Below are 56,547 nucleotides of genomic sequence, written 5' to 3'. Positions count from 1 at the left end.
TTGCCCTCCCGCTCCGATCTGTCCCAGATGCGGCGTGATCCGCGCCGTGACCTGCTCGCCGGGCCGACGGTGGCGATCGTGGCGCTGCCGCTCGCCCTCGGCTTCGGGGTGTCGTCCGGGCTCGGCGCCGAGGCCGGTCTGGCGACCGCGGTGGTCGCCGGCGCGCTGGCCGCCGTGTTCGGCGGGTCGAATCTCCAGGTGTCGGGGCCGACCGGGGCGATGACCGTGGTCCTGGTGCCGATCGTCGGTCAATACGGTCCGACCGCCGTTCTCACGGTGGGCCTGATGGCCGGCGTGATGCTCGTCGTCCTCGCCGCGTTCAGGGCCGGGCGCTATATGCAGTACGTGCCGGCACCCGTGATCGAGGGCTTCACGCTCGGCATCGCCGGAGTGATCGGGTTGCAGCAGGTGCCGAACGCGCTGGGCGTGCCCAAACCCGAGGGCGACAAGGTCCTCGTCATCACCTGGCACGCGGTCGAGGAGTTCGTGAAGGCGCCGGACTGGACCGCCGTAGAGCTCGCGGTCTGTGTGGTCGTGCTCATGCTGGCCGGTGCGCGGTGGCGGCCCACCGTGCCGTTCTCCATCGTCGCCGTGATCGCCGCCACGGTGGTGGCCCAGGTCGCCGGACTGGACGCGAAGCCGATCGGCGACCTGCCCGCGGGACTGCCCGCGCCTTCCCTCTCCTTCCTCGATCCCGGCTCGCTCGGCTCACTGCTCGCCCCGGCCGTGGCGGTGGCCGCGCTGGCCGCGCTGGAGTCGCTGATGTCCGCGGCCGCCGCCGACGCGATGACGGTGGGGCAGCGTCACGACCCGGACCGGGAGCTGCTCGGCCAGGGGCTGGCCAACATCGCCGCCCCGCTGTTCGGCGGCGTCCCGGCCACCGGAGCCATCGCACGCACCGCCGTCAACGTCCGCACCGGTGCCCACTCCCGGCTGGCCGCCCTCACCCACGCCGCCGTCCTCGCGGTGATCGTCTTCGCGGCGGCTCCCCTGGTGTCGAAGATCCCGCTGGCGGCGCTGGCCGGCGTGCTGCTCGCCACCGCGATCCGCATGGTCGAGGTCGGCTCGCTGAAGGCGATGGCCCGGGCCACCCGGTCCGACGCCGTGATCCTCGTCCTGACAGCGGCCGCGACGCTGGCCCTGGACCTGGTGTACGCGGTGATCATCGGCCTGTTGACCGCCGGGGCCCTCGCCCTGCGGGCCGTGGCGAAGCAGGCCCGCTTCGACCAGGTGTCCCTCGACCGGGGTGACCACACCGACGAGGAGCACCAGCTGCTCGCCGAGCACATCGTCGCCTACCGCATCGACGGTCCGCTGTTCTTCGCCGCCGCGCACCGCTTCCTGCTGGAGCTGACCGAGGTGGCGGACGTGAAGGTCGTCGTCCTGAGGATGTCGCGGGTGTCCACGATGGACGCCACCGGCGCCCTCGTCCTGAAGGACGCGGTGGAGAAGCTGAACCGGCGCGGCATCGTCGTCCTGGCCTCCGGGATCCGTCCCGAGCAGCGGCAGGTACTCGACTCCGTCGGCGCTTTGGAGCTGCTTCAGCACGAGGGCCGCGACTACGCCAACACGCCCGAGGCGATCCACGCCGCCCGCGATCACCTGCACCTGGCCGGAGTCCTGCCGGCCGAGCCGACGGCACCGGCTGGACAGTGACGCGGCCGGACACGCGAGGATAGGGCGCATGTTCTTGACGAGTAGGTGGATGCGATGCCTAGTGGGCCGGCCGTTCCGGTCGTACCGTGCCGGGGAGGGGACGGCAGGGTGAGTACGCCCCTGTACCAACTGAAGGCCGAGTTCTTCAAGACGCTCGGACACCCGGCCCGTATCCGCGTCCTGGAGTTGCTGAGCGAGCGCGAGCACGCGGTCGCGGAGATGCTGCCCGAGGTGGGGATCGAACCGGCGCACCTGTCCCAGCAGTTGGCGGTGCTACGGCGGGCGAACCTGGTGCGGACCCGCAAGGAGGGGTCGAACGTGTACTACTCGCTGGCGAACCTGGAGGTGGCGGAGCTGATGCGAGTGGCCCGCTCGATCCTGTCGGGTGTGCTGGCGGGGCAGGCGGAACTGCTCGCCGATCTGCGGGCGGACCAGCCGGAGAGGAAGCCGTCGTCGCAGTGACGGTCATCGGACGGCGGCGGCCCCGGGGAGGCGGCCGGTAGCGCGTCGCGGTCGGGGCTACGCCCTGCGGGCGGTCTCGTGCTCCGCCCCCTGCGGCCAGAGCACCTCGACGTCGACACCGTGGCTGCGGGCATAGGCCACCAGGTGCGCCGTCGCGTCCCGCCCCGAGGAAGGGGAGCCGTCCCAGACCGCCAGCACCCGCGCGCACGAGCGCAGCAAACCCTCGTCGGCCGTCACACACGAGGAGCGGTCACCGGGGTCGTACTCCACCAGCCGCACCTGCTGGGACAGCAGCAGGAGTTCCCCGGCCGCCTTCCGGTCCGGCTCGGCGACATGCGCGGGTACCCCGTTGCAGGACGGCAGGACTGTCACCAGGGCCAGTCCCGCCTTCCGAGCGGCCCGCCCGAACGCCACCGGCAGTCCCTTCCCGGCGCGCACCAGCCCGGACGTTCCCGCCTGGGCGAAGGCGGCCAGACGGGAACGCAGTTCCTCCTCCAGCACAGCCAGCGTCGACGCGCTGAGATCGGCGTGCCCTACAACAGCGATCACTCGTGGCTTTCCCTTCTCCCCATGCCCTTGATCATCGTCAAGGCGGCCGGGACGCGCAGGGGCCCGGTCGGCCCCGATATCAGGCTGTTCGGCCCTGGCGGACGGCCCTGGCGGACGGCGCTGCGCGACGCGGTTGCGTGTTACAGCCCGAACAGTCCCGCCGCGTTGTCGTGGCACACGGCCCGCAGCCACTCCGGTCCGAACCCCAGCCGCTCCAGGGCGTCGAGCTGATGTACGTAGGGATAGGGGATGTTGGGGAAGTCGGAGCCGAGCAGGATGCGGTCGCCGAGTGCCGCGAGCCGGGGCAGGGCCCGGCTCGGGAACGGCATGAATCCCTCGGTGAAGTCCGTGAACGCCATCGTCGTGTCCAGCCGCACCTGCTCGTGCCGCTCGGCGAGGCCGAGGAAGTCCTCGTACTCGGGCATCCCCATGTGTGCGACGATCAGGCGCAGTTTCGGGTGCCGCGCCAGCACCCGCGCGATCGGTTCGGGGCCGGTGTGCTTGCCGGGCGCGGGCCCGGAGCCGCAGTGGATCACCACGGGGATCCGCGCCTCGGCGAGCAACCCCCATGCCCGCTGGAGAAGTTCGTCGGCCGGGTCGTAGGCCCCCACCTGAACATGCGCCTTGAACACGCGCGCGCCCGCGTCGACGGCCTCACGGACGTATGCCTCTACGTCCGGCTCGGGGTAGAGGGTGGCGGTCTGCAGGCAGTCGGGGGTGCGACGGGCGAAGTCGGCCGCCCATCCGTTCAGCCACCGGGCCATGCCGGGCTTGTGCGGGTAGAGCATCGCGGTGAAGGCCCGGACGCCGAACTCCCGCAGGACGGCCGTGCGCTCCGCCTCCTCCTTCCGGTAGATGATCGGCCACTCGAGCCCACCGGTCAGCGGTCCCTGCGCGTCGAAGTAGTCCCAGACCTTGTGCAGGACACGCTCGGGCATGAAGTGCGTGTGGACGTCGACCAGCCCGGGAAGACCGAGCCGGCCCCAGAAACGGCGGACCTCACCGGATGCCATGCGGTGATCATTCATGTCGTCCACGATCGGCCCTGGTGAGGGTGTGGGCCACCCTTTCCGCAAGGGGCGCGGTGCGGGATCCGTCACACGGGCGCCGACGGTGAGGTGCCGTTCCGGCTAAGAGTCTGTGCCGCGAGGGGAGACAAGGCCGGACTCGTAGGCGGCGACGACGAGTTGGGCGCGGTCGCGGGCGGCGAGCTTGGTCATGGTGCGGCTGACGTGGGTCTTGACCGTGGACGAGCTGATCACCATGTGGGCGGCGATCTCGTCGTTGCCGAGGCCTCGGCCGACCAGGGCGAGGACCTCGCGCTCCCGCCGGGTCAGCGCCTCCAGTCGGGGGTGAGTGCCCGAGCCCGGGTACAGGGGCCGGGACGTGTACTCGGCGATGAGCTTGCGGGTGATGGCCGGGGACAGCAGAGCCTCGCCCCGGGCGGCGACCCGGACCGCCTGGAGCAGGTCGGCGGGTTCGATGTCCTTGACGAGGAATCCGCTCGCGCCCGCGCGCAGCGCGCCGTAGACGTACTCGTCGACGCCGTAGTTCGTCAGGATCACCACGTGCACGGCGGACAGGGCCGGGTTCGCGGCGATCCGGCGGGTGGCCTCGATCCCGTCCACCACCGGCATCGAGATGTCGACGAGGGCCACGTCGGGGACGTGCTCGGCGGCGAGCGCGGCACCGGCCGCGCCGTCGGCGGCCTCGGCGACCACCTCGATGTCGTCCTCCGCGTCGAGGAGCGCGCGGAAGCCGCCGCGGATGAGCGGCTGGTCGTCGACGAGCAGGACCCGGATCATGGTGTGCCGCCGGGGTCGGTGCCGTTCAGCGGGAACTCGGCGCGGACGGTGAACCCGCCCTCCGGCCGGGGTCCGGCGTGCAGCCGGCCGCCGAGTCCCGTGACCCGCTCGCGCATACCGGTCAGGCCGGTACCCGGTTCCGGCTGTACCGCGGGGGTCGCCCTGCCGTCGTCGTCGATGTGTACGGCCAGCCCGTCCGGCCGGAAGTCGAGACGGATCCAGGCGGAGGCGGCCCCGGCGTGCCGGGCGGTGTTCGTCAGCGCCTCCTGGACGACCCGGTAGACGGCCCGGTCGAGTTCGGGTGGCAGCTCCTTCGGTTCCCCCTCGACGGTGACGGTGGCGGGCAGGCCCGTGGAACTGGTCCGTTCCACCAGCACGGGCAGGAGGCCGAGTCCGGTGACCGGTGGACCTGCCCGGCCGGGGACGGCCTCGCCGGGTGCGCGGAGCACGTCGAGGGTCGCCCGGAGTTCGCGGGTCGCGTCGCCCGCGGCCTCCTGGATGGCCAGCAGAGCCTCCGGCACGCTCTCGCCGCGCTTGCGCGCCAGATGGACGGCCACTCCGGCCTGCACCTTGATCACGGAGATGCTGTGGGTGAGCGAGTCGTGCAACTCGCGGGCGATCCGCAGCCGTTCCTCCCCCGCGCGGCGGCGTGCGGTCTCCTCGCGGAGCCGCTCCGCGTCGGCCGCCCGCCGCTCGGCATCCGCGGCGCGCTGCTCGGCCTGGCTGAGGTTGCTGTTCCACTGGCGCCGCATCTCCGCCGCCATGACCGCGGCCACCACCCAGCCGACGAGCAGGAACCGTCCCTCGACGATCTGCCGGGCGGACTGGTCGCCGGAGGACGTGAGGGTCAGCGTCACCGTGCCCGCGGCGAACGCGCCCGCGCCCAGGACGACCGTCACCAGCCGGTGGCCCGCGAGGACGGCGGTGTAGATCGCCACGAGAACCGGCGCGGCGGCCCCGTCACCCGGGTAGCCGCGCAGATGGTAGGCGAACAGGCAGACGAGCGTGGTGGCCACGACCGCGACCGGGAAGCGGTGCCTGGCGGTGAGCGCGAGGCCCCCCACCAGCACCAGCAGGTATCCGAGCGCGTCGAGACCGGTGCGGTCGGGGACCGCCACCACTGAGCTGACCAGCGAGATCACGGCGACGGCACCCGCCGTCACCGCGTCCCGCGCGTAGCCGCGCAAGCTCAGCCGCATGCTCATCCCCGCACGGTAGCGCCGGTGCGCGGGGCAATACGTCACCTCGTAGGGCCATTTCCTGCGTACTTCCGGCGGAGTAGCCGTCGGGCCAGGTGGTCCCGGTACGGCAGCGGGCAGTCCCGCCGCCAGGGCGACGACGGCGGCCCCGGTCCAGCCCATCATCGAAGGACGTCTCGGCCGACACCGCGGTCGGCCGGTTCGGCAAGGGCATCGGAAGGAGAACAGGTCATGAAGAGTCACGGAGTTGACACCGCCGGCAGCGGGGTGCGGGAGCCGGAGCAGCCGGGCCTCCTCATCCCGTGGGCGCGCCGGTACAACCTGCTCGTCACGGTGATCTTCGGCGGCCGTCGGGGGGCCCTGAACAACACGCTGGTGGCAGCGAGCGGCGTCCGCCCCGGCGACCGGGTGCTCGACGTCGGCTGCGGCCCGGGGGTCTTCGCCGGGCGGCTCGCGGAGGCGGTGGGGCCCGGGGGCCGGGTGGTCGGCGTCGACCCCTCGGCACCGATGGTCGAGTACGCGACCCGGCACGCGGGCCGGTCCGCCAACTGCCGCTTCGTCCTCGCGGCCGCGCAGTACCTGGACCTGCCCGACGGTGAGTTCGACGTGGTCACCTCGACGTTCGCGATGCACCACATCCCCGAGGGGCACCGGAAGACCGCGCTGGCGCAGATGTACCGCGTGCTGCGGCCCGGCGGGCGGCTGCTGATCGCGGACGCCTTCCCGAGCGGCCCGGTGGCTCCCCGGGTGACCCGCGCCATCGCCGGGATGATGGTCCGCGGTGTCGCGCACGGGGAAGTCAAGGAGGATCCCATGTCCGCCGCCGACGTGCGGCAGTACGCGGACGTGCTCCGTGCCGTCGGGTTCACCGAGCCCAGGTTCGCCGACGTGCGGCCCTGGACGCGGTATCTGCTCGCGGAGCGGCCGGCGGCCGCTTGAGCACGGAAAGGGGCGCCACCGCGGGGGAGCGGCGCAGTCCCGGAACGTTCGGGCCGGGTGGCCGGGTCACGGCAGCGTGACCCGGCCACCCGGCCTGTGTTGATGTCGCTCGGAGGCCCTCTTGGAAGTCCGGCTGCCGTCTCCGGCCGGTCTGTGGCTGTCACGCGCTGGTCGAGGTCCACCAGGTGGATGAGCGCGGGAAGGACTCCGTGAGGAAATCAGCGAGGGCGCCCATGAGGAACTCCTCCGCCGAACCGAGCAGAAGGACTTTCCCGTCACCCTCCAAGTGGAGAATGACGGGCTCTTGGCCTCCTCCGAGGATCTGAAGTTGTCCGTGTCGCCGGTCGATCTTCTCGCCGACTACTGACGGAGTGGGGGTAATCGCCTCCACTTGAGCGTGAATCCGCTCGCGCGGCGGGGGTTGAACGCCATACTTGCCGAAGTCGTCAGTCAGCGACTGATATACCCGGCCTATCATCACTGGGCCAGACCCCCACAGCCGGAGTACCTGCCGCCTGACTCTCTGCATCTGGCACGCAGGTTTCGCCCGGCACGAAGCGAGGAGAGAAGGATGCCCGAAACTACGGCTCCGTCCACCGAGTTGACGTCGCAGTACATCAACCAGGTAACCAGCGACCTTGAGCGCAACGTCAAGGAGCAGGAACGCATCACGGCGGAAATCACGGCGTTGCAGTCCCAGTTGGCCGCCCTTCAGCACGACCACACCCTGCTGGTGAGCATGCAGCAGGCACTCGGTATCGCGGCAACGGCCCCCGAGCCCGCGACCACCGGCAGCGCCTCCGTGCCCTCTCCCCGGAAGAAGACCACTGCCGAGCCTCGCAAGAAGGCGAAGACGGCGCCCGCGAAACAGCCCACGGTCAAGAAGCAATCCGCCAAAAGCCCCGCGCCCAAGAACGAAGCTGCCGCGAAGAAGGCACAACCCACGCTGGCCGAACTCGTCCGCCGCCACCTGACCGAGCAGAGCGAGCCGCGCTCCGCGGCGGAAATCGCCACGGCACTCGGCCGGGCACACGCCGACCGCGACATCAAAACCACCGTCGTACGCACCACTCTCGAAAACCTTGTGGCCAGGAGCCAGGCGCAGCGCAGCAAGCAGGGCACGTCCGTCTTCTACACCGCTCCCAACCCGCCGGAGCCCAAGGCAGCCTCCAAGACCGAGGCCCAGTCCGAACCCGCCGAATAGGCCACGCTCGTCGTGCGCTGAACCACTGCCGCCCGACGCGGAGTCGGCAGACCCGAGGAAACGGGCCGGGCAGCCCCGAGGCCGGCTCCTCTACTCCGGGTCCTCCGCGTCGGCTGCGGCACGGGCGGCCAGTCGCTCATACCGCTGCCTGGCCGCCTGCGGGGTGCCCAGCCCGAGGCCGAAGGCGATCTCCTGCCAGGTCATGCCGCGGCCTCGTGCCATCTGGAGCAGTCCGGTCTCCAGTTCGTCCATTTCCCCGCGAACCAGCGGGACCAGACTCAACGCGGCCGTGATGTCGGCGCGATCCACCTCCGGCTCGCCGTCATCCGGCTGTGCCGCCCCGCTGAGCAGGAACGACACAAGTCTGACGGCCTCGTGCGGCGCGATGACCGAGGGATGGACCTGTCGCCGGCGTTGCTCGTCGGTGGCCGCGTGCCGCTCGGCGATACGGAACAGGGACGCGTAGACGCGCTGCGCCCGCGCCTGCTCCGGCTGCGGAGGCGTGAAGGGGTCTGCGTGCTGATCAGAAGTCGACGACATGAGACGAGGATGGGGCAATACACACTGGGAAGTCAACAGGACGATTTAAACAACTAGTTCAACTGCGCGCCGGTTCGCGCGGAAAAGTGCGCCTGGAACCCTTGACACCTTTGCTCGGCCAGCGGATAGCTTCTGGCCGCTCAGCGCTACGGCGTTGCGCCGAGCGCACCGTAGGGCGGCGGAGTCGCCCGGTGCGGGGCACCACATGATCGAGGAGTCTCATGGCCGAGCCGACCGACGAACCGGGTACCCCAGCGCCTCGCGGGGTGCTGCAGAGCGCCGACCGCGCCCTGGTCGCCCTGCTCTCGTTCACCGAGCGGCGGCCCGAGTGGGGCGTCAGCGAGATCGCCCGCCACCACGGCTGGGACAAGGCGGTCGCCCAGCGGCTGCTCACCACGCTCACCGCGCGCGGATTCCTCACCTGCGACACGATCACGCGCCGCTACCGTCTCGGGCCGTCCGTGCACCGGCTGGCCCGGGTGGGCGAACACAGCGGGGTCCTGCCCTCGCTGGTCCGGCCGATCCTCGCCCGTATCCTGCGCGAGACCGGGGAGAGCGTCGTCCTCAACGTCCCCAACGGGGGCGGGTACCGTTGTGCCGCGGCCGTCGACGGTACCGGACCGGTCCGCTACACCGCGATCGTGGGCGCCCTCATCCCCGGCCACGCCGGAGCGTCCGGACACGCGATCTTCGCCCACTACCCCGAGGCGGAGATCCAGAAGACCTTCGGAGCCGCCCCGCTCCAGCGCTTCAACGAGCACACCATCACCGACCTCGACGCCCTGCTCGCCTGCTACGCCGGCGTACGCGAGCGCGGCTACAGCGTCAGCCACGGCGAGTACGACGAGGCCGTCTCCGCCGTCTCCGCGCCCGTCTTCCAGGCCGGCACGATCGCCGCGTCCCTGACCGTCATCGGTCCCGCGCACCGCATCGACGCGGGCGTCGACCGGCTCGCCGAACTCGTCACCGCCGGAGCCGCGGAGGCCACCGCCGCCCTCGGCGCCTGACCAGCCCACCGGTCACTCGCGCCCGCGCCGGCCTTCGTCGCTCACCGGCGACGTCCGCCCCCGCTCCACCTTCACCCTCCCCTTTTCTTCATCTCCCTGTTCCCGTCGTCCTTCGGCGTCCCCCCGACCCGCCAGGACTCGCCCACGCAAGGGATGTCCCGTGCCCCATCACACCTCCGCACCGCCCACCGCGCCCCCGCCCTCCCCCGTCGAGGAGCCGACACACCATCCCCGGGTTCGCGAGCCCGTCGTCTTCGTCCTGCTGGTCGCGCTCTCCGTCGTCGGCGCCGTGATCGGAGCGGACCTCGTCGCCAAGCTGGGGATCTCCGCGAACACCTCCGTCGTCGGCGCCCTGATCGCCATGCTCGTGGGGCGCATCCCGCTCGCCGGGCTGCGCGGTATGCGGTCCATCCACCGGCAGAACCTCGCCCAGTCCGCCATCTCCGCCGCCACCTTCGCCTCGGCGAACGCGCTGCTCACATCCGTGGCGGTGCCGTACGTCTTCGGCCGCAAGGACCTCGTGTGGCCCATGCTGACCGGCGCGTTCATCGGACTGCTCATCGACACGTGGGTGCTCTACCGCTCCTTCGGCTCCCGGCTGCTGCCCGCCACCGCGGCCTGGCCGCCCGGTACCGCCGCCGCGGAGACCATCAAGGCCGGAGACCAGGGGGCCGCCGCGCCCTCGTCCTGGGCGCCGGAACGCTCGTCGGCATCGGCGGGACCCTGCTCAGCCTGCCGCTGTCGGCCGCGGGGGTCGCCTTCCTCGGCAACGTGTGGGCGCTGCTGATGTTCGGCATAGGCCTCGGCATCCGCCAGTTCAGCCCCGACCTGTTCCACACCGACATCGGCGCGGGCTACATCCATGGTCCGCGACGCCGAGCGGCTGCGCGGGTTCCTCGTCGGCGACCGGCCGTGGACCGTGCTGGGCCAGAGTTTCGGCGGATTCTGCGCACTGACCTATCTCAGCCATGCCCCGCACGGCCTGGACCAGGTCTTCATCACGGGCGGCCTGCCCACGCTGACGGGTCACGCCGACGATGTGTACGGGCCGCGTACCGGCGCACCGCCCGCCACAACGAGGTGTTCTTCACCCGCTACCCGGACGATCGGGAACTCGCCCGGCGGATCGCCGCGCACCTCGGCAGCCACGACATGCGCATGCCGTCCGGCGAGCGGCTGAGCGCCCGCCGCTTCCAGTCCCTCGGCATAGGTCTGGGCACCTCGTCCGGCTTCGACGCCCTCCACTACCTGCTGGAGAGCGCGTTCGTGGCCGGGCCGGCCGGACCACGGCTGTCGGACGCCTACCTGCACGGCGCCCAGGCCACGCTGTCCTTCGCGCCGCGCCCCCTGTACGCGGTGCTCCACGAGCCCATCTACGCCCAGGGCGGCCGGGGCACCGCATGGTCGGCGCACCGCGTCCGCGAGGAGTTCCCCGACTTCGACGCGGACGGTGACGGCCCGTTCCGTTTCACCGGCGAGATGATCTACCCCTGGCAGTTCGACGAGGACCCGGCGCTGGTTCCGCTGCGCGAGGCGGCGCATCTCCTGGCCGCGCGCAGCGACTGGCCCGCCCTGTACGACCTGAACCGGCTCGCCGGCAACAGGGTTCCGGTGGCGGCGGCCGTGTACTTCGACGACATGTTCGTCGACCGCGAGCAGTCCCTGGAGACCGCCGAGGTGGTCCGTGGTCTGCGGCCGTGGATCACCAACACCCATGCCCACGACGGCGTCCGCGCCGACGCCGCCGTGCTGGACCGGCTGATCGCGATGGCGCGCGGCGAGGTGTGAGGCCCCGGCCCGCCGACCCGGTGCTGATCCCCGCTCGGCGTCGTACGAGCGGGGATCAGCGCCGTGTCGACCATGATGGTGGTCGGCTCCGACTCCGAGCACGCCCGGCGAAGCCCTCGGTACGTCTCATGCGACCGGTGCGGGAGGACGCACGTCGGCCGGCTGCCCGAGGAGCGCGGCTCAGGCGGCCTGCGGCCAGGCGCGCAGCAGGCCGGCGATCCTCTCGGCGGTGCAGCCGGGATCGCGTAGCAGGTCGCGCAGGGCGATGGCGTCCTCGCGGGTGGGCTTGACCGTGATACCGGAGGCCTCCAGATACATCACGCCCGTCGCCGCGGCCACGGCCATGTTGGAGCGCTCGAGCCAGCGACAGCAACCGAGGATGTGCACGAGGGCGGCGGCGCGGGCGTAGGGGCCGTCGTAGACGGGTGTTCCCAGCAGTTCGGCACGGTGGCAGGCGACCGCGGCCACGGGCACCCCGAAGTCGTCGGGGGCGGGGTCCCCCGCTCCCGCGAGTTCGGCGACCTGCAGGATCCAGGGGACGTCGATGTGCAGTTCCATTACGCGGCGTGCGCTCCCCGGGGGCGGCGATCGGCCTCTTCCGCCTCGTCGAAGAGACTCCGGTGCTCGTCGAGGAAGCGCCGCGCGGCATCCAGACCCCGCTGCCGCAGCCCGCTGGTGTCCTCTCGCACCAGGCCGGCGATGTAGTCACCGAGGCTCAGACCGCGGTCCCTCGCACGAGCCTCGGCCAGTTCCTTGATCTCGTCATCGACGCGCGCGCCCAGCTGTGTTTTCGCCATCCACCGATGGTAACAGCTGTTACCACTCAGGCGGCCCGGACGCGTACCGGGTTTCCGCACACCCCGAGCCGCTCAGTAGCGCTCGGCCTTGGCCAGTCGGGGCGTCAGTTTGGGCTCGGGAGGTTTCCGGCTGAACACGATGGGCTGCTCGCGCTTGCCTGGTTCCAGGTTCTCCGCGCCCGCGTAGCGGGTCTCGACCACGTGTCCCTGCGCGTCCAGGAAGTCGACCTGCACGGCGTAGGACGCCTTGCGGTCGGTCTTGTTGGTGATGGTGACCAGGGAAGCCGGCACACCTCCGGTCTGCGTCCTGGGCACTCCGGTCAGGCTCACCTCCGACCGCGCGTTGCCGCCTCCCTTGACACCTTTGAGCGCTTTCTCGGCGGCCGCGGCCCGCCGGGCGGTCTCGGCCGACACCGACGCCTCGAACTCCGAGGCACGCGCGGACGCGGACGAGGCCGCCGCCGACGCCGAGGCACGGGCGGAGGCGATGGCCGACGACGCGGAGGACGGCAGCGGATGGGACGAGAACGACGCCGTGTTGGGAGGAGTCGGCCTCGGGCTGACCGTGGAACCCCCGCCGCTGTTGCCGCATCCGGTCAGCACGCCGGCTGCGAGAGCGAACGTCACGGTGGCCGAGGCCCGGGCAAAGCTCTGCCGGTACGGGCGGACACGGTGAAGGGACGGCGGCACGTCTTCCGTCGGCTGAGGGCGCATGACCTCATCGTCCGCACTGCGCGTCCGGTACGCGACGCGGGCCGGTCCTGATGGGTGAACCTCCCGCCCCGCCGTATCGCGCGGCGGGGCGCCGGAGCACCCGGCCGACATGCGGGTTCGCCGGACACCGGTCCAGGATTCGCGGCAGGTGACCGCGTCACCGGCAGCGTCGTTGAGGGGCGCGAAGACCGGGCGGCACACCGGCCGCCGCCGGCGCGGTGATGACCCTGACCGCGCTCACCCCCACCGCACAGGCGATCACCGGGGGCCGTGAGGCCCGGGTCGCCGAGTTCCCGCACATGGCGGGCCTGGTGGACGTCGCCCACTGCGTGCGCGGCGGACACGCCGAACCGCCTTCCTGAGGGCCGGCGTACGGCACCCCTCCCGGAATTCACGGCTTGGACATAAGATGTCTGACGTCTGAACTCCCAGCCGAGAAGTCGAGTGTGAGGAGCCGTGCGTGCGCCCTGCCCCCGTGCCCGGAGAGGCCGTCGTGCCCGGAGAGCCCGGAGAACCCGGGCAGAGGCAATCGCGGGACCCTGGACAGCGGCCGCGCGACCATCGCGTGGCCGTCCTCGGTGCCGGTGCCATCGCCCGTGACCACGTCGCCGCGCTCGCGGGTGTCCCGGGAATGCGGCTGGCCCACGTCGTCGACCGTCATCCCGAGCGGGCCGCCGCGCTGGCCGCCCTCGCCGAGGGAGTCACCTGGTCCACCGACCCGGCGAGCGCGTGGTCCGACGGCATCGACGTCACCGCCGTGTGCACCTCCCCCGAATCGCATGCGGAGTTCTCCGTGGCAGCGCTCGAGGCCGGCCGCGCGGTCCTCCTGGAGAAACCCGCCGCGCTGAAGGTGGCCGACGTCGACCGGGTCCTCGCGGCCGCGGAGACCACCGGCCGGCCCCTGCTCGTCGCCCAGACGGCCCGCTTCCAGCCCGTCCACCTGGAAATCGCCCGGACGGTCGCCGAGGGCACGATCGGCACACCCCGCCTGGCCCACCTCACCTGGTACACCGGGCACGTCTGGCCCGGAGGCTGGCGGGGCTGGCAGCTGAACCCGGCCCGCTCCGGAGGCCATGTCGCCCACAACGGCGTACACGCCCTCGACCTGCTGACCTGGCTCATGGACGACGAGCCCGTCCGCGTCTTCGCCCGCCCCTGCCGCACATGGGCGCCCGGGATGCCGACCCCCGACAGCTTCCAGATCCTCGTACGCTTCGCCGGCGGCGCCCTCGCCACCGTCGAACTGTGTTACGCCCTCGAGGCGCGCGGCACGTTCGTCCGCCGGCTCGTGCTGTCCGGCACGGCCGGCACCCTGCACCACAGCAGCGAGGACGAGCCGAGAGCGCACTCCGCGCCGCCGGTCGCCCCCGCCTCGATCGACGGCGCCATGACGGAGCAGACCAGGCACCTGCGCGACGTGCTCGACGGGGTGGCCGCCCCGCTGACCGCGCCCCACCAGGTACGTGCCGCTCTGGCCGCCGCCCTGGCGGCACAGCTCAGCGCGGACGAAGGCCGCCCCGTCGACGTCAAGGAGGTCTGCTGACATGAGGATCCTCATCGCATCCGGGGTCCGGCACGCCCGTGACTACGTGCCGCTGCTGCGGTCCCTGCCCGGCTTCGAGGTGATCGGCTGCGCCGACTCCGCCGACAGCCCCTTCGCCGAGGACAGTGCCGCCCTCGCCCGTACGACGGGCATCCCGCTGCTCGACCTGGACCAGGGCCTCGCCACCTGCGACATCGCCCTCGTGTGCAGCGAACCCACGCGGCACGTCGAACTCGCGCTGCGAGCGCTCGAAGCGGACCGGCACGTCATCGTCGACAAGCCCGCCGCGACCGACACCCGCGGCGCGCAGCGCCTGTGGGACGCGGCCGACCGCTCCCGCGGACTGCTCACCGCCGTCCACCGTCTCTACTCTCCGCAAGTCGTACGGGCCCGGCGCATCGTGGACTCCGGCGCGATCGGCCTGCCCCTGGCCGTCGACGCGGAGTGGCTCGCGGCCGGCGGACTCGACGGCACCACGGTCGAGCGCCCCGAACTCGTCTGCGACCCCGCCTTGTCCGGTGGCGGCGAACTGATGAACTTCGGGTGGTATCCGGCCCTGGCGGTCCGGCACCTGACCGGCCTGGACGTGGACGAGGTCGTAGCCTTCAGCAGCGCCGCGCCCCACGCGCCGCTGTTCGACGGTCCCCACGGCGCCCACGGTGTCGAGGACGCGGCGGTGCTCTCGCTCCGCCTGCGCAACGGAGTGGTGGCGACCGCCACCGTGGCCCGCGCACCCGCCGGCATCGGCCCTGCCCCCGTCTCGTCCACCCTGCGCGTGCTCGGCTCGCACGGCCACGTACTCGCCGACGAGGACGCTCCCTCGGTCTCCGTGCGCGGAGCGGACGGCTCCGGCGTCTCCCGCCAGGTCGGCGGACCCGCCGGGGTGGCGGCACTGCGCCGATTGTTCACCGAGTTCCGCGACGACATCCGCCACGGACGCACTCCCCTGGTCACGGCGGCCGACATCCACGCGACCGTCGCGGTGGTCGAGGCCGCGCTCGGCTCGGCACGCCGGAACGGCGCCCCCGTCGCACCGGCGGTCCGCGAGTACGCCAAGCCTGTGTGAGCGGCGGCACACAGCCGCAGGGCTTCCGATTCGAACGGTGGAGGCGTACGTTCCGCTTACCTCGCGTAGGCGCCTTCGAGGCGCCGGCCCGCCGGTCCTGGGCGGCGGGCCACGCGGGGGCCAACTGAACCTGCTTCGGTGACCGTGACACCGGCCGGAGCCTGGTGACCCGGCCGCTGACGGTCCGGCCGATCATGCCGGCGAACGCGGGCAGCGGATCCGCGTGTTCGTCCCACTCGTGCCCTTGCTCCTCACCGGATAGTGGTAGTCGGCAGCCCACACTGCGCGGCGATGAGTTTTCCCCACCCGGAGAGTCTCACCACCGTTGTCGACACCACCGGAGGAACACGTGGCTCAACTACTGAGGGTCCAGAACTTCAACGTCTCCAGTGACGGAATCGGTGCCGGGGAGGACCAGAGCTTCGAGAGTCCGTTCGGCCACGTCCGCCCCGAGAGGCTGTTCGCCTGGGCCGGGGCCACGGCGAGCTGGCCCATGCGCACCGACCCCGGGGGGAGCCGGGGCCTCGACGACTACTTCACGCGGGACTACGCGCGCAACATCGGCGCCGAGATCATGGGCCGCAACAAGTTCGGGCCCCAGCGCGGGCCCTGGAACGACCACGAGTGGCGCGGCTGGTGGGGTGAGGAACCCCCGTTCCGCACCCCGGTGTTCGTCATGACGCACCACAAGCGTCCTTCGTTCACGCTCTCCGACACCACCTTCCACTTCGTCGACGGCGACCCGGCCACGGTCCTCGATCAGGCGAAGGAGGCGGCGCAGGGCAAGGACGTACGGCTCGGCGGCGGGATCACGACCGTCCGGCAGTTCCTCGACGCCGACCTCGTCGACACCATGCACGTCGCCGTCTCCCCGGTGAAGCTCGGCTCCGGACTGCGGCTCTGGGAGTCACCCGACGAGTTGCTCGACCGGTTCCACCTCGAGGTCGTGCCCAGCCCGAGCGGCGTGACGCACCACTTGTTCTGGCGGAAGTGACTGCTCCCTTCCCTGAAGGGAGGGGATTCCTGGCTCAGGCCGCCTCCTGGAGCAGCGCTCCAGGAGGTCTTGCGCCCTCGACACCAGCCGGGTCCAGACCTGCCCGGACGAGCATCACGCGGGCAGAGTTCTTGTCCCTGGGACAGACAGCTCCGCACGCGGTGCAGGTGTAGGTGCCTTCCGACAACGGCAGTGCGTGCTTGGTTCTCGCTCCGCACGATCCGCAGTCCGTGGTGGTCTGCGCGGGACGCACCAGACGCACATCCCGCGCGTGCTTGCGGCCCATCTCGATCAGGGCCTGCCTGGTGGCGCCGATCGCGGCGTCGGCGGCCTTGCCTGTCGCTGCCGGGCGATCTTCGGACAATGGCCGGCGGCAAGCACGGCATGTCCATGGAACACGGCGCGATGGACCTGGCCGAGGGGGTGCGGAGCTACACCTACAAACTGGAGTTGGACCCGCAGCCCGAGGCGGGGACGCCTTCGTGCAGATCGGCGGCGACGGCGGGCTGCTGTCCTCGCCCCGCCCCCACGACGCGTTGGAGATCGCACCCGGCGAACGCTTCGACGTCGTCGCCGACTTCTCCCGGTACCGCGCGGGCACGGAGGTGCGTCTGCTGAACCGCTTCGGAGACGGCACGGCCGCCGAGGTCATGCGCTTCGACGTGGGGTCGGGCTCACCCGAGGACGACACGAGGGTGCCGGCGAAGCTCAGCGAGGTGGTCGCGCCGGAGCCCGGCGCGGCCAGGCTCTGGCCAGGCCCGAGCTGGGACAGACCGAGGTGTGGCGGTTCACCACCAACTTCCACCACCCGGTCCATCTCCACCTCGACCACTTCCAGGTGGTCTCGCGGAACAACCGGGAGCCGGGGGCGTACGACCACGGCTGGAAGGGCACCGTGGCCCTGCGCCCGGCCGAGGCCGTCGAAGTGGTCGTCCGTTTCACCGACTACACCGGCCCCTTCCATGTGTCCGACGGGCTGAGGCAGCCGGCCGCCGTATGCCCGCGACGGCCATCACTGCCGGATTCGGATGGATGTTTCCTTTCGTTGGTCTGTGGCGGACCCTGGAATGGAGGGGTACGGCCGGAGGGCTTGACCTGTCGGCGGTGATGGGAATGAAGGGTTCGATCCGGATCGGAAGCATCCGAGGGCTGGCGATTGAGGCTCACTGGAGCGTGCCGCTGGTCATGCTCTTCTTCGCGTACGGACTGGCCAGCTGGACGCTGCCCAGGTATGAGGCGGGCCTGGCACCGGTTGTGTACGCGGCCGCCGGGGTCGTCGGTGCTTCGCTGTTGCTGGCGAGTCTGGTGGTGCACGAGGCCGCGCATGCGCTGACGGCCCGCAGGGCGGGGATAGCAGTGCGGGATGTGACCCTGTGGGCGCTCGGCGGACTGACCCGGATGGACCGGCCGACGACGGCACGCACGGCGTTCTCGGTCGCCGTCAGCGGGCCGCTCGCCAGCCTGGTGCTCGGCGGCGTCTGGCTGGGCGCGGCGGCCGGCGTGGACGCGACGACGGGATGGCGGATTCCGGTTGCCGTGCTGGGCTGGCTGGGCGGCACGAACCTGCTGTTGGGCGTCTTCAACCTGCTGCCCGCCGCACCCCTGGACGGAGGCCGGCTGGTCCAGGCCGTGGTGTGGTGGCGTACGGGGGACCGCGAGCGGGCCCAGCGGGCGGCCGGTCGCAGCGGACAGGTCGTGGGTATGGCGCTGGCCGCCGGCGGCTGGGTGGTGCTCTTGAGGGGCACGACCGGCGGCTTGTGGCTGATGGCCATCGGTCTGTTCGTGGCCGGTACCGCCGCGACCGAACGGCGGTGGGCGGAGCTGGTCACCGCCCTGCGTGGCGTACGGGTGGGGCAGACGATGACCACTCCGGTGGTCACCGGGCCCGACTGGCTGACCGTGGACGGCTTCCTGTCCGAGGTGGCCGCCCGGACAGGGCACTCGGTGGTGCCCCTGCTGGACTTCGACGGTCACCCCAGCGGCCTCCTGCAGCTGCGCCGGCTGGCCGCCGTACCGCCCGGGCAGCGGGAGCGCCTGCGGGTACGGGACCTCGCGACCCCGCTGTCCCGGTGCACCCTCGCCGCACCGGACGAGCTGCTGAACTCCGTACTGGAGCGCCTCGGCGCCGCGGGCGGTGGACTGCCCATCCTGGTCATGGACGACGGCCGGCTCGGCGGGATCATCACCGCGCACGACATCGACCGGTCCCGCCGGCGCTACCGAGGCCCGTCGGCCCACAGGGAGCACCCGGCGTAAGCGGCTGGGTGCTCCCCCGTGGTGTCCCCCGGAGGGGACTCAGTTCGCGTGGGCGAAGGGCACCCGGGTCCAGCTCAGGACCTGCTTGCTGCCCGGATCGATCGTCACCTTCAGCCAGTTGCGGACGTCGGTCGAGCCGTCGATGGTGACCCGGTGGAGGTTGGGCGCGACGGTCCTGACCCCGTAGAAGGGCAGCCACTGGGAGCCGGTGTGCAGCGGCTTGTCGCTGTTGTAGACGTGGCTGTCGCCGTTGAAGAGGTACACCGGGCCCCGGAACTTGGCCGACTCCTCGGCGATCACCTTGACGATCGGCTGGAAGGCGTAATAGTCCGCGAAGGACGGGCCGGTGACCGTCGGGTCGAACATGTCGGCCTGGGTGAGCAGGACGACGGCCTTGTTGTGCTCGTGCGCGGCGGCCGCGAAGGTCTCGCGGATCTCCTGCACCACGGCGGCCGTACGGCCCAGTACTTCAGCCGCCTGCTCCGGAGTGGCCGAGGTGTTGCCGGTCCACGGGGCCATGTTGTTGTTGCTGCCGACGATGTGCAGGGCGGCGAAGGCGACGTTCGCCCGGGTGTACCGGACGTCCTCGGGGTAGCCCTGGTCGGCCTGCGAGGTCACCCGGACGCTGTTGCGGCCCAGTGTCCGGTCCGGCTGGGGAAAGAAGACCTCGCGGATGGCGGCCAGGCGGTCCAGCGGGTCGTAGCTTCCGTTGTTGGGCCGGTGGCAGTCGGTCCACTCGTTGTCGCCCACCGTGTAGACCAGCGGGTCCTCGAACATGTCGAAGTCCGACTTGATCAGCTTGAAGTAGTCGTCGCTGCAGACGGTGGAGCCGTTCTTGATGTCGCCGATGTGGTTGACGAACCGTACGTCCGGGTCGGCGTTGATCTGGCTGATCACGTTGGGGAAATCCGCGATCTGGGTGTCACCGTAGGGAATGTCGCCGATCACCGCGAAGCTGAAGCGGCTATGCCCGGGGTCGGCCGTCGCCGACGGGGTGGTCAGCGCGAAGGCGAGGGCGCTCAAGGCCAATACGACGGATGCCGCGCGACGCCACGATCTCATCGAAACCTCCTGGTGGTATGCGGCAGCACTGTTCTGCCCGGGTCTTAACTCCGCCTCGAACCGGGATGAGGGAGGGATGAACAGGCGCCGTACACCAAGATCGTCCGGGAGCTGTGCCGCGGCCGTGGCCTACGACCGCGTCGTGTACGGCCGGGCGTGCGGCTCGCCGGTCGCAGGCGCGGGTGCGGGTGCGGGTGCGGGTGCGGGTTCTTCGGTGCTGCCGCTGCGGCTCGGGCTCGTGACGGCGGGCTGACCGGTCGGCAGGGTCAGCAGCAGGCCCAGGGTGATCCACACATAGGTGTTGCTGCCGAGGAAGCCGTCGAGTCCGGAGGCGTCGTCGAACCACAGCCAGACCACGCTGCTGCACAGCAGCCCGTACAGGACGGCCGCAGTCCGCAGGCGGCGTGCGTGCACCAGCACCGCGAACGACGGCAGCAGCCAGACGAGATGGTGCACCCAGGTGATCGGGCTGATCAGGCAGGAGACAAGCCCCGTGAGGGCGAGGGCGGCCGGCCAGTCGTCGGCGCGCAGGGCCCGGTGCGTGCGCCACACCCACACCGCCAGGACGAGGACGACGGTCAGGGCCCAGACGGCACGGCTGGGTTCGCCGGGTGCCGCGAGCCGGGCGAGGACGCCCTGGAGGGACTGGTTGGAGACGTAGTCGAGGCGGCCGACGCGGGTGGTGTCCCAGAGGGCGTGCGTCCAGTAGAAGCGGGACGCGTCCGGTGCCGCCCAGGCCGCGAGAACAGTGGCGACGGCGGTGACGGCGGTCGCGACGGCGGCGGCCCGCCAGCGCCGGGCGAGCAGCAGCAGGCCGATGAAGACCGCGGGCGTGAGCTTGACGGCCGCGGCGAGCCCGATGCCCGCCCCCGCCCAGCGGCCCCAGCGGCCGCGCCCGCTGGACAGCAGCCAACCGTCGGCGAGCACGAGGGCCAGCAGCAGGAGGTTGACCTGTCCGAAGCTGATGGTGTCCCGTACGGGTTCGAGCAGCGCCAGTGCGCAGGCCGCCAGGGCCCAGCCGAACCAGTCGTGACGGCGCAGTTCCCGGCCGACGAGGATCCACAACACGGCGGCGACGGCGGCGAGGTTGAGCAGCAGCGCGCCCGCGATCGCCGTGTTCGGGCCGACGAGCGCCATCGGCAGCATGCTCAGGGCGGCGAACGGCGGGTAGGTGAAACCGTAGGTGGTCCCCGGCACCTGGTAGTCGTAGATGCGGCCGCCGTGGTGCACCCAGTCGTTCACGGCGCCGTAGTAGACGCGCAGGTCGAACCAGCCGCGCAGCAGCGGCACGGTGGCGGTGAAGACGGTCACGGCCACGGCGAGGCACAGGACGAGGACGAGCCGTCCCCTGTCGGTGCGCGGCGGTCTCACGCGGTCCCTCCCAGCACCGGTGCCTGAGCGGTCTGGTGGGCCTGCCACAGGACGACCAGGGCGAGCGCGCCGCCGGAGACCGCCAGGGCCACCTGGGCGAGATCCGGCGGGTCGCCACTCGGCAGTACGGCGAGCGCGAGGACGGCGGTCGCGGCGGCCACCCGGTGACGGACGGAGGCGCTGGGCGCGGCGGCGGCGATGAGGAACAGGCCCCACAGGGCGTACCAGGGCCGGATCGCCGGGCCGAGGACGGCCACGGCGGCGAGGCTCAGGCCGAGCGCGTAGATCGGGCCGGGGCGCAGCCGGAGCCAGATGAACAGCACGGCGGCCGTGGTCGCGAGAAGTCCCGCCGCGTGCCAGACCGGGGTGGCGAGGGGCGCGAGGCCGCTGCCCAGTTGTGCGAGGACGTCGCCCGTGACCCGGCCGAGGACGCTGGTGGGCGACCAGTTGTGCGGGGAGACGGGTGTCCGCAGGGCCGCTATCCAGCCGTATCCCGTGCCCGTGAGGGCGGTTGCCACGACCGTGGTGGCGAGCGCGACCGCGGTGGTCGTCGCCACCGCGCGTGCCATTCCGGTATGCCGGCGCAGCGCGATCACGGCCAGCAGGCCGAGCGCGGCCGGTGCCTTGACGAGCGCGGCGAGCGTGATCAGGACGACCCCGAGGACGTGCAGGCGGCCGCGGGCGGCGAGCAGTCCGATACCGAGCAGCCCCAGCATGATGGCGTCGTTGTGGGCGCCGGCGACCAGGTGCAGCAGCACCAGCGGGTTGAGGGCGCCGAGCCACAGCGCGGCGGCCGGGTCGGCACCGCACTGTCGGGCGAGCCTCGGCAGTGCGACGGCCATGAGGGCCACGCCGAGCAGTGCGACCAGCCGCATGCCGATCAGGCCGGCCGGCAGTTCCCCACGAGTCAGACCGGACAGGGCCGAGGCGACGGCGAGGAAGACCGGACCGTACGGGGCCGCGGTGTCCCGCCACACCGGCGCGACCTCGGCCGCGAGCGGCCCGCCGAGTTGCGCGGGCCCGTGCGTGTACACGTCGAGGTGGGCGTCGACCATGGCGCCCTGCGCGAGGTAGCTGTACACGTCCCGGCTGAACAGCGGGGGCGCCAGCAGCAGCGGTGCCGCCCACACGGCCAGGACGAGCAGCAGGGCGCGGGGCGTGGGCGGCTCGGGGCCGCGGATCACCCGGCCGAGCAGCGCCCACGCGGCGATCAGCAGAACGACCCCGAAGTACACCCCCACCAGTCCGAGCGCGGCGCGCCCGGACTCGGGAGAGACCAGATCCGCGACCGGCAGGGCCCCGGCGGTCTGACCGCCCAACGCGAGGAAGGCGGTACCGGCCAGGCCGAGGGCCTGGCAGCGGCGGAGATCGACGGGGAAAACCATGGCCAACACTCGGGAAGCGTGTCAACGCCTGGTGGCCGGAAGGCGACGCACGCCTCTCGGCCGGGCGGCGCGCGCATGACCGCCGTGTGAGCGGCACGCGTACGACTGCCGTGTGAGCGGCGCGTGTACGACTGCCGTCCGAGCGGCACGCGCATCACCGCCGTCCGAGCGGCACGCGCATCACCGCCGTACGAGCGGCACGCGCACGACCGCCGTACGAGCGGCACGCGCACGACCGCCGTACGAGCGGCACGCGCACGACCCCCATGTCAGCGGCACGCGCAGGGGTCCCGTATGAGCGGTCCTGGTTCAGAGGCCGCTGAGGTGCCGGTCCGCACGCACGGCATGCGGCGGCCGGCACGACCGCGGTGGCGCCGGTGCCGACGCCGCCCAAGGAGCACCGGCACCCGCACCGGATTGCCGACTCACTGGGCGGGTGGTCGCTCAGACCTCCGGCGAGCCACTGCCCGCGAGCACCTCGGGCCGCAGCAGCGCCTCAAGGTGCTCGGCCGGGAGCAGGCCCTTCTCCAGGACGAGTTCGGCGACGCCGCGGCCGGTGGCCAGGGCCTCCTTGGCGATGCCGGTGGCCGCCTCGTACCCGATGTACGGGTTGAGGGCGGTGACCAGACCGATGGAGTTCTCCACCGCGGCCCGCAGTTGCGCCGTGTTGGCCGTGACGCCGGCCACGCACCGCTCGGCGAGGGTCAGGCAGGCGTGCTCCAGATGCGTGATGCTCTCGGACAGGGAGTGCAGGATGACCGGCTCGAAGGCGTTGAGCTGGAGCTGACCGGCCTCGGCGGCCATGGTGATGGTCACGTCGTTGCCGATCACCTCGAAGGCGACCTGGTTGACGACCTCGGGGATCACCGGGTTGACCTTGCCGGGCATGATGCTCGAACCGGCCTGCACCGGCGGCAGGTTGATCTCGCCCAGGCCCGCGCGCGGACCGGAGGACAGCAGGCGCAGGTCGTTGCAGCTCTTGGAGAGCTTGACGGCGATCCGCTTGAGCACTCCGGACATCTGCACGAAGGCACCGCAGTCCTGGGTGGCCTCCACCAGGTTGGCGGCCGTCACCAGCGGCAGGCCGGTGATCTCGGCGAGGTGGCGGCGGGCCGACTCGGCGTATCCGGCGGGGGCGTTGAGACCGGTGCCGATCGCCGTGGCGCCGAGGTTGATCTCGTGGATCAGTTCGACGGCCTCCGCGAGCCGGAGACGGTCCTCGTCGAGCATGACCGCGAACGCGGAGAACTCCTGCCCCAGCGTCATCGGCACGGCGTCCTGGAGCTGGGTGCGGCCCATCTTGAGTACGTCGCGGAACTCGACGGCCTTGCCGGCGAAGGCGTCCTGGAGTACCGCCATAGCCTTGAGCAGACCGCGTACGGCGAACACCGTGGCGATCTTGACGGCGGTCGGGTAGACGTCGTTGGTGGACTGGCCGAGGTTGACGTCCTCGTTGGGGTGCAGGTGCTGGTACTCGCCCTTGGCGTGGCCGAGCAGTTCCAGCGCGCGGTTGGCGACGACCTCGTTGGCGTTCATGTTGGTGGAGGTGCCGGCGCCGCCCTGGATGACGTCGACGACGAACTCGTCGTGCAGTTTGCCGTCGCGGATCTCGCGGCAGGCCTCGACGATGGCGGCGGCCTTCCGCGGCTCCAGCAGGCCGAGTTCCTCGTTAGCGAGGGCGGCGGCCTCCTTGACGGCGGCGAGGGCGTCGATCAGGTGCGGGTAGGCGGAGATCGGCGTCCCCGTGATGGGGAAGTTCTCCTTGGCGCGCAGGGAGTGGACGCCCCAGTACGCCTCGGCGGGTACGTCGCGGTGGCCGAGCAGGTCGTGCTCGCTGCGGTGGGCTGCGGCGGTCATGGCTGTGCGGGTCCTTTTTCGGAGGTGGACGGTGCGGTCAGGCGGACGTCTGGGCGTGGGCCCCGCCCGAGCGGAGCCCGGAGCCCGGGTCGGGATCGAGCGCGCGGGCGGGCCGGACGCTGCCGACCGGTCGGCCGCCACCGAGCAGGGGCTCCCCGGCGAACTCGGCGAGCGCGGCCGGGTCGACCCCGGCCCGCGCGAGGGCCGCGGCGGCGACCGGGACGCGCGCCCGGTTCGCTCCGTCGGCGATCTTCACCGCGACGGCCCGGCCGTCCGGCAGCGCGGCGACCTGGACGCCTTCGAAGCCGTCCTTGGCGAGCAGCCCGGGCACGGCGCGCATCAGCGCCGCGACGTCGCGCCCGGAGCCGGAGGCCGTCTCGGCGTGCTCGCGCATGGCGTCCGCCACCCTCGCCTCGGGGGTGCCGGCCGGCGCGGTGGTGATCCGGGCCGCGGCGCGCGCGAGCCCGTGCAGCGAGACGGCGAACAGGGGCGCTCCGCAGCCGTCGACGGTCACCCGGGCGATCGCCTGTCCGGTGAGGTCCTCGACGGCCTCGGCGACGGCCCGCTGCAACGGGTGGCCCGGGTCGAGGTAGTCCTCCAATGACCAGCCGTTGAGCCGGCAGGTGTAGAGCATGGCCGCGTGCTTGCCGGAGCAGTTCTGCGCGAGCCGGGACGGCCGGCGCCCCTCGCGCACCCAGGCGTCGCGGACGACCGGGTCGTACGGCAGGTCGGGGACGTTGCGCAGGTCGTCCTCGGTGACTCCGGCCAGTTCCAGGATGCGCCGGGTGCCGGCCAGGTGCCGCTCCTCCCCGGAGTGGCTGGCCGCGGTCAGTGACAGCAGCTCCCCGTCGAGCGGCAGCCCGGCGCGGAGCATGGCCACCGCCTGCACCGGCTTGAGCGCCGAGCGCGGGTAGAAGGCGGCCTCGATGTCGCCGAGTTGCAGTTCCACGGCTCCGTCGGCGCGGAGGACGACGACCGAGCCGTGATGGATGCCCTCGACGACCCCGCCGCGGACGAGGTGGGCGACGGGGGCGTGCAGGGGCTCCCGGACCACAGGAGCCTCGGCCACCGAAGCTCCGTACATCACTGCCTGGTTCATGCCTCGGGTCCGTCTTCCGTGGGGGCGTCCGCGCGGCTCGGACGCATGATGTCGGTGAGGGTCGTCTCGACGCGGTCGAGGTGGTGGGTCATGGCCTGCACCGCGTCGTGCTCGGAGCCGTCGATGAGCGCCTCGACGATCGCCCGGTGCTCGCGGTTGGACTGCTCCCGCCGGCCGCCGAGTTCGTTGAGGAAGGCGGACTGGCGGGCCAGCGCGTCCCGGATCTCCTCGATCACCCGGCGGAAGACCGGGTTCTGGGCGGCTTCGGCCACGGCCAGGTGGAAGACGGTGTCCATCGCGACCCACGCGGTGGTGTCCGTCTCCTGCTCCATCCGGTCCAGGAGGTGGGCCAGGTGGTCGAGGTTCTCCGCAGTGCGGCGCCGCGCCGCGTACCCGGCGACCGGGATCTCGACGTGGCGGCGCACCTCCAGGAGGTCGCTGGCCGCGTAGTCGCCGAAGGTGGGGTCCTCGACGGCGGCGGCGACGACGAAGGTGCCCTTGCCGGTCCTGGAGACCGTGAGCCCCATCGTCTGCAGGGCCCGCAGGGCCTCCCGCAGCACGGGCCGGCTGATCTCCAGGGTGCGGCACAGCTCCGCCTCCGAGGGGAGCTTGTCGCCGATGGCGTAGTCACCGCGCTCGATGGCGCCGCGAAGGTGGCCGAGCACCGCTTCCATGGCGCTGACGCGCCGCGGCCCCGGACCACCTGTCTGGCTGTCTGACAGGTTCACGGGGTGATCCTGCGGGTGACGGGGCCGGACTGTCAAGGCGTGCCCGAATCCGAGAGCTACCCGGCGGGCAGCGCCTCCCGCATCGCCTTCGCGGCGCCGGTCGGGTCGTAGTCCTCGGGGACGCCCGGGACCAGGATGATGTCGCCTTCGATGTGCCGCGAGCGCAGCGGTGCGATCTCCTGGTACGCGGGTGAGTCCCACCAGGCCCGCGCCTCGGCGATCCCGGGGAAGGAGATCACCACGACGTGTCCGGGCCACCTGCCCTCCTTCACCTCGTGACGCGCGGCGTGCACGAGGAAACGGCCACCGTACGGCTCGAAGGTGGCGGAGATGCGCTCGATGTACTCGGCGATCTCCGGGTGCGGAGCGGCCTCCTGCAAGTGAGCTATGGCGTAGGCGGGCATGGCGTCCTTCCGGCCGGTCGGGCTCTGTGACACCGGCGATCCTGGCAGGTGGGCGCAGTGGGGGCGATGACCTGAAAGGTAAGCGCCCTCCGCGCGCACGGGGAGGGACAAGGCCGCCACCGCCGGCTCGTGCACCGCTCCCGGGCGCGAGCCATGAAGCGCCTCACCTCTGTGACACGCTGTGAAGCATGGGGTGGACTTTCAAACTGCATGGTGGTGTTGCGGCCGGCCTGGGCACCGCGCTCCTCTCGCTGGCCGCGCTCACATGGCTGCCCGGGACCTTGCCGCTGCCGGGCGCGAGTTGGTGGGTGGCCGCGATCTTCGCATCCGTCTTCTCGACCTGTGTCTCCGCTCTGGTGCGACTGGCCCAGACGCGTGCGGCCAAGGACGCGATGTGGCCGGCCTTCCGGTGCCTGCCGGGCACAGTGCAGATGGCACTTGGGGCGTTGGCCGTGGGAGGTGTGGCACTGCTGGTGTTCAGCACGCAGCAGGAGACCAACCTGCAGTCGGTCGAGATGAGGGACGGCCGTTACGTCGCCTTCGACACGACGCCCAATGCGCGCGGTGTCGTCGAGGTCTCCAGGCACCGCTACGAGGATGTGCTGGAGAGCGATCAGCGCACCATGCTCGCCATCCCGGGACTGCTCTGCCTCGGCGGCGCCCATGCCGCGCTGACGGCCGGGGAACTGCGCCGCGCGGACCGCGCTGTTGCCCCGGCTGACGCCACATAAGCCGCGCGCCACTGCCCCACCCGGCCGTCGATGCACTCGCGCAGCAGATCGGCGTGCCCGCAGTGGCGGGCGTACTCCTCGATCCGGTGGACCCACAGCTCCCGGGCGCCGGGTCCCCCGGCACGATCCAGTCGCGCCAGTCCCGCTCCACCTCGGCAAGGTGGCGGACGAGCCCCAGCAAGGACATGGTCGACGGCGGCACCGACCGGCGTGCCAGTTGCTCCGGGTTCAGCCCCTCGCACTTCATCCGCAGGGTCAGCCGATAGCCCGTCAGGCAATCCAGCAAGGTCGCCAACTCGCCATCGGGACTGGGTTTGTCATTGTTACCGGGGTCCTCGTCGGGGTCCGCCCACATGTCGGGGTAGACGCCGGCCTTACTCCACCGCTCGGGTGTGTCGCTCACCGTGTGCATGATTCTGAGCGGCGGTCCGCCAGGCGAGTGGCCTGCCAGGCGGGCCGGGCGATGACGAACCCGCGTAGGAGTTCAGGTGGTTGACGAACCTCCGAGCCCAAGGTGGAAGCGCAGCAGGCGCACCCGGTCCGGGCCGAACACACCTTCGGCGGCGCGCAGTTGCTCATTGAGCGCGTCGAGCGTGCGGCCCTGCGGCATCGAGTACGTCGTGGCGGCTTCGCGCGCGAGCCAGGTCGCGATGTCGCCACGGGCCCGGTTGCGCATCGGGGGTGACGGATCGGCGACGAGTTCGAGGTCGACGAGCAGTCGAGTCCAGGTGTCCCGTTCGTGGAGCAACCGGTAGGCGGCCATGCGGGTGTGCTGCGGGTTGCTCGCGGTGAGGAGTTGGCGGAGGCGCGGCAGGTCGAGACGGGACGTCCAGGGAAGCAGTGCGATGGTGACCTGCCGGGTCACCGCTCCGGACGGGTCGGTGAGCATCGCGAAGAGGGGCTCCGGGTCGGCCGCGCCCAGACGGCGCAGCGCGCGCACAGCCTCGGCCCGTGCGCGAGGCCGCGGGTGTTCCAACCAGGCCGCGACGAGGACGGCGTCGTCAGCGGTCCCCGTCTCACCGAGGCCGGCGATGGCTCCCGGCTCGGGGCGGGACGTCGTGACGAGGCACCGGTACTGCTCCGCCGAGTCGGATCCGGTGCGGCGCAGTGCCGCCTGAGCGACCGCCCGCACGATCGGGTTGCGGTCGGCGAGCGCGGCGGTGGCAGGGGTGATGTCGCCCTCTCGGGCCAGCACATGCACGGCCTCTGCGCGAACCCTCGCGGCGCCGCTGGACAGCAGGGGGCGGACGCGGTCGACGGTTCCGGCCGCGACCGCGGTTTTCACCGCGGCTTCGGCGCAGCGGATCCGGGTCGGCAGGTCGTCGTCGTGTTCGGCGGCGTGGAGCATCTGCTCCAGGTCGAGTCGGCCCACGCCGAGCGCGGTCAGGTGCGCGGTGCGGCGGGTGAGCCGGTCCGGGGCGGCGAGGGCGGCGGTCAGCAGCTCGTCCGGGCCTTCCCGCAAGACGGTTTCGACGCGTTCGGCCAGCCAGCGGCCCTCGCGCCGGTCCCGCAGGGCCAGGGCGACGGCCGCGGCCGCGACCAACGCCGCACCGGAGGGCTCGGCGAGACGGCGCTCGAGCGCCGCGCGGGCACCGTCACGGACCTGCGGCACCCAGTCCGAGGCCCGCAGCGCCAGTGCGGGCACCGCCGGCGTGTCGTCGAGTTCGGCCAGACGCGCGACGGCCGCCTCACGGACATGGCCGTCGGAGTGGAACGCGGCGACCGTGAGCCCCAGCAGTGAGGGTTCACCTTGGGCCAGCCGTTGCACCGCGGCCGCCGACCAGCGTGGTGCCGGCCGCCAAGCACCGCGTACCGCCACGTCGAGCATGAGCCACAAACGGGGAGTTGCCCGGAGCAGGAACTGTCCGGTGTCGGCAAGCAGCTTCGGGTCACCGTCGCGGTCGACGGCGAGCAGCAGGACGGCCAGTTCGTCGGCGTTTCGGACACGCCCGGACTCGATGGCGGCTGTCTCGTCCCGGAGTTGACCCGCGGTTGGCCGAAGAGGCAGGCGGTCCTCGCGCAGGTGCGGCGTGACGCCGAGGACTTCGGGGCGGCCACGCAGCCGCCGCAGCAACTGCCGTCCAAGGCTGGGGATCACGATGCTCCCGTCCGGTTCAGCGGGTCGGCCGCTCGCGCGGCGGGGCATTGAGGATCATCTCGGCCCACGGCTTGCGCGAGCCATTTTGGTGCGGCAGCGGCATCAGGGCTTACGGGGCCGCCCCCTCGATTATCGGCCAGATGTCATGTACAGCTCTTGACCGCATTGGTTTAGACCTTTAGATTCCAGGCCGTCAGGCCCCTCCCACAGCGCCGGGTCGAGTCCTCGTGACGCCACGACGCCCTTCGCCGGCTCGCACTCGTCCCCCACCCTCGCGGCCGCCCCGAGCCCCACCGGAGCCCGGCGGCCACGTCGTCACTCCATCACCTCTTCCTCAGGAGGAGCACTCCTCATGTCCACCCCCCACCCCGGTACCAGCCTTCGCAGACGCCCACCTCTGGCCAGGCTCACGGTCAGCGCGGTGCTCGCTCTCGCCCTCTCCGCTCTGTTCGCCGTCTCGCCCGCCTGGGCGGCGGACGGGCAGATCAGCGGTCTCGCGGGCAAGTGCGTCGACGTCGCCGCCGCGAGCAACGCCAACGGCACGGCCGTCCAGCTCTACGACTGCAACGGCACGAACGCCCAGAAGTGGTCCAACTCCGGCGACGGAACCCTGCGGGCGCTCGGCAAGTGCCTCGACGTCGTCGACCGCAGCACGGCCAACGGCGCCGCCGTCCAGCTGTGGGACTGTTCCGGCGGAGCGAACCAGCAGTGGGTCGTCACCGGCGCTCGCGACATCGTCAACCCGGCCGCGAACAAGTGCCTCGACGTCCGGGACAACAACAGCGCCAACGGCACCCGTCTGCAGATCTGGACCTGCACCGGAGGCGCCAACCAGAAGTGGAACGCTCCCGCGAGCGGCGGCGGCGGCAACCCGTCCGGCTTCGTAGTCTCCGAAGCCCAGTTCAACCAGATGTTCCCGAGCCGGAACTCCTTCTACACGTACAGCGGCCTCACCGCCGCGCTCAGCGCCTACCCCGGCTTCGCCGGTACGGGCAGCGACACGACCAAGAAGCAGGAGGCGGCCGCCTTCCTGGCCAACGTCAATCACGAGACGGGCGGCCTGGTCTACGTCGTGGAGCAGAACACCGCCAACTACCCCCACTACTGTGACTGGAACCAGCCGTACGGCTGCCCCGCCGGACAGGCGGCCTACTACGGCCGCGGGCCGATCCAGCTCAGCTGGAACTTCAACTACAAGGCAGCCGGCGACGCGCTCGGCATCGACCTGCTCAACAACCCCTGGCTGGTGCAGAACGACGCGTCCGTGGCCTGGAAGACCGGTCTGTGGTACTGGAACACCCAGTCGGGTCCCGGCACCATGACCCCGCACGCCGCCATGGTCAACGGCGCCGGCTTCGGGCAGACCATCCGCTCGATCAACGGCTCCCTGGAATGCGACGGCAGGAATCCCGCCCAGGTGCAGAGCCGCGTGGACGCCTACCAGCGCTTCGCCTCCATCCTCGGCGTCAGCCCCGGTAACAACCTGTACTGCTGAGCAGTTCCCTTCCTCCGGCAGGCGGGGCGTGGACCGATGGAGTTCCGGTCCACGCCCCGCCTGTTGCCGGCTCAAAAGCCGGTGCGCGGCGTCAGGAAAGCGACGCCGTGAGCCCGCTGAGTGCCGGAAGTGCCGCGGCACCGATGAGGCCGGCGTCCGGGCCGAGGGCGGCCCGGTGGATGGGCGGCGGCGCGGGGCGCGTGCGGGTGGTGTGGGCGTAGGCCTCGCGCAGGGCGGTGTGCAGCGGCCCGTCACCGGTGCCGAGCCCACCGCCGAGCACGATCGCCGAGGGGTCGAGGACGCGAACGAGCTGGCCGAGCACCGTGCCCAGCGCCTGTCCGGCGGTCGCCAGGACGCGGGCCGCCGCGGGGTCGCCGGACCGGGCCAGGGCGGTGACCTCCCGGGCGCCCGGTACGGGCGAGCCGTCGCAGGCGGTGCGACGTGCGCCGATGCCGCGGCCGGAGCAGTACTGCTCGAGGTTTCCGCGCCAGTCCGGGTCCACGGAGGCCGGGACCTCCCACTCCCCCAGGGCGATGGCCTCCCCGCGCCGTCCGGCGACGGGCCGCCCGTCGAGCACGAGGGTGGAGGACAGTCCGGTGCCCAGGGAGACGTAGAAGAAGTCGGGAAGGCCGCGGCCGACGCCGTGCCGTGCCTCGCCGAGGGCCCCGCAGCGCACGTCGGAGCCGACGGCCACCGGCAGGCCGGGCGCGGCCTCGGCGGCGAGTACGGCGGCCGGCTGGACGTCCCAGGCCAGTACCTCACGGCTGGTCAACATGCCGTCGGCGTCGACGTATTCGGGAAATCCCGCGCCCAGGGCGGTCACCGTGACGCCCAGCCGCGCGGCGTCGTCGAGGAGGGCGCGGGCGGCCCGTGCGGTGCCGGCCAGACCGGGGTCGCGCAGTCCTCCCTCCGCGTCGGTGGTGGTGGGCAGTTCGCGGCGGTGCATCAGGGCGCCGTCGGCGGTGACGAGTCCGGCGGCGATCTTCGTGCCGCCGACGTCCAGGGCCGCGACGGCGGCGCGGCCGGACGGTTCCCCGGCGGGAGCCGGGATCGGGCTGGTGTTCACGGGAGTTGGCCTTCGCCTGGGATGCGGTGGGTTCAGTCGGAGCTGCGGTGCAGGGTGGCTTCGAGGCGGTAGGCGTCGCCGCGGTACACGGCCCTGCCGAGCAGCACCGGGGTGTCGCTCTGGTCGTACGTGACCTCCTCGCCGACCAGGACCGGCGTGCCCGGCGGCACCCGCAGCAGCTCCGCTTCCAAGGGCTGGGCGCCGTCCGCGCGCGCGGTGTACGTGCTGTGCATGACACGCACCCCGGCCCTGGCCTCCAGCTCGGCGAACAGCGAACGATCCGTCAGGTCGGCGTCCTCCAGTGCCCGAGCTCGGGAGCGCACCAGCACCGTGGTGTCGAGGCACACCGGTACGTCGTCCAGGCCGCGCACCCGGACGATCTCCAGCACCTCGGCGGCGGGTGCGATGCGCAGCCGGGCCGACTCCTCGTAGCCCGCCGGGCGGACCTCCCGGCGCAGCAGCCGTGCGGTGGCGGTCAGGCCCCGGGCACGGGCGATGTCGGTGAAGCTCTTCAGCACGCTGGGCGGCTCGCTGACCACGTCGGTGGCGACGAACCAGCCGCGCTGCGGGGAGGAGTGCACCCGGCCCTCGTCCTCCAGCAGGGCAAGGGCCTGGCGCAGGCTGCTGCGGCTGACGCCGACTCGCTGGGCCAGTGCGCGCTCCCCGGGCAGTTGGCTGCCCGGGGCCCACACCCGGCGGTCCAGCAATTGCCCGAGTGCGCGGCGGGCGAGCTGGACGGCCGGACCTGCGGTCGTGGTCGCGGCGGGCGCGCTCACGGCGGTGGCGGGGGCGGGGACGGATGGTGAGGCCGGTGCGTCATGCGTGGTCACGGTCATGGACCGTACCAGAGCAACCAGTTCATGGACCAGATGAAAATCTGGTCCAAACACTGGACTGACTGGACTGAAGTACGCCATGATCCCACCACGCCGAAATTCGGAAGCCCCTCTTCCGTTCCCCGGCGTGTGCCCGCCTGCCGCTGCACGGGGCCACTGCCGGCCCCCGCTCCAACAGGCCACAGGGCCCAGCCCGATGGCACGCCCCCGACACCACCACCCGCGACACCACCCACCCGCGACCGCGACAGCACACCGCGCCGCACCCGAGCCGAGGGAGCCTCGATGCCGTCACATCCACCGGTCCGTCTCGCCGTCATAGGCGCAGGAACGATTTCCCAGTCGGTCCACCTCCCCGCCGTCCAGCGCCTGGGCGCGCTGTTCGAGACCGCGGTCGTGTGCGACCTGTCCCCCTCCCGCGCGGCGGCGGTGGCCGCCCGCTGCGGCGTCGGCGTCCGGGCCACGCACAGCTATGAGAGCGTGCTGGCCGACGACACCGTCGACGCCGTACTGCTGGCCACCCCCGGCACCCACGCGCAGGCCGCACGCGCCGCGCTGGAGGCCGGAAAGCACGTCCTCGCCGAGAAGCCGCTGTGCCTGACCGTGGCCGAGGCCGAGGAACTGGGCGCGCTGGCCGAGGCCAGGGGCCTGGTGCTGCAGGTCGGCTACATGAAGATGTACGACCCGCTCACCGAGGTCGCCGCGGCCGAGCTGGCCGAGCTGGACACCCCGCGTACGGTCCGGGTCACCGTGCTGCACCCCGCCGACGAACCGCAGGTGGAGCATCTGCGGCTGGCCCCGCCGACCGACGACGCGGACCTCTCCGTGATCGCCGAGTCCCTCGCCTACGAGGACGCGCGCACTTTGGACGCCCTGGGCGAGGTGCCCGCCGAGCTGGGCCGCTACTACCGGGACGTGCTGAACGGCTCGGTGATCCACGAGCTCTCCGTACTGCGCGCCCTCGGCTTCACCCTGCCCACCACGTTCGACAGCGCCCAGCTGTGGCCGTGGCCGGTCGAGGGCGAACCGCCGTGCCTGCTGGCCACCGCGCCCCTGGGCGACGGCGCCCAGCTGGTCCTCAACTGGAACTGGCTCCCGGACCACCCCGAGTACGGCGAGGAGATCGCCGTACTCGCCCGCGACGGCCGGCTGCGGCTGGACATGGCCGCGCCCTACCTGGTGGACGTGCGCTCCACCCTGCGCGTGGAACGCGCCGAGGGCGCGCTGCGCCGCGACACCACCGCGCGGCACGGCTACGACACCGGGTTCGTGCGCCAGCTGGAGGAGTTCGCCGCAGCGGTGCACGGTGAGGCACCGGTCCGCTCCGGCGCCGCCGGGGCGGCCGAGGACGTGCGCTGTCTCCAGGCGCTCGTCGCCGCGCTCGCCGCGCGGGCGGGCGTCGCGGTCGGCGGCGAGGCCGCGAAGGGGGCCGCAGCATGACCGGCCCCGCCACGAACCCTGCCACGACGCCTGGCACGAATCCCTCCGGCGGCCTGCCGGACGGCATCCTGATCGGGAACGCGCCGGTGAGCTACGGCGTCTACGGCGAAGGCGCGGGCGGGCCCGGTTCCTCCCCCGGCGCCCTGCTGGCCTCCATGGCCGAGGCCGGCTACCACGGCAGCGAGCTCGGCCCGCCCGGCTTCTTCGGCACGCCCGAGCAGACCGCCGCGCTGTTCACCGAGCACCGGCTGGCCGCCGTCGGCGCCTACATCCCCGTGCACTACGCCCTCGGCGACGACGTCGTGGAGCACGACCTGGCCCGGATGGAGCAGACCTGCCGCGAACTGGCGGCGTGCGCCGAGGCGGCGAGCACCCCCGCCGACCGGGCGCCGCTGGCCATCCTGGCCGACGAGGGCAGCCAGACCCTGCTGCACAACCCCGCCCGCTCCTGGGACGACCGCTCGCTGGCCCTGGACGAGGCCGGCTGGGAGCGTCTGGCCCGGCTGTCCGAGCGCGCGGTGGCGATGGCCCGCTCCTACGGGCTGCGCCCCTCCTTCCACCCCCACATCAGCACCTATGTGGAATCGCCGTGGGAGGTCGAGCGGCTGCTGGAGCTGACCGAGGTCGGCCTCACCCTCGACGTCGCGCACATCCAGCTCGCCGGCGGCGACCCGGTGGAGTGCCTGCGGGCCTGGCGCGAGCGGATCAACCACGTGCACGTCAAGGACGTACGGATGGCCGTGCTCGCCGACGCCAAGGCCGCCGGGCGCACCGACTTCGACGAGTGGTGGGCGGACGTCTGCGTGCCGTTCGGCGAGGGCGACGTCGACATCGACGCCTTCCTGGCCGAGCTGCTGCGCGGCGGTTACCGCGACTGGCTGCTGGTCGAGCAGGACCGGGCACCGACCCCGGCCGATCAGTACCCGCGGGTCGCCGCCGAGCAGGCGGCCAACTACGCCTGGCTGGCCGCGAAGGTGGCCGCCCACTCCTGATCACCCGGCTGCCCCGGAGGCACGCGGCCCTACCGCCGCGCCTTCCGGGCGCCGTTCCCGGTCCGCCCGCGGGCGGGCCCGAAGTGGAGCAAGGATGAACAAGCTGCGTTGGACCGGGGCCGCGGGGCTGGCCCTGACCGGGCTGCTGGTCTCCGGGTGCGGTGTCCCCGGAGCCGGCGGCAGCACCGCCTCGGCCGGCGTCACCGGACCCCGGATCACCCAGCCGGTGACCGTCCAGGAGGTGGCCAAGCCCGGGCCCACCACCCTGCGCGTGCTCGCCGACTCGGGCGAGGACGCCACGCTCAAGGCGCTCGTGCCGATGTACGAGAAGAAGTACCCCAACGTCAAGGTCGAGGTCGTCACCAAGGGCTTCGACGATCTGATGAAGACCGTCGTCAACTCGATGTCCGGCACCGACGCGCCCGACCTGGTACAGGGAAACCAGGGCTACGGCACCGACGGCCCGCTGGTCAAGGCCGGGCTGATCCGTCCGTTGGACGACGTGATGCGCGCCTACGGCTGGGAGAACACCTTCACGGACGGCGCCCTCAAGCAGTACCGCTGGACCCCGGACGGCGCCGTCTTCGGCTCCGGCAGCCTGTACGGCATCTCTCCCGCCACCGAGTACGTCGGCGTGTTCTACAACACCGACAAGCTGGCCAAGCTGGGCATCAAGCCGCCCACGACCTATGCCGAGTTCACCGACGCGCTGGCCCGCGCCAAGGTTGCGGGACAGCAGCCCATCATGCTGGGCAACTCCGAGAAGTACCCCGCCAGCCAGGTCATCGGCCTGGTCCAGGCGCAGAACGTGGCGAGCCGCGACATCCGTTCGTGGATCAGCGGGGTCCCCGGCGCCACCATCGCCGACAAGGGCACCGAGGCCGCGGCCGGCACCGTGCAGGACTGGGCCAAGCGCGGCTGGTTCGGCAACGGCTACGACGGCATCAGCTCCGACGACGCGGTCGCCAAGTTCAGCCACGGCCAGGGCGTCTTCCTGGTCGCCGGCTCCTGGAACGCTCCGGCCCTCCAGCAGAGCATGAACGGCCATGTCGGCTTCACCCTGCCCACCCGGCCCGACGGCACCCGCGCCACGGTCGGCTCGCTCGGCCTCGGCTGGCACGTCAGCTCCAAGACCCAGCACCTGCCCGCCGCGGTCGCCTTCCTCGACATGCTGATGAGCGACCGGTTCGCGCAGACCCTCGCGGACGTCGGCCGCACCCCGGTCACGGGCCAGGGCACCGTCAAGGCCGACAGCAAGGTCGTCGACCAGGTCAACGGCATCGGGCTCAAGCTGCTCGCCGACGACGGGCAGAACTTCTACCTCGACTGGGCCTCCACCACGATGCTCGACACCATCGGCTCCAAGACCCAGGACCTGCTGGCCGGCCGCACCTCACCCCACGGCTTCGCCGAAGGCCTGCAGAACAACTGGCTGGCGTTCCAGAAGCAGCAGCGCCAGGACGCGGCGGCCGCCGGAGGCACCCCGTGACCGCGGCTCGGCTCTCCGGACGGGCCACCGCCACCGAGCCCGCGTCCCCCGCGCCGGTCCGCACCGGGCACAAGCCGCCGGCCCACCGGAGACGGAACGGCCTGCGCGCCTGGGCCGGACGCCAGTACTGGCCCGCCCTCTGGTACCTGCTGCCCGCGGCCATCGTCTACACGCTGTTCGTGCTACGGCCGCTGGGCCAGACCGCCTGGATCTCGCTGTTCCGCTGGGACGGCCTCACCGAGGGCCGCTGGGTGGGTCTCGGCAACTACCGCGCCCTGCTGTCCGACAGCCGTATCCCCGCCGCGATCGGCCACTCGCTGGAGTTCGTGGTCTTCTACGCGCTGCTGCCGGTCGCCCTCGGCCTCTTCCTCGCCGCCCTGATGTCCCGCATCCGGGTGTACGGACTGAGCTTCTTCCGCGCGGTGCTGTTCCTGCCGCAGATCCTGGCCACCGTCGTGGTCGCCGTCTCCTGGCGGTGGGTCTACGACGTCGACGGGCCGCTCAACGCCGCCCTGCGCGCCGTCGGCCTCGGCTCCCTGGCCCGCGCCTGGCTGGGCGACTACCACACCGCCCTGCCCTCGGTCGGCCTCGTCGGCACCTGGGTGATGTACGGACTGTGCATGGTGCTCTTCCTCGCCGGCACCCAGAAGATCCCCACCGAGCTGTACGAGTCCGCCCGCATCGACGGCTGCGGCCCGGTCCGCGAGTTCTTCACCGTCACCCTGCCCGCGCTGCGCGGCGAGATGTCCATCGCCCTGGTCCTCACCATCACCTACGCCCTGCGCAACTTCGACCTGGTGTGGAACACCACCACCGGCGGCCCCGGCACCTCCACCACCGTGCCCAGCGTCTTCATCTACCAGGGCGCCTTCCTCACCCACGAGGTGGGCGGCGCCGCCGCGATCAGCGTCTGCCTGACCGCCGTGGTGCTGGTGGTGACCGGGCTCGTCATGCGCCTGGTGCGCGGAAAGGAGGGCTGACGGATGCTCACCAGCCGCCGCCAGACCGTCATCGGACACGCCGTCCTGGCCGTCGCAGCCATCGCCGCCCTGTACCCCTTCCTGTCCGTGGTGCTGCTGGCGCTCAGCAAGCCCGGCACCCGGCAGAGCGGCTTCACCCTGCCCACCTCCATCAGCCTCGACAACTTCTCCGAGGCCTGGAGCCGGGGACTGTTCTCCCAGGCGCTGCTGTCCAGCCTGATCGTGGCCGCCGCCGTGGTGGTGGGCACCATCGTGCTGGCCGTACTGGCCGGCTACGCCTTCGCGGCCTTCCCCTTCCCGCTCAAGGGACTGCTCCTGGGACTGCTGCTGGTCGGCCTTGTGATGCCGTACGAGGCGACCGTCATCCCGCTCTACTACCAGCTGCGTTCCTGGCACCTCACCAACACGTACTGGGCGCTGATCCTGCCGCAGATCGGCCTTTCCCTGCCGTTCGCCGTCTTCTGGATGCGCACCTTCTTCGTGTCCACACCGCCGGCGCTGCGCGAGGCCGCCGCGGTCGACGGAGCCTCCAGGTTCCGCACCCTGCGCTCGATCCTGCTGCCGATGGCCGCACCCGCCATCGGCACCCTCGCCACCCTGCTCTTCCTCTTCGCGTGGAACGAGTTCCTGCTGGCACTGGTCCTCGTCCCGGACGACCGCAGCGTGCAGACCGCACCGCTGGCCCTGTCGTTCTTCGCGGGCAACCGGCGCAACAGCAACCCGGGCGTCAGCGCGGCCGCCGCCGTCATCGTCGCCCTGCCCGTACTCATCAGCTACATCGCCCTCCAGCGCCGCATGATCAGCGGCATGCTGGCCGGCGCCGTAAAGGAGTGACATCCATGTCGGCCCCCCTTCCCCCGCGCGTCTTCGACAGCCCCGCCCAGCTGGGCGCGGAGCTGGCCCGCGAGATCGCGGACGGGATCGCGGAAGCAGCAGGCTCCGGCCGGCGCTACGTCCTGGGCTGCCCCGGCGGCCGCAGCCCCAAGCCGGTCTACGAGGCACTGGCCGACCTGACCGCCGAGCGCGGGCTCGACCTGCGGCACGTCGTCATCGCCATGATGGACGAGTACGTCCTGCCCGACCCCGACGTGCCGGGCGGCTTCCACGACATCGACCACGGCGCGCACAACAGCTGCCACCGCTTCGCCGCCGAGGAGATCGTCGCCCCCCTCAACGCCGCAGCCGGCCCCACCCGGGGCATCCCCGCCGACGCGGTGTGGTTCCCCGACCCCGCGGACCCGTCCGCGTACGAGCGGCGCCTGGCCGAGGGCGGCGGCATCGACCTGTTCATCCTGGCCTGCGGCGCCTCGGACGGGCACATCGCCTTCAACCCGCCCGGCACCGACCGCCACAGCACCAGCCGGATCGTGGAGCTCGCCGACACCACCCGCGTCGACAACATGGGCACCTTCCCCGACTTCGCGTCCCTCGACGAGGTGCCCCGGCACGGCGTCACCGTCGGCGTGCACACCATCGTGGCCAACTCCCGGCGCGCGGTGATGACCGTCCACGGCGCCCACAAGCGCGAGGCGGTGCGCCGCCTGGCCACCGCCGGCGGCTACGACCCCTCCTGGCCCGCGACCCTGGTCATCGAGTGCGCCGACGCCGCCCTCTACGTCGACCGGGCGTCGATGGCCCTGGAGGACGCCGCGTGACGTACGACCTGATCACGCTGGGCCGGGTCGGCGTCGACCTCTACCCGGAGCAGACCGGGGTCGGCCTGGCCGAGGTGCGCACCTTCGCCAAGTACCTCGGCGGAAGCGCCACCAATGTGGCCGTCGCCGCCGCCCGGCACGGCCTGCGCAGCGCGGTGGTCACCGGAGTCGGCGACGATCCGCTGGGCGGGTTCGTCCGCGACGCGCTGCGCGGCTTCGGCGTCGACGACCGGCATGTGGTGACCGTGCCCGGTTCCCAGACCCCGGTGGTGCTGTGCGAGCTCTTCCCGCCGGACGACTTCCCGCTGTACTTCTACCGGCCCGAAGCGCCCGACCTGCGCCTGCTGCCCGAGCACCTGGACCTGCCCGCCCTGCGCGGCGCCCGGGTCGTCTGGGCCACCGGCAGCGGCCTGAGCGCCGAGCCGTCGCGCGGGACCACGCTGCGCGCGCTCGCCGAGCGCGACCCGAGCACCGACACCGTGCTGGACCTGGACTGGCGCCCGATGTTCTGGGACCGGCCCGAGGACGCGCCCGCCCGCTACGCGCAGGCGCTGGAGCACGCCACCGTCGCGGTCGGCAACCGCGACGAGGTCGAGGTCGCGGTGGGCACCCGTGACCCGGACCGGGCCGCCGACCTGCTGCTCGCCCGAGGAGTACGGCTGGCCGTGGTCAAGCAGGGCCCGCACGGCGTCCTGGCGCGCACCGCGACCGAGGACGTACGGGTGCCGCCGATCCCCGTCGAGGTGGTGAACGGCCTCGGCGCGGGCGACGCCTTCGGCGGCGCCCTGGTCGCCGGACTGCTGGCCGGACTGCCGCTGGGCGACACCCTGGCCGCCGCCAACGCCGCCGGGGCCCTGGTCGCCTCCCGGCACGCCTGCGCCGACGCGATGCCCACCCCCGAAGAGATCGCCGAGCTGACCGGCCGCCCCACCCCGCGCGCCGTCGCCACCACCACGACCGGAGAACCCCGTTGAGCACCACCCTCGCCACCGCCGCCGCCCGTGACCTCGCCGAGGTCACCCGGATCCGGCTCACCGACCCGGACGCGATCCGCCGGGCCGCCGCCGCCCGCCCGAAGTTCGACAGCGCGGACCTGGCCCGGCCGCTGTTCATCCTGGCCGCCGACCACCCGGCCCGCGGCGCGGTGGCCGCCGGCGGCAACCCCACCGCCATGGGCGACCGGCACGAGCTGCTGGCCCGCTGCGTCGAGGCGCTCTCCCGCCCCGGCGTGGACGGCTTCCTCGGCACCCCCGACCTGGTCGAGGACCTGACGCTGCTCGGCGCCCTTGACGGCAAGCTGGTGCTCGGCTCGATGAACCGGGGCGGCATACCCGGCGCCTCGTTCGAACTCGACGACCGCTTCACCTGCTACGACGCCCGAGGCATCGAGGAGGCGGGGCTGGACGGCGGCAAGGTGCTGCTCCGTGTCGACCCCGCCGACCCGGGGACCGCGGAGACCCTCAGTGGTACCGCCACCGCCGTGAACGAGCTGGCGGAGCGCCGGCTGCTCGCCCTGATCGAACCGTTCAAGTCCGTGCGCGAGGGCGGCAAGGTGCGCAACATCCTCGAGGCCGACGCGCAGATCTGGGTGAACAACATCGCCTCCGCGCTCGGCCGCACCTCCGCCTACACCTGGCTGAAGGTCCCGGTCGTCCCCGACATGGAGCGGATGATGGCCTCGACCACCATGCCCACCCTGCTGCTGGGCGGCGAGGGCGGCGGCGACCCCGACGCCATGTACGCGTCCTGGCAGCGCGCGCTGGACATCGAGCACGTCCGAGGGCTGATCATCGGCCGTACGATGCTCTTCCCCGCCGACGGCGATGTGGCCGGCGCCGTGGACACCGCCGTCTCGCTGCTCGGCCGGGAGTCCTGATGTCCCGTCGGCTGCACCTGCCCGACGGCACCGCCGCGGCGGACGGATTCCGCCTCACCGTCACCCCTGAGGACGCTGGGTGGGCCTACAGCTCCCTGCGCGTCCTGGACCTCGCACCGGGTGCCTCGCGGACGCTGGACACCGGTGACAGCGAGATGATCGTGCTGCCGCTGTCCGGCGGCTGCCGCGTGGAGATCGACGGCACCTCCTTCGACCTCGACGGCCGCCCCGACGTCTTCAGCCGGGTCACCGACTTCGCCTACGCGCCGCGCGACGCCAGGCTCACCGTCCACTCGGCGGACGGCGGGCGGTTCGCGCTCCCCGCGGCCCGCTGCGAGCGCCGGCTGGCGCCCGCCTACGGTCCCGCCGAGGCCGTGCCGGTCGAGATCCGCGGCGCGGGCCCCGCCACCCGGCAGGTGAACGACTTCGCCTCCCCCGAAGGCTTCCCCTGCGACCGCCTGGTCGCCGTCGAGGTGCTCACCCCCGACGGTAACTGGTCGTCGTATCCGCCGCACAAGCACGACGAGCGACGCCCGGGAGAGGCGGTGCTGGAGGAGATCTACTACTTCGAGATCGGCGGCCCCGGCCCGCACGGCTTCGGCTACCAGCGGGTGTACGAGCCCGCCGCGGCAGGCGTCGACGGGGTGGACGTGCTGGCGGAGGTCCGACAGGGCGACGTGGTACTCGTCCCCCGGGGCTACCACGGCCCCTCGATGGCCGCACCGGGACATCCCCTGTACTACCTCAATGTGCTCGCCGGGCCGGACCCGCAGCGCACCATGGCGTGCTGCGACGACCCGGCCCACCACTGGGTGCGCGCCTCCTGGGACGGCCAGGCCGCCGACCCCCGGGTGCCGATCTGCGACGCGGGAGGGCCGCGATGACCACGTCCACGTCTCTCGGGCAGGTGCGCCGACTGACCACCGCCCAGGCACTGGTGGCGTTCCTCGCCCAGCAGTACACCGAGCGGGACGGCGTCGAACAGCGGCTGATCGAAGGCTGTTTCGGCATCTTCGGCCACGGCAACATCGCCGGCCTCGGCCAGGCGCTGCTGGAACGCCCCGACGACCTGACCTACTACCAGGCCCGCAACGAGCAGGCCATGGTGCACGCCGCGGTGGCCTACGCCCGTACCCGGCGCAGGCTCTCCACCCTGGCCTGCACCGCCTCGGTGGGACCCGGCTCCACCAACATGGTCACCGGGGCGGCGCTGGCCACCGTCAACCGGCTGCCGGTGCTGCTGCTGCCCGGCGACACCTTCGCCTCGCGCGCCGCCTCACCGCTGCTCCAGGAGCTGGAGCAGCCGTACGCCGCCGACATCACCGTCAACGACACCTTCCGCCCCGTCTCCCGGTTCTTCGACCGGATCTGGCGGCCGGAGCAACTGCTCTCCTCGGCCGTGCAGGCGATGCGGGTGCTCACCGACCCGGCCGAGACCGGCGCCGTCACCCTGTGCCTGCCGCAGGACGTGCAGGCGGAGGCCTGGGACTTCCCCGAGGAGTTCTTCGCCCGCCGGGTGTGGCACGTCCGCCGCCCGGCACCTGACGAGGCGTCACTGGCCGCCGCCGTACGGCTGCTGCGGGGCGCACGGCGCCCGCTGATCGTGGCCGGCGGCGGGGTGATCCACTCCGACGCCAGCGCCGCGCTCGCGGAGTTCGCCGCCGCCACCGGCGTTCCCGTGGCGGTCACCCAGGCCGGGAAGGCCGCGCTGCCGCACGGCCATCCGGCGGCGGTCGGCGCCATCGGCCACACCGGCAGCGCCGCCGCCAACGCCCTGGCCCGCGACGCCGATGTGGTGATCGGCATCGGCACCCGCTGGCAGGACTTCACCACCGCTTCACGCACTCTGTTCGCGGACCCGCGGGTGGCCTTCGTCAACCTCAACATCGCCTCGTTCGACGCCGCCAAGCAGGCCGGGGTGTCGCTGGTCGCGGACGCCCGCGCCGGCATCCAGGCCCTGGGCGCCGCACTGTCCGGCTGGTCGGCCGCCCCGGAGTGGCGTGAGCGCGCGGCCGGACTGGTCCGCGGCTGGGACGCGGTGGCGGACGCCGCCTTCACCGGACACCGGCCGCTGCCCGCCCAGAGCGAGATCATCGGCGCGCTGCGGGACGCCATGGACGAGCGCGACGTGGTGGTGTGTGCCGCCGGTTCCATGCCGGGCGACCTGCACAAGCTGTGGCGTCCCAGCGATCCGCTGGGCTACCACGTCGAGTACGGCTACTCCTGCATGGGCTACGAGATCGCCGGAGGGCTGGGCGTGAAGATGGCCGCGCCCGACCGCGAGGTCGTGGTACTGGTCGGCGACGGCTCGTACCTGATGATGGCTCAGGAGATCGCCACGGCCGTGGCCGAGCGCCTCAAGTTGGTCGTGGTGCTGGTGCAGAACCACGGCTACGCCTCGATCGGCGCGCTGTCGGAGTCGGTCGGCGCCGACCGGTTCGGCACCCGCTACCGCTACCGGGATCCGGCCACCGGGCACCTGGACGGCGACACCCTGCCGGTCGACCTGGCCGCCAACGCGGCGAGCCTGGGCGCGGACGTCATCCGCGCCCAGGGCCTGGACGGCTTCCGCGAGGCACTCGCCACCGCGCTGGCCGCCGAGCGCACCACCGTCGTCCATGTGGAGACCGACCCCCTGGTGCCGGCGCCCGACTCGGACGCCTGGTGGGACGTCCCGGTCGCCGAGGTCTCCGCACTGCCGTCGACCACCACGGCCCGCGCCGCGTACGAGCAGCAGAAGAAGGCCCAGCGCCCGCTGCTCACCCCACCCCCGGCCTGACCCGGCCCCCGGCCCGCGTCCCCTGAGGCTCCCTCAGGGGACGCGGGCCTGCAGGCCGTCACGGCACTGGTCCTTTGGTTGTCACTGATCACACCGGGGATCTGCCAAAGACGCCGCTCCCCGCATCCAGCACGCCCCGCGGTGGCGCGGACGGAGTCGCGCCGGCGGACGGGTCGATATCCCTGTCCGCAATATGCGCAAAACCGGCATCGTCCGTCGGTATCGCACGGACAAAAAGAAAGGGAAAGGAGATCACCCGCTCCTTTCCACTCTCAACTTATAGCGCACTGGGGGGCTTGCGGCAAGGCCCCCGTCGTGCCGCAGAATCGCCGGCCGAAGCCAGAAAACGAGGGTGGGTGTCGCGAAGTGCGTGTGTTGTTGTCGACGTATGGATCGCGTGGGGACGTCGAACCGCTGGTGGCACTCGCGGTGCGGTTGCGGGAACTCGGTGCGGAGGTGCGGGTGTGCGCGCCGCCGGACGGGGACTTCGCGCAGCGGTTGGCCGGTGTCGGCGTGCCGCTGGTGCCGGTCGGCCGGTCGGCGCGCGCGCTGACGACCGCGGCACCGTCGCCGTCGTCGCTGCCCCAGCGCGCGGCCGAGCTGATCGCCGGCCAGCTCGACGCGGTCACCGCGGCGGCCGAGGACTGCGACGCGCTGGTGGCGACCGGCATGATGCCGGCCGCGGCCGGCGCGCTGTCGGTGGCCGAGAAGCTGGGTATTCGCTCCGTGTCCGTGACCTTCCAGCCGCTCACCCTGCCGTCGCCGCACCACGCACCGCTGGCGTATCCGGGCCGTCCGTTCCCGCCGGACGTGACCGGCAACCGGGAGCTGTGGGACCTGGACGCCCAGAGCATCAACACGCTGTTCGGTGAGGCACTCAACACGAACCGCGCGTCGATCGGCCTGTCACCCGTGGACGACGTCCGCGACTACGTGATCGGCGACCGGCCGTGGCTGGCGACGGACCCGGCCCTGGACCCGTGGCAGCGGACGCCGGACCTCGACGTCGTCCAGACCGGCGCGTGGATCCTGCCCGACGTGCGCCCGCTCCCGGCGGAGTTGACGGCGTTCCTGGACGCCGAGGCGCCACCGGTGTACGTGGGCTTCGGCAGCATGCCCATGCGCACCTCGACGGACGTCGCCCAGGCGGCCGTCGAAGCGATCCGAGCGCAGGGCCGGCGCGCGGTCGTGGCCCGTGGCTGGGCCGACCTGTCCCTGGTCGACGACCGTGACGACTGCTGCGTCGTCGGCGAGGTCAACCAGCAGGCGCTGTTCGGCCGGGTGGCCGCCGTCGTGCACCACGGCGGCGCGGGCACCACGACGACGGCCACCCGGGCCGGGGCGCCTCAGGTCGTGGTGCCCCAGGCGGCGGACCAGCCGTACTGGGCCGGCCGGGTCGCGGACCTCGGCATCGGCGCGGCACACGACGGTCCGACTCCCACCTTCGAGTCCCTGTCGGCCGCACTCGGGACGGCCCTGGCCCCCGGCACCCGCACACGAGCGACCACCGTGGCCGACATGATCCGCACCGACGGAGCGGCGGTGGCCGCGAAGCTGCTGCTCGACGCGATGAGCTGAAAGGGCCGCCGGTGCCCGCGTGAGCCACGTGGAATCACCGAGCCGGGACCGGAACACGACGACCCGACCACCCGACGTCACGCCGGGCCGGACACCTTGCCGCACGCAACGGTCGCAAGCGACCCCAGATCGGAACCGAAGACCATGAACCCTCTCACCACCAGCGCTTTCGACCTTCCCGACCGTCTCTCCTCCAAGGCCGACCCGACCCTGATCGCCGACGACGAGCAGCACTTCACGGCCATCGCGGAGTGCCTCGAACAGTCGATCGTCGAGGTGTCCGACCGCCTCGCCGCCGAACGCAGGGCGCCCGGCGGCACGGGCCGGCAGGCGTTGGACCGGGACCTGGAGATCCACCGGCTGACCGCTCGCCTGCGCACACTGCGCCGCTTCGGCCTGGACCTGTGCCTCGGCCGCATGGTCGGCACGGACCACTCCGAGCCCGTGTACGTCGGCCGGCTCGGCCTCACGGACAGCACGGGTCGCCGGCTGCTGCTCGACTGGCGCTCCCCCGCGGCTGAGCCGTTCTTCGGAGCCACCCACGCCAACCCGATGGGTCTGACGAGCCGCCGCAGGTACCGCTGGACCCGCGGCCGGATCAGCGACTACTGGGACGAGGTGTTCACCGCGGACGACTTCGCCGGGCACGCCGCGCTCGACGACCAGTCCGCCTTCATCGCCAGCCTGGGCAGCAGCCGTTCGCCTCGGATGCGTGACGTGCTCGGCACCATCCAGGCCGACCAGGACGCCATCATCCGCGCGGGCTCCCGCGGCGCTCTCGTCGTCGACGGCGGTCCGGGCACGGGGAAGACCGTCGTCGCCCTGCACCGCGCCGCCTACCTCCTCTACTCCGACCCCCGCCTCGGTCACCGCCGCGGCGGCCTGCTGTTCGTCGGCCCGCACCAGCCCTACCTCGGATACGTCGCCGACGTCCTCCCCAGCCTCGGCGAGGAGGGCGTACAGACCTGCACCCTGCGCGACCTCGTCACCGAAGGGGCCACGGCGGCGGTCGAGTCCGATCCGGACGTGGCCCGTCTGAAGTCGTCCGCGGATCTGGTGAAGGCGATCGAGCCGGCCGTCAGGTTCTACGAGGAGCCGCCCGCCAAGGGGATGACGGTCTCCACCCACTGGTCCGACATCCGGCTGACCGCCGACGACTGGGCCGCCGCGTTCGAAGCGGCGGAACCCGGTACCCCGCACAACGAGGCACGCGACCAGGTCTGGGAGGAACTGCTCACCATCCTGGTGGACAGGCACGACGGCGACGCCCCGGACGACCTGCTGCGCAGATCACTGCGGCAGCACGGGGAACTGCGAACGACCTTCAACCGCGCCTGGCCGCTGCTCGAAGCGACCGACCTCGTCGGGGACCTGTGGTCCGTGCCCGCCTATCTGCGGATGTGCGCTCCCTGGCTCGGCCCGGGCGACGTCGAAAAGCTCCAGCGCCCGGATGCCCAGGCCTGGACGGTGTCCGACCTGCCGCTGCTGGACGCGGCGCGGCAGCGCCTCGGCGACCCCGAGACGTCACGGCGCAAGGCCCGGCACGAGGCCGTCATCGCCGCCCAGCGCGAGCGCATGGCGCAGGTCGTCGACAACCTGATCGCCGCCGCGGCCGACTCCGGGGCCGACGGGGACGACGGCGAGGGCCTGGTGACGATGCTGCGAGGTGAGGACGCCGAGGTCAGCCTGGTCGACGAGTCCGAACTGTCCACCGCCGACCCGGACCAGCTCGCCGGCCCGTTCGCGCACATCGTCGTCGACGAGGCCCAGGAACTGACCGACGCGGAGTGGCAGATGCTGCTGCTGCGGTGCCCGTCCCGGAGCTTCACCATCGTCGGGGACCGTGCCCAGGCCAGGCGCGGGTTCACGGAGTCGTGGCGGGAGCGGCTCGAACGGATCGGGCTCGACCGGATCGACCTGGCGTCCCTGAGCATCAACTACCGGACGCCGGAAGAGATCATGGCGGAAGCCGAGCCGGTCATCCGGGCCGTGCTTCCGGACGCCAACGTGCCGACCTCCGTCCGCAGCAGCGGCGCCCCCGTCATGCACGGATCCACCGCGGACCTGCACTCGATCCTCGGCACCTGGCTCGCCGCACATGCCGACGGGATCGCCTGCGTCATCGGCGATCCGACGTTCCCGAGCACGGCTCGCGTCCGGTCGCTCACCCCGGAGCTGTCCAAGGGACTCGAATTCGACCTGGTCGTCCTCGTCGACCCGGAGACGTTCGGCGAGGGCGTCGAAGGAGCGATCGACCGCTATGTCGCCATGACCAGGGCGACCCAGCGACTCGTCATCCTCACGAGCCCGTGACGTCGGCCGGGACGCCGGCCGGGCGAGGCGGCCGGCGACCACCCGCCTCGGCACCGCCGCAGGAAAAACAGGTGTCGCCGACCGCCGTGTCCTCCCTACCGTTCAGGATCATGAATGACATCACTGCCCCGCCGCGGCTGACCCGACTCACCTTCCACGGACCGCTCTCCGAGGACCGGGCCGCCAGGATGATCCGGCGGCTCACCTCCCCGGCCGGGCAGGCAGCCCCGACCACCGTGCTCGACATCGGCTGCGGCTGGGGCGAGTTCATGCTCCGCCTCCTCGAGGCGATGCCCGGCGCGACCGGAGTCGGCGTCGACCTCGTTGAGGAGGACCTCGCCCGGGGGCGCGCCAACGCCGAGAGCCGCGGGCTGGCCGAGCGCGCCCGCTTCGCCCAGGAGTCCGCCGTCGACACCTCTCGAGGCCCCGCGGACCTCGTACTCTGCCTCGGCGCCAGTCACGCCCTCAGCGAGGCCCGACCCCCCGAGCACACCACTGCCGCCCTCCACGCCCTTCGGCGTCTGGTCACCCCGGGCGGCCGTGTCCTGCTCGGTGAGGGGTTCTGGCAACGTCCGCCCGCTCCGGACGAGTTGGCGGCCATGTGGCCTGACGCGTCCGCCTCCGAGTTCCACCACGTCGCCGACCTCGTCGACCTCGCCGTCGCCGCGGGGTTCCGTCCGGCGTGGATCGAGACCGCGAGCGACGACGAATGGGAGGAATTCGAGTCCGCCTACCAGTCCGACGTCGAGGAATGGCTCGCCACCCACCCCGATCATCCCCTCGCGAAGGAGACCCGCGACCGCGTCGACCGCCACCGCGACATGTGGCTCCGGGGTTATCGCGGCGTCCTGGGCATGGCCTACCTGACCCTCGTTCCCGTGGACTGAAGATCGGGCGGCGCCACTGGGAGCGCCCGGCAGCCTCGCGCTGCCGGGCACCGCTCCCCACTGGCTCTACCGCGTTTCAGCGCCCTTCCTTCCGCCTGCTGCGAACGAGCCAGGTGGCTCCCCCGACGGCCAGGGCGACCGGCCACTCAAGGGCCCCCGCGACAGCGAGGGCTCCCAGGCCCCCGTAGAAGACCAGGGCCCGGGTGGGCACGTTCTCCAGGCTGAGGTACGGGATCGGAACCGGGGCGCGGAACATGCGAGTGCGCAGGTGGACACCCCCGTCGGGGTGAGCCTCACCGGTCCCGTTCCGGGCTTGCGTACGCTCAGTGAACACTCGCGTGCTCCGGGTCCCGTACTGCCCCTTCTGGGCCCGCACGCGTGCCGCGGGCTCGAGCGTGGTCAGTCCAGCGTCCGACATCTTCTTCTGGGCCCGGACACGCTCGGTGGGCTCGAGCACGGTCTCGGCTGCCGTAACCATCCCCGCTCCTCCTCTCCTGTGAGCTGGTATGGATGTGTCTGGATACATCTCTTTTATCCATTCTCTCTTCCATCCTCGCGCACCGTCCGCCATAGCAGCTCCCTCGCGGCGAACCCGGACGACTCGGCCGGGCTCAGGAAGCACTCGTGCGGGGACCCCGGCCGGCCCTGGCAGGGCCGGCCGGGGTCCCCGCAACGCTCACTTCACAGTCCCGAACCGAGTCATCACGGTGCGCAATAGACAAGGGGGGTGACGTCGTAGTTCTGAGTGGCGGAGGTGTTGTGGAAGTTCACGGTCCAGCTGTCATCGGGTTTCTTGCTCGTGCTCCGGTAGCTGTTCACAGGGATGACCTCGTCGCCCCCGACCCAGCCCCCGCTGACCGCATGCTGTCCCGCCGGGCACACAGCGACCAAGGCGCGCGTCTGCCCCGGTGTCAGCGTCACGTCGTCTCCGACGACCGTAGTGATGTCGGCGACGCCCGAGGATCCCTGCACACCCTGCGGGCCGGTGGCACCGGTGTCGCCGTGCGATCCGGTAGCACCCTGCGGGCCGGTGGCACCCGCGTCACCCTTGTCACCCTTGTCACCCTTCACACCCGCCGTGCCCTGCGATCCGGTAACACCCTGCGGGCCAGTGGCACCCGTGTAGCCCTGCGGGCCCCTGGCACCGGTGTCGCCCTGGGGCCCGGAAGCACCCATCACGCCCTGCGGTCCGCTGGCGCCCGTAACCCCCTGCGGCCCGGCAACCCCTGCCCCACCCTGAGGACCCATGGCACCGCTCTGCCCCTGTGGCCCCGCAGTTCCCACAGCACCTTGCGGCCCGGTGGCACCGGCGTCACCCTTGTCGCCCTTGTCGCCCTTCACTCCGGTCACGCCCGTCGAGCCCTGCGGCCCGGTCGCGCCCGTATCACCTTTGTCGCCCTTCACCCCGGTCGCCCCCGTCGAGCCCTGCGGCCCGGTCGCGCCCGTGTCACCCTTGTCGCCCCTGTCACCCTTCGCCCCGGTCGCCCCCGTCGAGCCCGTCGCGCCCTGTGGACCCTGTGGCCCTTGGGGTCCGGGCTGCCCGCACGACGGGGCGGTGCTCGAGACCCTGACGTAGCGGGCAGCCACCCAGCCTGAGCGGTTCGCGAGCCGGTACCACACCGGGTCTCCGCCGACGCTCTCGCCCAGCGCCTGGCACCAGACGCTGATCCGCGCCCCGCTGGAATAGCTCCCCAATTCGGCAGACCTGACCGTCGGTTGGGCGCGGATGCTCAAGCTCGTCCTGGCCGTGACGGTCCCGGGAATCGCCGCCGCGAACACGCTCCGTTCCACGTGTGCGGGAGCGACATGCGAGCGCACCGCGTCCGTCAGCCCCGGGGCAGCCACCGCCACGGACCCTTGCAGCTCACATGCCAGACCGAGGCTCACCGCCCCCAGGGCCAGCGACAGAAAGGTAAGCCTTCGCATCAAGAAACACCACGCCTTCCGCTCTTCGCCTGTGATGAAGGGAGACGTAAAGAGAAAAGCGCATATTCAGTTCATAATACTGTTATGACACGAACAAATTCCCATGGGGCAGTGGGCTGCTTTTCAACCTGACTGGTTCCACGGCAAGTTGGCATGCGGTCAGGTGGCGCCCCAGTCGGGTCGGCCTCACGGGTCAGATCGCGGGGCCCGCGATCCGGGTATAGGTGAGCCCGTTGCTGACGCCGGCGGGAGTGGTGACCGTGATGGTGACCGCTCCGGCGGCACCGGCGGGCGCGACAGCCGTGGCGCTCGTCGGGGAGAGCACGGTGAACGCCGCTGGGACGCCGCCGAACTCCACGCCGGTCGTGGCGTTGAGGTTCGTACCGGTCAGCGTGACGACGGCGCCCGCGTACGCCGGCCCCTGATCGGGGGTCACGGAGGTCAGGGTGGGGGCGTCGAGGTAGACGTAGCCGAGAGGGTTGCTGGTGCCGCCGGGGGTGGTCACCGTGACCGCCGCGGCACCGGCCGCGTGAGCCGGCGTCACCAGGGTGATGCGAGTGGCGGAGACGACGGTGAACGAGGCCGCCGCCGTGTCGAAGCGCACCGCCGTCGCGTTGAGAAGCCCGCTGCCGGTCAAGGTCGCCGCGGATCCGCCGGCCGAGGGTCCGGCGGGCGGCTCGATGTGGGTCAGCGACGGAACGGGGGCGTAGTAGAAGTACGCGCTGGGGTCGTCGGGGTTGCTGGTGCCGCCAGGGGTGGTCACCGTGACCGCCGCGGCACCGGAGGCGTGAGCGGGGGGCACCGCGATGATCCTCGTGGCGGAGAGAACGGTGAACGACGTCGCCGCGATCCCGTCGAAGAACACCCCTGTCGCCCCCGTCAGGTTGGTGCCGGTCAGCGTCACCGTAATGCCCCCGGAGACGGGCCCCTGACCGGGCGTCACTCCCGATACGGCGGGGGCGGCGACGTAGGTGTACGTGACCGTCTGGGTACTGGTGCCCTGGCTGGTGGTGACGGTGGCGTTGACCGCGCCGGTGCCGGAAGGAGGCACCGCCGTGAGCTGTGTGCCGCTGAGGACGGTGAACGAGGTGGCGGCTCTGCCGCCGAACTGGACGGCTGTCGCACCGGTGAAGCCGGTACCGGTCACGGTGACAATGTTCCCGCCTGAGGACGGCCCCTGGTTGGGGCTGATCGAGGAGACGGTGGGGGCAGCCATGGCTGTACTCCTTCAGGCAACACTGCGGCGGACCGGCTCGGGCGACGACGGCCGGAGCGGGGGACACCCGTCCGAGCGCAGGAGGGGACTGCGTTCGGACGGGTGTCGTGTGCATCCCCGGTACGGGGCTGCTGGATCAGATGCCGGGGCCGGCGACGTAGGTGAATCCGCCGGCGGCGGTGGCGGACCCGGCAGGGTTGATGACCACGACGTCGACGGCACCGGCCGTGCCGGGCGGCGCGACCGCCGACAAGGTGGTGGCGTTGATGACCGAGAACGGCGCGGCGGTGCCGCCGAAGGTGACCGAGCTGGTGCTGTCGAGGTTGGTGCCCGTGATGGTCACCGCCGTGCCGCCGGAGGTCGGTCCCGAGGTCGGGTTGACGGACACGATCGTGGGGTCGTCGATGTAGGTGTAGGACAGGCCGTTGTTGCTGCCGCCCGCGGTCGTCACGGTGACCGGCACCGGCCCGGCCGCCGCGCCCACCGGCACGACGACGCTGATGGAGCTGTCGGAGTTCACCGTGGGGGTGGCGGTGTTCCCGCCGAAGGACACGCTGGTCGCGGTCGACAGGCCGGTGCCGTTGACGGTGATGGTGTTGCCGCCGGCCAGCGGCCCCGAGCTGGAGCCCAGGGAGGACTTGAACGGGGCGCCGACGTAGAAGAACGACACCGGGTTGCTCGTCCCGCCCGGGGTGGTCAGGGTGACCCCGACCGAGCCCGCCCCCGAGGGGGAGACCGCGGTGACCTGGGTCGGTGAGACGTTGGTGACGCTCGTGGCGGGCTTGGTGCCGAACATCACCGCGCTGGTGTTGGAGAGGTTGGTACCGCTGATGGTCACCAGCGTGCCTCCGCCGGTGGAACCCTGATTCGGAGAAATGGGCATGGGGACACTCCTTCGTCTCTGGTGGGGACATGCGAGGAACCAGCGGAATGACCAGTCACCGTCCGCGCCGCCGCCGAGAAGCGGGACCGCCGCCGGCGCACGAGCGCCGTCAGCCCTTTCGGGCTGCTTCAGGCATGGAAGGACACGGCTCAGGAGTACTGCTGGGCCCGGAGGGAACGAACGGACTCTCGCGCCGGCACGAAGGGCCGGACGCACAGCAGCCTGCGCCATCTCCCTGGGCATGGAGAAAACCGGCAACAGCTGCCTGTCTCAACGTCCTTCTGGCACGGGGATGGGCAGCCCGCCGGTGTCGCACTCTCAGTAACCCACACGTCCGATCGAGTGACAAGAGGTCATTCGCTTTAATCACCCGTACGGAGTAATTCATGTCTGGCCCGCCAGGGGCCGCACCCTCCCACGGGGACGGGTCGGCGCCGCCCGGCCAGGCGCTGCCGGCCGCCGCGCCGAACGGCCACGAGCAACTCGTCTGTCTCACAAAGCAAGACACCGTCGGGGGCGCGACCTAGGGAATCCCAGTGGGCGGTACGCCGAGAATGATTGAAACCGTCGCGGTCCCCTTTTGGAGTGACGCCTCCGGAAACCCCTTGCCGGTGTCCTGACCCGGAGGATTGGATGTGAATATCCAGCCGGTGGGCCGCCCATCCTCTCCGGGGGATGTGGCAGTCGATCCGTGTGCGGCTTCTCTCCGGAGGAAAGTGCGTGGGTGCCGGCTTGCCACGATGGGCACCCCCGCAGAGGGATTTGGATCGGGTCAGCCGGTGCCGTCCAGGTACCGGCTGACCCGGTGGTACTCCTGAATCAGAACGCAGCGGGATTCAGGGGCTCTTGCAGGTGATGTTCCCGGGTGCCGGGGTGGAGTTGCCGGTGGCGGTGAAGCCAAAGGTGGCAGTGCCGCTGGCCGCGAGGGCGCCGTTGTACGGGCTGTTGCGCACCGTGACGGATCCGCTGGTCCCGGTGTTCACTCCGTCCCAGAGGCTGCTGATGGACTGACCGGAGCCCAAGGTCATGCCGGCAGTCCAGCCGTTGAGCATGCTGGTGCCGTTGTTACGGATCGTCACCTCACCCTGGAAGCCACCGGGCCAGCTGTTGACGTTGCGGTAGCCGGCGGTGCAGGTGCCGTTGGTGCCACCACCGCCCGGGTCACCACCGCTGCCGCCTCCGCCGTCGGTCAGGGTCGGCGTCTGCCAGTCCCGCCACGTGGACAGGTTGCCGGACTTGCCGGGGGCGATCCTGAACACGCCGAAGCCGCTGCCCGTGCCCAGCAGGAACTTCTGGATGCTCTGCTGCAGCGACGTCTTCCACTCGGACCTGACGGCGCAGTGGGTCCTGGGAGCGCTCCCAAACGTAGGAACGAGGTCGGGGCATGACAACACCCGGGAACTGGGCCGGCTCAGTTTGGCCATTCCGGCACTGCCTTCGGCGCTCGACCGGCCTAGCAAAGCGGGCGGATGAGGGGAAACCGACGGGGCCGGTGGGCGCCTGCGGCTCCACGCAGCGGGAAGTTCCAGCCGTTTCGTAGAGCACGGCGAAATTTTCGACGTCGGCCACCGTACATCCGCGGCGAACCGCTCACCCGCCTTCACCGCGTCGGACGGCGCAGCACCCCCGGCGAAGGGTGACAGAGTATGACGACAGGCGCATGAGGAAGGAACGTGATGAAGCGGAAGCCCTCACCGTCGACGGAACCTAAGGCGGGATCCACGCCGGAGGTCGCTGCGGCCCGTCTGCGTCTGCTCGCCGAGGCGAGCCGCGCCCTGGCCTCGGGCCTGGACGCGGAGGAGTCGCTGCGCCGCCTGGCCCGGGTGGTGGTTCCGCATCTGGCCGACGCCTGCGTCGTCGACATGGTCGAGGGAAACGGGCTGCGCCGACTCACCGTCACGGACCGGGACGCGGAGCGGGTGCTGCGGGTACTGCCCGGTGGGTTCCTGCCCGGGCCGGACGACTCGGCTGCCGCTCTGGCGAAGGTGCTGCGCGGCGCGGGCCCCATGGTGGTCACCGACTTCGACATGCCCGATCCTGACGACTCCCTGCACGCCGCGCAGTGGGCCCTTTACCGCATGCTGGGCGCCGAGACCGCGTTGATCGTGCCCATGGGCGTACGGCGGGAGGCCCTCGGGGCGCTCACCTTCGTCCGCCGCGCCCCGGCCGTCCCCTTCGACGAGCAGGAGCAGGCACTCGCCGCAGACCTGGGACACCGCGCGGGCCTCGCGCTGGACAACGCGCGCCTGTACGCGCTGCAACAGCACACCGCGGAGCAGCTCCAGCTCTCCCTCCTGCCCGATCTGACCGGGCTCGGGCACCTCCAGCTCGCCACCCGCTACGTGGCCGCCCGCGAGCGGGCCGAGGTCGGCGGCGACTGGTACGACGCCTTCCCGCTCCCCGACGGCTCGGTGATTCTCGCGATCGGGGACGTGGTCGGCCACGACCTGGCGGCCGCCGTCCGCATGGGCCAGTTGCGCAACATGCTGCGCGCGCTCGCCTACGACAGCGGGGACGACCCGGCCGGAGTGATGAACCGCCTGGACCGGGTCATGCAGGGCCTGACCAGCATCGAACTCGTCACGGCCGTCATCGCCCGCATCGAGACGCCTCCCGGCGGACCGTGGCAGCTACTCATGAGCAACGCCGGCCACCTTCCGCCGCTGCTCGCCCAGCCCGACGGCCGCACTCTCCTGCTGGAGGAAGGGCACGCCCCCGTGCTGGGAGTCGACCCCGCGCTCGAGCGCGAGACCGCGGCGGTCACCCTGCCGCCCGGAAGCACACTGCTCTTCTACACCGACGGCCTCATCGAACGCCCCGGTGAGGACATCGGCCGCGGTCTCACCCGGCTGCGCCAGCACGCGGCCGCGCTGGCCCGGGAACCGCTGGCGGTCTTCCGCGACGAACTGCTCACCCGGTTGAGCGACGACCAGCACGACGACATCGCCATCCTGGCCCTGCGCGTCCCCTGACCTCCGGGACGCGTGGGTACAGAGAAGCGAAAGGTCAGTTGCAGTCGACAAAGTGTTCGCATACGACACGCTTCGATCAATGGCCGTCAGTCTTGAAGACCTCCACTCGAACTCCCGGGCCGCGCGCCTACGGTGCGATCACCGGTCGGCCCGGGCCGTCCGGACTCAGCCGATGATCAAGGGGAGGCACCGTGGCGAGTGTGGAAGTGTCGCTGAAGGAAATGATGACCGCGGTCGAGGGGGCGCTGGGCGCGGCGGTCGTCGACTACACCAGCGGAATGGCCCTGGGAACCCTGGGCGGAGGCAAGGATCTCGATCTGACCATCGCCGCGGCGGGGAACACGGACGTCATCCGCGCCAAGGTGCGCACCATGGAGCAGTTGGGCCTGAACAGTCAGATCCAGGACGTGCTGATCACGCTCGGCGACCAGTACCACCTGATCCGCCTGGTCACCGGACGCGACGGCAACGGCCTGTTCCTCTATCTGGTCCTGGACAAGTCCCGTTCGAATCTGGCGATGGCCCGCCACCAGCTCAAGCGCGTCGAGGAACAGCTCGAGGTCTAGGTCTTCCGCGCCCCGGGCCGACGTGCGCCCATGATGTGAAAACTTCTTCAATTGACGTGCTCCCCGTCCTAAAGGACGGGGATTCCTGCCACGGTCGGCTGGCCGTCTCGAGGGCTTCCTGCTTCAACGCGCTGTGCCGGGCCCAAAGTCCTGGTCTTACCTGCGCTCGGCGAGGCGTTTAGCGTCTCCGCCCGTCCGGCGGCGACGATCCGACGTCCTTCGCACAGGACGTTCTTCGCTGCGTTGTGATCCCGGTCGTGGATGGTGCCGCAGTTCTGGCACGTCCATGCGCGGACGTGGAGGGGCTTGGGCCCGTCCCGGAACCCGCAGGCCGAGCAGAGCTG

Annotated in this window: 53 protein-coding genes and 4 pseudogenes; 31 read left to right on the top strand and 26 right to left on the bottom strand. The window is 71.8% G+C overall.

Going from position 1 to position 56,547, the window contains the following annotated elements; genetic code table 11:
- Nucleotides 1-27: 27 nt before the first annotated feature.
- Together ABZ818_RS24680 and ABZ818_RS24675 are read left to right on the top strand one after the other, a co-directional pair.
- Entirely contained in the window at nt 28-1,656 is a 1,629-nt protein-coding gene (locus ABZ818_RS24680) for a SulP family inorganic anion transporter (protein ID WP_361418581.1), read from the top strand.
- 108 nt (nt 1,657-1,764) lie between these two features.
- Nucleotides 1,765-2,118 (top strand): metalloregulator ArsR/SmtB family transcription factor, encoded by a 354-nt coding sequence (locus ABZ818_RS24675; protein WP_361418486.1) that lies wholly within the window; start codon nt 1,765-1,767, stop codon nt 2,116-2,118.
- 57 nt (nt 2,119-2,175) lie between these two features.
- On the opposite strand, the gene ABZ818_RS24670 is transcribed toward ABZ818_RS24675, so the two are convergent.
- The 4 genes from ABZ818_RS24670 to ABZ818_RS24655 form a co-directional block, all read right to left on the bottom strand.
- Nucleotides 2,176-2,667 (bottom strand): hypothetical protein, encoded by a 492-nt coding sequence (locus ABZ818_RS24670; protein WP_361418484.1) that lies wholly within the window; start codon nt 2,665-2,667, stop codon nt 2,176-2,178.
- 140 nt (nt 2,668-2,807) lie between these two features.
- Nucleotides 2,808-3,680 carry an amidohydrolase family protein gene (locus ABZ818_RS24665; protein WP_361418481.1) on the bottom strand — a complete coding sequence of 291 codons (873 nt, stop codon included), beginning with the start codon at nt 3,678-3,680 and terminating at the stop codon, nt 2,808-2,810.
- A gap of 117 nt (nt 3,681-3,797) precedes the next feature.
- Complete coding sequence (locus ABZ818_RS24660) at nt 3,798-4,472, bottom strand: response regulator transcription factor (RefSeq protein ID WP_361418478.1); 675 nt, start codon at nt 4,470-4,472, stop codon at nt 3,798-3,800.
- Entirely contained in the window at nt 4,469-5,677 is a 1,209-nt protein-coding gene (locus ABZ818_RS24655; RefSeq protein ID WP_361418475.1) for a sensor histidine kinase, read from the bottom strand. The genes ABZ818_RS24660 and ABZ818_RS24655 overlap by 4 nt, the downstream gene beginning before the upstream one ends.
- 225 nt (nt 5,678-5,902) lie before the next feature.
- On the opposite strand from ABZ818_RS24655, the gene ABZ818_RS24650 reads away from it, so the two are divergent.
- Together ABZ818_RS24650 and ABZ818_RS24645 are read left to right on the top strand one after the other, a co-directional pair.
- Nucleotides 5,903-6,610 carry a methyltransferase domain-containing protein gene (locus ABZ818_RS24650; protein WP_361418472.1) on the top strand — a complete coding sequence of 236 codons (708 nt, stop codon included), beginning with the start codon at nt 5,903-5,905 and terminating at the stop codon, nt 6,608-6,610.
- Between the two features lie 571 nt (nt 6,611-7,181).
- Nucleotides 7,182-7,814 carry a hypothetical protein gene (locus tag ABZ818_RS24645; RefSeq protein ID WP_361418469.1) on the top strand — a complete coding sequence of 211 codons (633 nt, stop codon included), beginning with the start codon at nt 7,182-7,184 and terminating at the stop codon, nt 7,812-7,814.
- Nucleotides 7,815-7,904: 90 nt separating this feature from the next.
- Here ABZ818_RS24645 and ABZ818_RS24640 read toward each other — a convergent pair whose 3' ends face one another.
- Nucleotides 7,905-8,354: a DNA-binding protein gene (locus ABZ818_RS24640; RefSeq protein WP_361418466.1), complete on the bottom strand. Its 450-nt coding sequence runs from the start codon at nt 8,352-8,354 to the stop codon at nt 7,905-7,907.
- A 221-nt stretch (nt 8,355-8,575) separates the two neighbouring features.
- Between ABZ818_RS24640 and ABZ818_RS24635 the strand changes: the two genes are divergently transcribed.
- The 3 genes and pseudogenes from ABZ818_RS24635 to ABZ818_RS24625 form a co-directional block, all read left to right on the top strand.
- Entirely contained in the window at nt 8,576-9,361 is a 786-nt protein-coding gene (locus tag ABZ818_RS24635; protein WP_361418463.1) for an IclR family transcriptional regulator, read from the top strand.
- 160 nt (nt 9,362-9,521) lie between these two features.
- A pseudogene (locus tag ABZ818_RS24630) lies at nt 9,522-10,228 on the top strand (OPT/YSL family transporter); the annotation flags it as partial.
- Nucleotides 10,212-11,149, top strand: a pseudogene (locus tag ABZ818_RS24625) (alpha/beta fold hydrolase); the annotation flags it as partial. The pseudogenes ABZ818_RS24630 and ABZ818_RS24625, both read left to right, overlap by 17 nt.
- Nucleotides 11,150-11,329: 180 nt before the next feature.
- Here the strand turns inward: ABZ818_RS24625 and ABZ818_RS24620 are convergent.
- From ABZ818_RS24620 to ABZ818_RS24610, 3 genes are all read right to left on the bottom strand, one after another.
- Nucleotides 11,330-11,707: a fic family toxin-antitoxin system, toxin component gene (locus ABZ818_RS24620; RefSeq protein ID WP_361418460.1), complete on the bottom strand. Its 378-nt coding sequence runs from the start codon at nt 11,705-11,707 to the stop codon at nt 11,330-11,332.
- Entirely contained in the window at nt 11,707-11,946 is a 240-nt protein-coding gene (locus ABZ818_RS24615; RefSeq protein WP_361418457.1) for a hypothetical protein, read from the bottom strand. The genes ABZ818_RS24620 and ABZ818_RS24615 overlap by 1 nt, the downstream gene beginning before the upstream one ends.
- 72 nt (nt 11,947-12,018) lie before the next feature.
- The gene (locus tag ABZ818_RS24610) at nt 12,019-12,261 is read right to left on the bottom strand and encodes an FxLYD domain-containing protein (protein ID WP_361418454.1); all 243 of its coding nucleotides are present in this window, start codon (nt 12,259-12,261) and stop codon (nt 12,019-12,021) included.
- Nucleotides 12,262-12,310: 49 nt separating this feature from the next.
- Here ABZ818_RS24610 and ABZ818_RS24605 point away from each other — a divergent pair, with 49 nt between their 5' ends.
- The 5 genes from ABZ818_RS24605 (at nt 12,311) to ABZ818_RS24585 (ending at nt 16,263) form a co-directional block, all read left to right on the top strand.
- Nucleotides 12,311-12,622, top strand: coding sequence for a hypothetical protein (locus ABZ818_RS24605; RefSeq protein ID WP_361418451.1), 312 nt, complete (start codon nt 12,311-12,313; stop codon nt 12,620-12,622).
- Nucleotides 12,623-12,881: 259 nt separating this feature from the next.
- Entirely contained in the window at nt 12,882-13,022 is a 141-nt protein-coding gene (locus ABZ818_RS24600; RefSeq protein ID WP_361418448.1) for a hypothetical protein, read from the top strand.
- 203 nt (nt 13,023-13,225) lie between these two features.
- A complete protein-coding gene (locus ABZ818_RS24595; RefSeq protein ID WP_361418445.1) occupies nt 13,226-14,203 on the top strand; it encodes a Gfo/Idh/MocA family oxidoreductase in 978 nt (325 codons plus the stop codon).
- 1 nt (nt 14,204) lies between these two features.
- A complete protein-coding gene (locus tag ABZ818_RS24590; RefSeq protein WP_361418442.1) occupies nt 14,205-15,269 on the top strand; it encodes a Gfo/Idh/MocA family oxidoreductase in 1,065 nt (354 codons plus the stop codon).
- 349 nt (nt 15,270-15,618) lie between these two features.
- A complete protein-coding gene (locus ABZ818_RS24585) occupies nt 15,619-16,263 on the top strand; it encodes a dihydrofolate reductase family protein (RefSeq protein WP_361418439.1) in 645 nt (214 codons plus the stop codon).
- A 34-nt stretch (nt 16,264-16,297) separates the two neighbouring features.
- On the opposite strand, the pseudogene ABZ818_RS24580 reads toward ABZ818_RS24585, so the two are convergent.
- Nucleotides 16,298-16,597, bottom strand: a pseudogene (locus tag ABZ818_RS24580) (zinc ribbon domain-containing protein); the annotation flags it as partial.
- On the opposite strand from ABZ818_RS24580, the gene ABZ818_RS24575 reads away from it, so the two are divergent.
- Both ABZ818_RS24575 and ABZ818_RS24570 read left to right on the top strand, forming a co-directional pair.
- Nucleotides 16,535-17,371: a multicopper oxidase domain-containing protein gene (locus tag ABZ818_RS24575; RefSeq protein WP_361418436.1), complete on the top strand. Its 837-nt coding sequence runs from the start codon at nt 16,535-16,537 to the stop codon at nt 17,369-17,371. The pseudogene ABZ818_RS24580 and the gene ABZ818_RS24575 sit on opposite strands and share 63 nt — an antisense overlap.
- A 5-nt stretch (nt 17,372-17,376) precedes the next feature.
- Nucleotides 17,377-18,519 carry a site-2 protease family protein gene (locus ABZ818_RS24570; protein WP_361418433.1) on the top strand — a complete coding sequence of 381 codons (1,143 nt, stop codon included), beginning with the start codon at nt 17,377-17,379 and terminating at the stop codon, nt 18,517-18,519.
- 39 nt (nt 18,520-18,558) lie between these two features.
- On the opposite strand, the gene ABZ818_RS24565 is transcribed toward ABZ818_RS24570, so the two are convergent.
- The 7 genes from ABZ818_RS24565 to ABZ818_RS24535 all read right to left on the bottom strand — a co-directional run bounded on the left by ABZ818_RS24565 (nt 18,559) and on the right by ABZ818_RS24535 (nt 26,425).
- Entirely contained in the window at nt 18,559-19,581 is a 1,023-nt protein-coding gene (locus ABZ818_RS24565; RefSeq protein WP_361418430.1) for a metallophosphoesterase, read from the bottom strand.
- A gap of 129 nt (nt 19,582-19,710) precedes the next feature.
- Nucleotides 19,711-20,952 carry a glycosyltransferase 87 family protein gene (locus tag ABZ818_RS24560; protein ID WP_361418427.1) on the bottom strand — a complete coding sequence of 414 codons (1,242 nt, stop codon included), beginning with the start codon at nt 20,950-20,952 and terminating at the stop codon, nt 19,711-19,713.
- The gene (mptB, locus tag ABZ818_RS24555) at nt 20,949-22,337 is read right to left on the bottom strand and encodes a polyprenol phosphomannose-dependent alpha 1,6 mannosyltransferase MptB (protein WP_361418579.1); all 1,389 of its coding nucleotides are present in this window, start codon (nt 22,335-22,337) and stop codon (nt 20,949-20,951) included. The genes ABZ818_RS24560 and mptB overlap by 4 nt, the downstream gene beginning before the upstream one ends.
- A gap of 444 nt (nt 22,338-22,781) precedes the next feature.
- Entirely contained in the window at nt 22,782-24,194 is a 1,413-nt protein-coding gene (gene aspA / locus ABZ818_RS24550; protein ID WP_361418424.1) for an aspartate ammonia-lyase, read from the bottom strand.
- Between the two features lie 37 nt (nt 24,195-24,231).
- Complete coding sequence (locus ABZ818_RS24545) at nt 24,232-25,278, bottom strand: asparaginase (RefSeq protein WP_361418576.1); 1,047 nt, start codon at nt 25,276-25,278, stop codon at nt 24,232-24,234.
- A gap of 11 nt (nt 25,279-25,289) precedes the next feature.
- Nucleotides 25,290-25,967 carry a FadR/GntR family transcriptional regulator gene (locus ABZ818_RS24540; protein WP_361418573.1) on the bottom strand — a complete coding sequence of 226 codons (678 nt, stop codon included), beginning with the start codon at nt 25,965-25,967 and terminating at the stop codon, nt 25,290-25,292.
- 110 nt (nt 25,968-26,077) lie between these two features.
- The gene (locus ABZ818_RS24535; RefSeq protein WP_361418570.1) at nt 26,078-26,425 is read right to left on the bottom strand and encodes a DUF1330 domain-containing protein; all 348 of its coding nucleotides are present in this window, start codon (nt 26,423-26,425) and stop codon (nt 26,078-26,080) included.
- A 188-nt stretch (nt 26,426-26,613) separates the two neighbouring features.
- Here ABZ818_RS24535 and ABZ818_RS24530 point away from each other — a divergent pair, with 188 nt between their 5' ends.
- A complete protein-coding gene (locus ABZ818_RS24530) occupies nt 26,614-27,156 on the top strand; it encodes a hypothetical protein (protein WP_361418421.1) in 543 nt (180 codons plus the stop codon).
- An 11-nt stretch (nt 27,157-27,167) separates the two neighbouring features.
- Here the strand turns inward: ABZ818_RS24530 and ABZ818_RS24525 are convergent.
- Nucleotides 27,168-27,568: pseudogene (locus ABZ818_RS24525) on the bottom strand (DUF664 domain-containing protein); the annotation flags it as partial.
- A 72-nt stretch (nt 27,569-27,640) separates the two neighbouring features.
- Entirely contained in the window at nt 27,641-29,254 is a 1,614-nt protein-coding gene (locus ABZ818_RS24520; RefSeq protein WP_361418418.1) for a hypothetical protein, read from the bottom strand.
- A gap of 352 nt (nt 29,255-29,606) precedes the next feature.
- Between ABZ818_RS24520 and ABZ818_RS24515 the strand changes: the two genes are divergently transcribed.
- A complete protein-coding gene (locus ABZ818_RS24515) occupies nt 29,607-30,749 on the top strand; it encodes a glycoside hydrolase family 19 protein (protein ID WP_361418415.1) in 1,143 nt (380 codons plus the stop codon).
- Nucleotides 30,750-30,840: 91 nt separating this feature from the next.
- Here the strand turns inward: ABZ818_RS24515 and ABZ818_RS24510 are convergent, their stop codons facing one another.
- Nucleotides 30,841-31,815: an ROK family protein gene (locus ABZ818_RS24510; RefSeq protein ID WP_361418412.1), complete on the bottom strand. Its 975-nt coding sequence runs from the start codon at nt 31,813-31,815 to the stop codon at nt 30,841-30,843.
- 32 nt (nt 31,816-31,847) lie between these two features.
- Nucleotides 31,848-32,645, bottom strand: coding sequence for a GntR family transcriptional regulator (locus ABZ818_RS24505; RefSeq protein WP_361418409.1), 798 nt, complete (start codon nt 32,643-32,645; stop codon nt 31,848-31,850).
- Between the two features lie 291 nt (nt 32,646-32,936).
- Here ABZ818_RS24505 and ABZ818_RS24500 point away from each other — a divergent pair, with 291 nt between their 5' ends.
- From ABZ818_RS24500 to ABZ818_RS24440, 13 genes are all read left to right on the top strand, one after another.
- Nucleotides 32,937-34,091 (top strand): Gfo/Idh/MocA family oxidoreductase, encoded by a 1,155-nt coding sequence (locus tag ABZ818_RS24500; RefSeq protein WP_361418406.1) that lies wholly within the window; start codon nt 32,937-32,939, stop codon nt 34,089-34,091.
- Entirely contained in the window at nt 34,088-35,083 is a 996-nt protein-coding gene (locus ABZ818_RS24495) for a sugar phosphate isomerase/epimerase (protein ID WP_361418403.1), read from the top strand. The genes ABZ818_RS24500 and ABZ818_RS24495 overlap by 4 nt, the downstream gene beginning before the upstream one ends.
- A 94-nt stretch (nt 35,084-35,177) precedes the next feature.
- Complete coding sequence (locus ABZ818_RS24490) at nt 35,178-36,572, top strand: extracellular solute-binding protein (RefSeq protein WP_361418400.1); 1,395 nt, start codon at nt 35,178-35,180, stop codon at nt 36,570-36,572.
- Complete coding sequence (locus ABZ818_RS24485; RefSeq protein ID WP_361418396.1) at nt 36,569-37,552, top strand: sugar ABC transporter permease; 984 nt, start codon at nt 36,569-36,571, stop codon at nt 37,550-37,552. The genes ABZ818_RS24490 and ABZ818_RS24485 overlap by 4 nt, the downstream gene beginning before the upstream one ends.
- Nucleotides 37,553-37,555: 3 nt before the next feature.
- A complete protein-coding gene (locus tag ABZ818_RS24480) occupies nt 37,556-38,386 on the top strand; it encodes a carbohydrate ABC transporter permease (protein ID WP_361418393.1) in 831 nt (276 codons plus the stop codon).
- A 5-nt stretch (nt 38,387-38,391) separates the two neighbouring features.
- A complete protein-coding gene (locus ABZ818_RS24475) occupies nt 38,392-39,207 on the top strand; it encodes a 6-phosphogluconolactonase (RefSeq protein WP_361418390.1) in 816 nt (271 codons plus the stop codon).
- An 8-nt stretch (nt 39,208-39,215) separates the two neighbouring features.
- The gene (iolC, locus tag ABZ818_RS24470) at nt 39,216-40,181 is read left to right on the top strand and encodes a 5-dehydro-2-deoxygluconokinase (RefSeq protein WP_361418567.1); all 966 of its coding nucleotides are present in this window, start codon (nt 39,216-39,218) and stop codon (nt 40,179-40,181) included.
- Nucleotides 40,178-41,083 carry a deoxyribose-phosphate aldolase gene (locus ABZ818_RS24465; RefSeq protein ID WP_361418387.1) on the top strand — a complete coding sequence of 302 codons (906 nt, stop codon included), beginning with the start codon at nt 40,178-40,180 and terminating at the stop codon, nt 41,081-41,083. Before iolC ends, ABZ818_RS24465 begins: the two co-directional genes overlap by 4 nt.
- Nucleotides 41,083-41,967 (top strand): 5-deoxy-glucuronate isomerase, encoded by an 885-nt coding sequence (iolB, locus tag ABZ818_RS24460; RefSeq protein WP_361418385.1) that lies wholly within the window; start codon nt 41,083-41,085, stop codon nt 41,965-41,967. The genes ABZ818_RS24465 and iolB overlap by 1 nt, the downstream gene beginning before the upstream one ends.
- Nucleotides 41,964-43,862, top strand: a complete 1,899-nt coding sequence (gene iolD, locus ABZ818_RS24455) for a 3D-(3,5/4)-trihydroxycyclohexane-1,2-dione acylhydrolase (decyclizing) (RefSeq protein WP_361418383.1) — start codon at nt 41,964-41,966, stop codon at nt 43,860-43,862. The genes iolB and iolD overlap by 4 nt, the downstream gene beginning before the upstream one ends.
- 372 nt (nt 43,863-44,234) lie before the next feature.
- Nucleotides 44,235-45,440 (top strand): glycosyltransferase, encoded by a 1,206-nt coding sequence (locus ABZ818_RS24450; protein ID WP_361418564.1) that lies wholly within the window; start codon nt 44,235-44,237, stop codon nt 45,438-45,440.
- A gap of 144 nt (nt 45,441-45,584) precedes the next feature.
- Entirely contained in the window at nt 45,585-47,753 is a 2,169-nt protein-coding gene (gene helR, locus ABZ818_RS24445) for an RNA polymerase recycling motor ATPase HelR (protein WP_361418381.1), read from the top strand.
- Between the two features lie 110 nt (nt 47,754-47,863).
- Nucleotides 47,864-48,640: a class I SAM-dependent methyltransferase gene (locus tag ABZ818_RS24440; RefSeq protein ID WP_361418378.1), complete on the top strand. Its 777-nt coding sequence runs from the start codon at nt 47,864-47,866 to the stop codon at nt 48,638-48,640.
- A gap of 76 nt (nt 48,641-48,716) precedes the next feature.
- Here ABZ818_RS24440 and ABZ818_RS24435 read toward each other — a convergent pair whose 3' ends face one another.
- The 5 genes from ABZ818_RS24435 to ABZ818_RS24415 form a co-directional block, all read right to left on the bottom strand.
- The gene (locus ABZ818_RS24435; RefSeq protein ID WP_361418375.1) at nt 48,717-49,118 is read right to left on the bottom strand and encodes a hypothetical protein; all 402 of its coding nucleotides are present in this window, start codon (nt 49,116-49,118) and stop codon (nt 48,717-48,719) included.
- Nucleotides 49,119-49,342: 224 nt separating this feature from the next.
- Nucleotides 49,343-49,711: a hypothetical protein gene (locus tag ABZ818_RS24430; protein ID WP_361418372.1), complete on the bottom strand. Its 369-nt coding sequence runs from the start codon at nt 49,709-49,711 to the stop codon at nt 49,343-49,345.
- A 1,048-nt stretch (nt 49,712-50,759) separates the two neighbouring features.
- Nucleotides 50,760-51,782, bottom strand: coding sequence for an IPT/TIG domain-containing protein (locus ABZ818_RS24425; protein WP_361418369.1), 1,023 nt, complete (start codon nt 51,780-51,782; stop codon nt 50,760-50,762).
- A 136-nt stretch (nt 51,783-51,918) separates the two neighbouring features.
- Nucleotides 51,919-52,665, bottom strand: a complete 747-nt coding sequence (locus ABZ818_RS24420; protein ID WP_361418366.1) for an IPT/TIG domain-containing protein — start codon at nt 52,663-52,665, stop codon at nt 51,919-51,921.
- A gap of 836 nt (nt 52,666-53,501) precedes the next feature.
- A complete protein-coding gene (locus ABZ818_RS24415; RefSeq protein WP_361418363.1) occupies nt 53,502-54,089 on the bottom strand; it encodes a cellulose binding domain-containing protein in 588 nt (195 codons plus the stop codon).
- A gap of 252 nt (nt 54,090-54,341) precedes the next feature.
- Between ABZ818_RS24415 and ABZ818_RS24410 the strand changes: the two genes are divergently transcribed.
- Both ABZ818_RS24410 and ABZ818_RS24405 read left to right on the top strand, forming a co-directional pair.
- Nucleotides 54,342-55,637 (top strand): GAF domain-containing SpoIIE family protein phosphatase, encoded by a 1,296-nt coding sequence (locus ABZ818_RS24410; RefSeq protein ID WP_361418360.1) that lies wholly within the window; start codon nt 54,342-54,344, stop codon nt 55,635-55,637.
- Between the two features lie 191 nt (nt 55,638-55,828).
- The gene (locus ABZ818_RS24405) at nt 55,829-56,203 is read left to right on the top strand and encodes a hypothetical protein (RefSeq protein ID WP_361418357.1); all 375 of its coding nucleotides are present in this window, start codon (nt 55,829-55,831) and stop codon (nt 56,201-56,203) included.
- A 68-nt stretch (nt 56,204-56,271) separates the two neighbouring features.
- Here ABZ818_RS24405 and ABZ818_RS24400 read toward each other — a convergent pair.
- A partial coding sequence (locus ABZ818_RS24400) for a zinc ribbon domain-containing protein (protein ID WP_361418355.1) occupies nt 56,272-56,547 on the bottom strand: 276 nt, incomplete at its 5' end.

The organism is Streptomyces sp. NPDC047453, from assembly GCF_040643155.1.
GTDB lineage: Bacteria > Actinomycetota > Actinomycetes > Streptomycetales > Streptomycetaceae > Streptomyces.
This window is presented reverse-complemented; position numbering and strand designations above follow the sequence as displayed.

Coding starts and splice junctions, on each gene's coding strand:
- ABZ818_RS24420 (WP_361418366.1), bottom strand. CDS start 52,665: ATGCCCATTTCTCCGAATCAGGGTTCCACCGGCGGAGGCACGCTGGTG.
- ABZ818_RS24665 (WP_361418481.1), bottom strand. CDS start 3,680: ATGGCATCCGGTGAGGTCCGCCGTTTCTGGGGCCGGCTCGGTCTTCCC.
- aspA (WP_361418424.1), bottom strand. CDS start 24,194: ATGACCGCCGCAGCCCACCGCAGCGAGCACGACCTGCTCGGCCACCGC.
- ABZ818_RS24440 (WP_361418378.1), top strand. CDS start 47,864: ATGAATGACATCACTGCCCCGCCGCGGCTGACCCGACTCACCTTCCAC.
- ABZ818_RS24500 (WP_361418406.1), top strand. CDS start 32,937: ATGCCGTCACATCCACCGGTCCGTCTCGCCGTCATAGGCGCAGGAACG.
- ABZ818_RS24650 (WP_361418472.1), top strand. CDS start 5,903: ATGAAGAGTCACGGAGTTGACACCGCCGGCAGCGGGGTGCGGGAGCCG.
- ABZ818_RS24535 (WP_361418570.1), bottom strand. CDS start 26,425: ATGCCCGCCTACGCCATAGCTCACTTGCAGGAGGCCGCTCCGCACCCG.
- ABZ818_RS24565 (WP_361418430.1), bottom strand. CDS start 19,581: ATGAGATCGTGGCGTCGCGCGGCATCCGTCGTATTGGCCTTGAGCGCC.
- ABZ818_RS24515 (WP_361418415.1), top strand. CDS start 29,607: ATGTCCACCCCCCACCCCGGTACCAGCCTTCGCAGACGCCCACCTCTG.
- ABZ818_RS24540 (WP_361418573.1), bottom strand. CDS start 25,967: ATGGAAGCGGTGCTCGGCCACCTTCGCGGCGCCATCGAGCGCGGTGAC.
- iolD (WP_361418383.1), top strand. CDS start 41,964: ATGACCACGTCCACGTCTCTCGGGCAGGTGCGCCGACTGACCACCGCC.
- ABZ818_RS24680 (WP_361418581.1), top strand. CDS start 28: ATGCGGCGTGATCCGCGCCGTGACCTGCTCGCCGGGCCGACGGTGGCG.
- ABZ818_RS24435 (WP_361418375.1), bottom strand. CDS start 49,118: ATGGTTACGGCAGCCGAGACCGTGCTCGAGCCCACCGAGCGTGTCCGG.
- iolB (WP_361418385.1), top strand. CDS start 41,083: ATGTCCCGTCGGCTGCACCTGCCCGACGGCACCGCCGCGGCGGACGGA.
- ABZ818_RS24620 (WP_361418460.1), bottom strand. CDS start 11,707: ATGGAACTGCACATCGACGTCCCCTGGATCCTGCAGGTCGCCGAACTC.
- ABZ818_RS24635 (WP_361418463.1), top strand. CDS start 8,576: ATGGCCGAGCCGACCGACGAACCGGGTACCCCAGCGCCTCGCGGGGTG.
- ABZ818_RS24640 (WP_361418466.1), bottom strand. CDS start 8,354: ATGTCGTCGACTTCTGATCAGCACGCAGACCCCTTCACGCCTCCGCAG.
- ABZ818_RS24425 (WP_361418369.1), bottom strand. CDS start 51,782: ATGGCTGCCCCCACCGTCTCCTCGATCAGCCCCAACCAGGGGCCGTCC.
- ABZ818_RS24545 (WP_361418576.1), bottom strand. CDS start 25,278: ATGTACGGAGCTTCGGTGGCCGAGGCTCCTGTGGTCCGGGAGCCCCTG.
- ABZ818_RS24410 (WP_361418360.1), top strand. CDS start 54,342: ATGAAGCGGAAGCCCTCACCGTCGACGGAACCTAAGGCGGGATCCACG.
- ABZ818_RS24570 (WP_361418433.1), top strand. CDS start 17,377: ATGAAGGGTTCGATCCGGATCGGAAGCATCCGAGGGCTGGCGATTGAG.
- ABZ818_RS24490 (WP_361418400.1), top strand. CDS start 35,178: ATGAACAAGCTGCGTTGGACCGGGGCCGCGGGGCTGGCCCTGACCGGG.
- ABZ818_RS24530 (WP_361418421.1), top strand. CDS start 26,614: ATGGGGTGGACTTTCAAACTGCATGGTGGTGTTGCGGCCGGCCTGGGC.
- ABZ818_RS24600 (WP_361418448.1), top strand. CDS start 12,882: ATGACCCTGACCGCGCTCACCCCCACCGCACAGGCGATCACCGGGGGC.
- ABZ818_RS24415 (WP_361418363.1), bottom strand. CDS start 54,089: ATGGCCAAACTGAGCCGGCCCAGTTCCCGGGTGTTGTCATGCCCCGAC.
- ABZ818_RS24590 (WP_361418442.1), top strand. CDS start 14,205: ATGAGGATCCTCATCGCATCCGGGGTCCGGCACGCCCGTGACTACGTG.
- mptB (WP_361418579.1), bottom strand. CDS start 22,337: ATGGTTTTCCCCGTCGATCTCCGCCGCTGCCAGGCCCTCGGCCTGGCC.
- ABZ818_RS24645 (WP_361418469.1), top strand. CDS start 7,182: ATGCCCGAAACTACGGCTCCGTCCACCGAGTTGACGTCGCAGTACATC.
- ABZ818_RS24495 (WP_361418403.1), top strand. CDS start 34,088: ATGACCGGCCCCGCCACGAACCCTGCCACGACGCCTGGCACGAATCCC.
- ABZ818_RS24480 (WP_361418393.1), top strand. CDS start 37,556: ATGCTCACCAGCCGCCGCCAGACCGTCATCGGACACGCCGTCCTGGCC.
- ABZ818_RS24660 (WP_361418478.1), bottom strand. CDS start 4,472: ATGATCCGGGTCCTGCTCGTCGACGACCAGCCGCTCATCCGCGGCGGC.
- ABZ818_RS24475 (WP_361418390.1), top strand. CDS start 38,392: ATGTCGGCCCCCCTTCCCCCGCGCGTCTTCGACAGCCCCGCCCAGCTG.
- ABZ818_RS24655 (WP_361418475.1), bottom strand. CDS start 5,677: ATGAGCATGCGGCTGAGCTTGCGCGGCTACGCGCGGGACGCGGTGACG.
- ABZ818_RS24615 (WP_361418457.1), bottom strand. CDS start 11,946: ATGGCGAAAACACAGCTGGGCGCGCGCGTCGATGACGAGATCAAGGAA.
- helR (WP_361418381.1), top strand. CDS start 45,585: ATGAACCCTCTCACCACCAGCGCTTTCGACCTTCCCGACCGTCTCTCC.